47 protein-coding genes, 2 pseudogenes and 1 riboswitch (2 of these 50 running past the window's edge) are annotated in these 56,639 nt (G+C 72.2%); of the genes and pseudogenes, 25 read left to right on the top strand and 24 right to left on the bottom strand.

What is annotated here, in order from left to right:
* The 5 genes from G3I54_RS12610 to G3I54_RS12590 form a co-directional block, all read right to left on the bottom strand.
* Positions 1–212, bottom strand: partial view of a GNAT family N-acetyltransferase gene (locus tag G3I54_RS12610; RefSeq protein WP_164614090.1) — the 5' portion only. The gene continues 94 nt to the left of window position 1, outside the view; the window shows 212 of its 306 coding nt (coding positions 1–212); its start codon is at positions 210–212; the stop codon falls past the left edge of the window.
* Positions 213–346: 134 nt separating this feature from the next.
* Positions 347–655, bottom strand: a complete 309-nt coding sequence (locus G3I54_RS12605) for a GNAT family N-acetyltransferase (RefSeq protein ID WP_164614088.1) — start codon at positions 653–655, stop codon at positions 347–349.
* Positions 656–775: 120 nt separating this feature from the next.
* Positions 776–2,248 (bottom strand): FGGY family carbohydrate kinase, encoded by a 1,473-nt coding sequence (locus G3I54_RS12600; RefSeq protein ID WP_164614086.1) that lies wholly within the window; start codon positions 2,246–2,248, stop codon positions 776–778.
* Positions 2,249–2,359: 111 nt separating this feature from the next.
* Positions 2,360–3,136 carry a DeoR/GlpR family DNA-binding transcription regulator gene (locus G3I54_RS12595; protein ID WP_164614084.1) on the bottom strand — a complete coding sequence of 259 codons (777 nt, stop codon included), beginning with the start codon at positions 3,134–3,136 and terminating at the stop codon, positions 2,360–2,362.
* A 5-nt stretch (positions 3,137–3,141) separates the two neighbouring features.
* Positions 3,142–3,792, bottom strand: a complete 651-nt coding sequence (locus tag G3I54_RS12590) for a histidine phosphatase family protein (protein ID WP_164614082.1) — start codon at positions 3,790–3,792, stop codon at positions 3,142–3,144.
* Between the two features lie 204 nt (positions 3,793–3,996).
* Here G3I54_RS12590 and G3I54_RS12585 point away from each other — a divergent pair, with 204 nt between their 5' ends.
* The 6 genes from G3I54_RS12585 to G3I54_RS12560 all read left to right on the top strand — a co-directional run bounded on the left by G3I54_RS12585 (position 3,997) and on the right by G3I54_RS12560 (position 11,257).
* Positions 3,997–5,052: a 2-hydroxyacid dehydrogenase gene (locus G3I54_RS12585; protein ID WP_164614080.1), complete on the top strand. Its 1,056-nt coding sequence runs from the start codon at positions 3,997–3,999 to the stop codon at positions 5,050–5,052.
* 58 nt (positions 5,053–5,110) lie between these two features.
* On the top strand, positions 5,111–6,583 hold the full coding sequence (locus G3I54_RS12580; protein ID WP_164614078.1) for an FGGY-family carbohydrate kinase: 1,473 nt from the start codon (positions 5,111–5,113) through the stop codon (positions 6,581–6,583).
* A 153-nt stretch (positions 6,584–6,736) separates the two neighbouring features.
* Positions 6,737–7,771 carry a substrate-binding domain-containing protein gene (locus G3I54_RS12575; protein ID WP_203686010.1) on the top strand — a complete coding sequence of 345 codons (1,035 nt, stop codon included), beginning with the start codon at positions 6,737–6,739 and terminating at the stop codon, positions 7,769–7,771.
* Between the two features lie 94 nt (positions 7,772–7,865).
* Positions 7,866–8,708 (top strand): ATP-binding cassette domain-containing protein, encoded by an 843-nt coding sequence (locus G3I54_RS12570; protein ID WP_164614074.1) that lies wholly within the window; start codon positions 7,866–7,868, stop codon positions 8,706–8,708.
* Between the two features lie 29 nt (positions 8,709–8,737).
* The gene (locus G3I54_RS12565; RefSeq protein ID WP_164614144.1) at positions 8,738–9,994 is read left to right on the top strand and encodes a sugar ABC transporter permease; all 1,257 of its coding nucleotides are present in this window, start codon (positions 8,738–8,740) and stop codon (positions 9,992–9,994) included.
* 57 nt (positions 9,995–10,051) lie between these two features.
* Positions 10,052–11,257, top strand: coding sequence for a hypothetical protein (locus G3I54_RS12560; protein WP_164614072.1), 1,206 nt, complete (start codon positions 10,052–10,054; stop codon positions 11,255–11,257).
* Here G3I54_RS12560 and G3I54_RS12555 read toward each other — a convergent pair.
* Positions 11,232–11,384: pseudogene (locus G3I54_RS12555) on the bottom strand (helix-turn-helix transcriptional regulator); the annotation flags it as partial. The gene G3I54_RS12560 and the pseudogene G3I54_RS12555 overlap by 26 nt on opposite strands.
* Between G3I54_RS12555 and G3I54_RS39435 the strand changes: the two are divergent.
* Together G3I54_RS39435 and G3I54_RS12545 are read left to right on the top strand one after the other, a co-directional pair.
* Positions 11,377–12,166 (top strand): annotated as a pseudogene (locus G3I54_RS39435) (carboxylesterase family protein); the annotation flags it as partial. The pseudogenes G3I54_RS12555 and G3I54_RS39435 sit on opposite strands and share 8 nt — an antisense overlap.
* A gap of 204 nt (positions 12,167–12,370) precedes the next feature.
* Complete coding sequence (locus tag G3I54_RS12545; protein WP_164614070.1) at positions 12,371–15,703, top strand: S8 family serine peptidase; 3,333 nt, start codon at positions 12,371–12,373, stop codon at positions 15,701–15,703.
* A gap of 173 nt (positions 15,704–15,876) precedes the next feature.
* Here G3I54_RS12545 and G3I54_RS12540 read toward each other — a convergent pair whose 3' ends face one another.
* The 5 genes from G3I54_RS12540 to G3I54_RS39985 all read right to left on the bottom strand — a co-directional run bounded on the left by G3I54_RS12540 (position 15,877) and on the right by G3I54_RS39985 (position 19,572).
* Entirely contained in the window at positions 15,877–16,479 is a 603-nt protein-coding gene (locus G3I54_RS12540; RefSeq protein ID WP_164614068.1) for a hypothetical protein, read from the bottom strand.
* Complete coding sequence (locus G3I54_RS12535) at positions 16,476–18,002, bottom strand: HAMP domain-containing sensor histidine kinase (protein WP_164614066.1); 1,527 nt, start codon at positions 18,000–18,002, stop codon at positions 16,476–16,478. The genes G3I54_RS12540 and G3I54_RS12535 overlap by 4 nt, the downstream gene beginning before the upstream one ends.
* Positions 17,999–18,682, bottom strand: a complete 684-nt coding sequence (locus G3I54_RS12530) for a response regulator transcription factor (protein WP_164614065.1) — start codon at positions 18,680–18,682, stop codon at positions 17,999–18,001. Before G3I54_RS12530 ends, G3I54_RS12535 begins: the two co-directional genes overlap by 4 nt.
* A 77-nt stretch (positions 18,683–18,759) precedes the next feature.
* Entirely contained in the window at positions 18,760–19,386 is a 627-nt protein-coding gene (locus G3I54_RS12525) for a class I SAM-dependent methyltransferase (protein ID WP_164614063.1), read from the bottom strand.
* 54 nt (positions 19,387–19,440) lie between these two features.
* On the bottom strand, positions 19,441–19,572 hold the full coding sequence (locus tag G3I54_RS39985; RefSeq protein WP_275407952.1) for a hypothetical protein: 132 nt from the start codon (positions 19,570–19,572) through the stop codon (positions 19,441–19,443).
* A 98-nt stretch (positions 19,573–19,670) separates the two neighbouring features.
* Here G3I54_RS39985 and G3I54_RS39430 point away from each other — a divergent pair, with 98 nt between their 5' ends.
* Complete coding sequence (locus G3I54_RS39430; protein WP_343240321.1) at positions 19,671–20,060, top strand: helicase associated domain-containing protein; 390 nt, start codon at positions 19,671–19,673, stop codon at positions 20,058–20,060.
* A complete protein-coding gene (locus tag G3I54_RS12515; RefSeq protein ID WP_164614059.1) occupies positions 20,057–20,875 on the top strand; it encodes an APH(3'') family aminoglycoside O-phosphotransferase in 819 nt (272 codons plus the stop codon). The genes G3I54_RS39430 and G3I54_RS12515 overlap by 4 nt, the downstream gene beginning before the upstream one ends.
* On the opposite strand, the gene G3I54_RS12510 is transcribed toward G3I54_RS12515, so the two are convergent.
* Positions 20,862–21,719, bottom strand: coding sequence for a class I SAM-dependent methyltransferase (locus G3I54_RS12510; RefSeq protein ID WP_343240320.1), 858 nt, complete (start codon positions 21,717–21,719; stop codon positions 20,862–20,864). The genes G3I54_RS12515 and G3I54_RS12510 overlap by 14 nt on opposite strands.
* Before the next feature lie 289 nt (positions 21,720–22,008).
* Here G3I54_RS12510 and G3I54_RS12505 point away from each other — a divergent pair, with 289 nt between their 5' ends.
* The 6 genes from G3I54_RS12505 to G3I54_RS12480 all read left to right on the top strand — a co-directional run bounded on the left by G3I54_RS12505 (position 22,009) and on the right by G3I54_RS12480 (position 27,090).
* Positions 22,009–22,554: an MOSC domain-containing protein gene (locus G3I54_RS12505; RefSeq protein ID WP_164614055.1), complete on the top strand. Its 546-nt coding sequence runs from the start codon at positions 22,009–22,011 to the stop codon at positions 22,552–22,554.
* 84 nt (positions 22,555–22,638) lie between these two features.
* Positions 22,639–23,262 carry a hypothetical protein gene (locus G3I54_RS12500; RefSeq protein ID WP_164614053.1) on the top strand — a complete coding sequence of 208 codons (624 nt, stop codon included), beginning with the start codon at positions 22,639–22,641 and terminating at the stop codon, positions 23,260–23,262.
* An 830-nt stretch (positions 23,263–24,092) separates the two neighbouring features.
* On the top strand, positions 24,093–24,749 hold the full coding sequence (locus tag G3I54_RS12495; RefSeq protein ID WP_164614051.1) for a DedA family protein: 657 nt from the start codon (positions 24,093–24,095) through the stop codon (positions 24,747–24,749).
* Positions 24,746–24,886, top strand: a complete 141-nt coding sequence (locus G3I54_RS12490) for a hypothetical protein (protein WP_164614049.1) — start codon at positions 24,746–24,748, stop codon at positions 24,884–24,886. Before G3I54_RS12495 ends, G3I54_RS12490 begins: the two co-directional genes overlap by 4 nt.
* Positions 24,887–24,895: 9 nt before the next feature.
* Positions 24,896–25,447, top strand: a complete 552-nt coding sequence (locus G3I54_RS12485; protein ID WP_203686009.1) for a tellurite resistance TerB family protein — start codon at positions 24,896–24,898, stop codon at positions 25,445–25,447.
* Between the two features lie 287 nt (positions 25,448–25,734).
* Positions 25,735–27,090 (top strand): hypothetical protein, encoded by a 1,356-nt coding sequence (locus tag G3I54_RS12480; RefSeq protein WP_164614047.1) that lies wholly within the window; start codon positions 25,735–25,737, stop codon positions 27,088–27,090.
* A 97-nt stretch (positions 27,091–27,187) separates the two neighbouring features.
* On the opposite strand, the gene G3I54_RS12475 is transcribed toward G3I54_RS12480, so the two are convergent.
* The 4 genes from G3I54_RS12475 to G3I54_RS12460 form a co-directional block, all read right to left on the bottom strand.
* On the bottom strand, positions 27,188–27,385 hold the full coding sequence (locus G3I54_RS12475) for a ferredoxin (protein ID WP_164614045.1): 198 nt from the start codon (positions 27,383–27,385) through the stop codon (positions 27,188–27,190).
* A gap of 5 nt (positions 27,386–27,390) precedes the next feature.
* Positions 27,391–28,668 (bottom strand): cytochrome P450, encoded by a 1,278-nt coding sequence (locus tag G3I54_RS12470; protein WP_164614043.1) that lies wholly within the window; start codon positions 28,666–28,668, stop codon positions 27,391–27,393.
* An 81-nt stretch (positions 28,669–28,749) separates the two neighbouring features.
* Positions 28,750–28,935, bottom strand: coding sequence for a hypothetical protein (locus G3I54_RS12465; protein ID WP_164614041.1), 186 nt, complete (start codon positions 28,933–28,935; stop codon positions 28,750–28,752).
* A gap of 52 nt (positions 28,936–28,987) precedes the next feature.
* Positions 28,988–29,479 (bottom strand): FBP domain-containing protein, encoded by a 492-nt coding sequence (locus G3I54_RS12460; protein WP_164614039.1) that lies wholly within the window; start codon positions 29,477–29,479, stop codon positions 28,988–28,990.
* A gap of 82 nt (positions 29,480–29,561) precedes the next feature.
* On the opposite strand from G3I54_RS12460, the gene G3I54_RS12455 reads away from it, so the two are divergent.
* Positions 29,562–30,134: a TetR/AcrR family transcriptional regulator gene (locus G3I54_RS12455; RefSeq protein WP_164614036.1), complete on the top strand. Its 573-nt coding sequence runs from the start codon at positions 29,562–29,564 to the stop codon at positions 30,132–30,134.
* Between the two features lie 51 nt (positions 30,135–30,185).
* On the top strand, positions 30,186–31,382 hold the full coding sequence (locus G3I54_RS12450) for a GDSL-type esterase/lipase family protein (protein ID WP_164614035.1): 1,197 nt from the start codon (positions 30,186–30,188) through the stop codon (positions 31,380–31,382).
* 65 nt (positions 31,383–31,447) lie between these two features.
* Here the strand turns inward: G3I54_RS12450 and G3I54_RS12445 are convergent, their stop codons facing one another.
* On the bottom strand, positions 31,448–32,026 hold the full coding sequence (locus G3I54_RS12445) for a snapalysin family zinc-dependent metalloprotease (protein ID WP_164614034.1): 579 nt from the start codon (positions 32,024–32,026) through the stop codon (positions 31,448–31,450).
* Between the two features lie 289 nt (positions 32,027–32,315).
* Between G3I54_RS12445 and G3I54_RS12440 the strand changes: the two genes are divergently transcribed.
* Positions 32,316–33,221 carry an NAD-dependent protein deacetylase gene (locus G3I54_RS12440; RefSeq protein WP_164614141.1) on the top strand — a complete coding sequence of 302 codons (906 nt, stop codon included), beginning with the start codon at positions 32,316–32,318 and terminating at the stop codon, positions 33,219–33,221.
* Between the two features lie 75 nt (positions 33,222–33,296).
* Here G3I54_RS12440 and G3I54_RS12435 read toward each other — a convergent pair whose 3' ends face one another.
* The 3 genes from G3I54_RS12435 to G3I54_RS12425 are packed head-to-tail and all read right to left on the bottom strand — an operon-like array spanning position 33,297 to position 36,226.
* A complete protein-coding gene (locus G3I54_RS12435) occupies positions 33,297–34,319 on the bottom strand; it encodes an ABC transporter substrate-binding protein (protein ID WP_164614033.1) in 1,023 nt (340 codons plus the stop codon).
* A 15-nt stretch (positions 34,320–34,334) separates the two neighbouring features.
* Complete coding sequence (locus G3I54_RS12430; RefSeq protein WP_164614032.1) at positions 34,335–35,117, bottom strand: ABC transporter ATP-binding protein; 783 nt, start codon at positions 35,115–35,117, stop codon at positions 34,335–34,337.
* A complete protein-coding gene (locus G3I54_RS12425) occupies positions 35,117–36,226 on the bottom strand; it encodes an iron ABC transporter permease (RefSeq protein ID WP_164614031.1) in 1,110 nt (369 codons plus the stop codon). The genes G3I54_RS12430 and G3I54_RS12425 overlap by 1 nt, the downstream gene beginning before the upstream one ends.
* Positions 36,227–36,327: 101 nt before the next feature.
* Positions 36,328–36,468, bottom strand: a riboswitch (cobalamin riboswitch).
* Between the two features lie 44 nt (positions 36,469–36,512).
* Between G3I54_RS12425 and G3I54_RS12420 the strand changes: the two genes are divergently transcribed.
* On the top strand, positions 36,513–38,066 hold the full coding sequence (locus G3I54_RS12420; RefSeq protein WP_164614030.1) for a S1 RNA-binding domain-containing protein: 1,554 nt from the start codon (positions 36,513–36,515) through the stop codon (positions 38,064–38,066).
* Positions 38,067–38,124: 58 nt separating this feature from the next.
* Here the strand turns inward: G3I54_RS12420 and G3I54_RS12415 are convergent, their stop codons facing one another.
* Positions 38,125–39,117 carry an aldo/keto reductase gene (locus G3I54_RS12415; protein ID WP_164614028.1) on the bottom strand — a complete coding sequence of 331 codons (993 nt, stop codon included), beginning with the start codon at positions 39,115–39,117 and terminating at the stop codon, positions 38,125–38,127.
* A 126-nt stretch (positions 39,118–39,243) separates the two neighbouring features.
* Between G3I54_RS12415 and G3I54_RS12410 the strand changes: the two genes are divergently transcribed.
* A complete protein-coding gene (locus G3I54_RS12410) occupies positions 39,244–40,104 on the top strand; it encodes a helix-turn-helix transcriptional regulator (RefSeq protein ID WP_164614026.1) in 861 nt (286 codons plus the stop codon).
* 142 nt (positions 40,105–40,246) lie between these two features.
* Here G3I54_RS12410 and G3I54_RS12405 read toward each other — a convergent pair whose 3' ends face one another.
* Together G3I54_RS12405 and G3I54_RS12400 are read right to left on the bottom strand one after the other, a co-directional pair.
* Complete coding sequence (locus G3I54_RS12405) at positions 40,247–41,341, bottom strand: endonuclease/exonuclease/phosphatase family protein (protein ID WP_164614024.1); 1,095 nt, start codon at positions 41,339–41,341, stop codon at positions 40,247–40,249.
* A 23-nt stretch (positions 41,342–41,364) separates the two neighbouring features.
* Positions 41,365–42,051, bottom strand: coding sequence for a M15 family metallopeptidase (locus G3I54_RS12400; RefSeq protein WP_164614022.1), 687 nt, complete (start codon positions 42,049–42,051; stop codon positions 41,365–41,367).
* An 87-nt stretch (positions 42,052–42,138) separates the two neighbouring features.
* On the opposite strand from G3I54_RS12400, the gene G3I54_RS12395 reads away from it, so the two are divergent.
* The 3 genes from G3I54_RS12395 (at position 42,139) to G3I54_RS12385 (ending at position 44,420) form a co-directional block, all read left to right on the top strand.
* On the top strand, positions 42,139–42,843 hold the full coding sequence (locus tag G3I54_RS12395) for a response regulator transcription factor (RefSeq protein ID WP_164614020.1): 705 nt from the start codon (positions 42,139–42,141) through the stop codon (positions 42,841–42,843).
* Positions 42,836–43,924, top strand: a complete 1,089-nt coding sequence (locus tag G3I54_RS12390; protein ID WP_343240319.1) for a HAMP domain-containing sensor histidine kinase — start codon at positions 42,836–42,838, stop codon at positions 43,922–43,924. Before G3I54_RS12395 ends, G3I54_RS12390 begins: the two co-directional genes overlap by 8 nt.
* 166 nt (positions 43,925–44,090) lie before the next feature.
* Positions 44,091–44,420 carry an antibiotic biosynthesis monooxygenase gene (locus G3I54_RS12385; protein ID WP_164614018.1) on the top strand — a complete coding sequence of 110 codons (330 nt, stop codon included), beginning with the start codon at positions 44,091–44,093 and terminating at the stop codon, positions 44,418–44,420.
* A gap of 120 nt (positions 44,421–44,540) precedes the next feature.
* On the opposite strand, the gene G3I54_RS12380 is transcribed toward G3I54_RS12385, so the two are convergent.
* A complete protein-coding gene (locus G3I54_RS12380) occupies positions 44,541–45,086 on the bottom strand; it encodes an AAA family ATPase (RefSeq protein WP_164614016.1) in 546 nt (181 codons plus the stop codon).
* 177 nt (positions 45,087–45,263) lie between these two features.
* Here G3I54_RS12380 and G3I54_RS12375 point away from each other — a divergent pair, with 177 nt between their 5' ends.
* Positions 45,264–56,639, top strand: the 5' portion of a protein-coding gene (locus G3I54_RS12375; protein WP_164614014.1) for a non-ribosomal peptide synthetase/type I polyketide synthase. The gene runs 1,200 nt beyond the window's last position; only the first 11,376 of its 12,576 coding nucleotides appear in the window; its start codon is at positions 45,264–45,266; the stop codon falls past the right edge of the window.

The raw sequence follows: 56,639 nt of genomic DNA, 5'->3' as shown, positions 1-56,639 counted from the left end.
AGCACCTTGAGCTCCTGCTTCCTGGCCTCGTCGAGAACCGAGCGGGCCAGCGCACCCCCGAGGCCTCGGCCCCCGAACCGCGGGTCGATCTCCGTATGGAGAAAGGCGATCTCGTCCCGGAATCGGTGATATTCGACGAATCCGGCCCGCTCACCGCCGTCGAAGATCTCGAAACGCGATTCATCGGGGTTGTCGGCCACGTGAGATTCCATGGTTCCCTCCTCGGGATGGCTGCCGCGCCGCCGCCTCCGCCTGGGAGGCAGAGGCGTACCGGGAAGCCAATCATCCACATAGTTGATGCGTCGACATAACTTACGGGCGGCAGCCGCGCACCGCGCCCGGCTCCTCAGTCACTGACCTTGCTGCGGGACTGGTACAGCAGGTCCTGGTAGTCGGGGTGCCGGGCGATCCAGCCCGCGAAGAAGGGGCAGGTGGCCAGCACCCGCAGGTTCGCCGCGCGCGCCTCGTCGAGAGCGGCCCGGACCAGCGCGGAGCCGACTCCCCTGCCCTCGTACGCCGGGTCGACCTCGGTGTGCACGAACGCGACGAGCTCCGACGTACGGATGTACTGCGCGATGCCCGCCGGCTCGGACTGCCCGTCGACGCGGGCCTCATAGCGGTTCGCCCCGGGTGCGTCGCTCACTTCGACCGCCATGTCTCCTCCTTGAAGGCCTGCTCACGACCGGCTCGACGGGTACCCGTCGACCGCAGCCTCACCTTAACCTCGAAAGGTTGATGCATCAACTTAAGGTGGTCCACGACCGCCGCGGCCGCGTCAGTCGTCGGTGAGCCAGCCGCGCTCGCGCAGTGCCTCGACGAAGCGGGCGTATGCGTCGTCCAGGGCAGGGCGTTCCTCCGGCACCGGCTCGACGAGCGCTCCCGTGCGCACCATGGCTGCGGCGCTCGCCGTGAGGTCCTCGTGGAGCGTGCCCGTCGCGGCGAGGAGCGCGGCGCCGAACGCCGTCTCCGCGCGCTCGACGACCCGGACCGGGCGGTTCAGGACGGTGGCGCGGATCGCCGTCCACACCGCGCTGCGGCTGCCTCCGCCGGCCGCGTACAGGGGGCCGAGGACCGGTACGCCGAGGCTCTCGATCCGGTCCAGGGCCAGGCGTTCGACGAACGCCACTCCTTCGAGTGCGGCCCGGTGGGCGTCCGTCTCGTCGCGGGGGCGGCCCAGTTCGAAGCCGCGCGCCGTGCCGGAGACGAAGGGGAACCGTTCGCCGTCGCGGAGCAGTGGGTAGCGCACGTACGAAGCGGGGCCCCGGGCGGCCGCTGCGGTGTCCAGCGCGGGCAGGCGGGCCGGAGCGGTCCGGGCCAGGCACTCGCCTCCGGTGTTGGACGCCCCGCCGGGGAGCCACCAGCCCTCGGGGTGGCGATGGCTGTAGAACGCTCCGGTCGGATCGCGCACCAGGTCGGCGGAGACCCCCTTGAGGACGTACGTGGTGCCGAGCACGCCCACGAACCGGCCCGGCTCGACCGCGCCTGTGGCGATCTGGCCCGCACAGCCGTCCGTCATCCCCAGGCGTACCGAGCACCCTTCGGGCAGGCCCGTGGCCTCGGCCGCTTCCGGGCCGACGACTCCGGCCTCGGCGCCGGGGGCGCGTACGGCGGGGAGCAGTGCGAGCGGGAAGTCGAGGGCGTCGAAGACCTCGTGCGCCCACTCCGAAGCGCGGGCGTCGTAGCCGGATTTGAGCGCGTGGCTCCAGTCCGTGGCGACCGGATGGCCCGTCAGCTCGCGCCCGACGATGTCGGGTGTGTGCAGGACGTGGCGCAGGCCGGGGCCGTATGCGCGTAGGCACCAGACGGCTCGGCCGAGCGCCGCGGTGGGGCCCACGGACAGGCCGAGCGCGTTCCAGCGGGCGCTGCCCGTCCGCTGGGCCTCGGCATTGAGGCCGGCGGCGCGCCGGTCGTCGTACATGAGGGCCGGGCCGACCGGTTCGCCGTCGGCGTCGGTGGGCACGATGGTGCCGGATGTGGCGGACACGGCCACCGCGATCACCTCGCGGCCACCCCGGGGCAGTGCGGCCGTGGTGCGGCGGAGCGCCGACCGTACGGCGGGCCACCAGGAACGGGCGTCCTGTTCGCTCGTCCCCGCAGAAGTGCGTACGGGGGGCGGCAGATCGGCCCGGGCTTCGGCGAGCACGTGTCCCTGTCCGTCCACGCACAGTACGCGGACGGACGCGGTGGCCACGTCGATGCCGATCACGGCCGGAGGGTGGGGGGTGGTGCTGCGGGAGTCACTGCTCATGGCTGAAAGCGTCCTTCCCCGGCGGGACGAGCCTCGTCCGTCCACCATCCGCATGGGTGGTGCTGTGTGAAATTAACACGCCTTCTATCATTGTGAGAGGGAGGGAAGGAATCAGTGGGGGACGGTCGCCACCGTCACCTGTGTGCGTTCGCGGAGTCTGCCGAGCAGTTCGGCGTCCGCTCCGTCGTCGACGACCAGGTGGTCCAGGTCGGTGACGGGGCCCACCCGGTGCAGCGCGGTCCGGGCGAGCTTGGTGTGGTCCATGAGCATCACCTTCGTCGCCGCCGACGTCAGCATCGCCCGTTTGACCAGCACCACGTCCTGCTCCTGGTGGTAGGCCGACCTGGCGTCCAGGGCGGAGGTGGAGACGGCGACGAGGTCGACGGAGAGCGCCTCCACCGCCTCGACGCAGGGCATCCCGAGGAAGGAGTCGTGGGTGCGTGAGTACTCCCCGCCCAGGGCGATCAGGCGGATGCCTTCGCAGTCGGTGAAGACGTCGAGCACCCGGCGGGCGTTCGTGACCACGGTGAGCGGGGCGAGGTCGACCAGCAGTCCGGCCATGACCAGCACCGTGGTGGAGTCGTCGAGCATCACCGACATGCCGGGCTCCACCAACTCGGCGGCGGCGCGGGCGACGGCGTTCTTCTCCGCCGTGTTGACGCCGAGCCGGTAGTCGAGGCTCGACTCGAACACCGTTGAGGGCAGGGCGGACGCGCCGCCGCGGAAACGTCGCAGCACTCCTTGCCGTGCGAGGTCGTCGAGGTCGCGGTGGACGGTCATCAGGCTTACGCCCGTGAGCTGCGCGAGGGCGGCGCCCGTGGCCGTGCCCTGCTCCACGACATGGTCGGCGATGAGCCGTCGGCGCTCTTCGGCGGATCTCTTGGTCATGGGGATCAGTCTCCCGCAGGGCCCGGGCCGGGCGCGGGGGCGGGGGTCGCGGTGGTGGGGACGTTGAGCGAGCGCAGCGCCGTGTCCGTGCCGCTGATCTCGATCTCCGTGACCGCCCCGTTGTCCAGCCGCGGGAAGATCCGCCGGTAGCGCCCGAGGGGCAGTCCGAGAAGTTCGCACAGGGCGATGCGCAGCAGGGTGTTGTGGGCGACGACGAGCACCCTGCCCCCCTGGTGACGGTGCGCGAGGTCGCGGAGGGCCGCGGTCGCCCGTGCCGCCGCCCGGGCGACGGGCTCGGAGCCGGGGAAGGCGCCGGAGTCGGCGTCCTCGCGGAAGCGCCGTACGGCTTCGGGGTCCTCCTCGGCCATCTCCTGGATGGTCCGGCCCTCGCCCCAGCCGAAGTCCACCTCCCGCAGCCCCTCCTGGACGTCGACCGCCAGGCCCAGCGCCGCCGCCGCGGGGCCCGCTGTCCGGCGGGCGCGGCTGAGCGGGGAGCAGGCGATCGCGTCCACGCCGCCGCGGGCGGCCCAGGATCCGAGGTCGGCCGCCTGGGCGGTGCCTCTGGGCGTGAGGGCGATGTCGGTGACGCCTGCGTACCTGTTCTCCGCGTGCCACTCGGTCTCGCCGTGCCGTACGAGCAGGAGACGCGAGGTCATGGAGACCGCCCTTTCGAGATCGAGGCCGAGGCCCGTGCGTGCCGTACACGCCGAGTGCGCCGGGCGCATTGCCCGTTCACGCGGGCGCTGTTAAATTTAACAGAAATTCCACAGCCCAGGACCGGTCTGTCGCGGCCCGGACCATGCTCCGACCTGCTCGCCCCGCGATCCCACCGGCTCTCCTCGCAGAAGGAATCCGACGTCATGCGCATCCTCGCCGCAGGCGACCACTTCGTCCGTCCCGCGTTGATTCGCGCGGCAGTGAGTCAGGAGCTGTCCCGCACGGGCGGGGAGCCACCGGAGTTCGCGGAGCTGACCCTGCCGTGGCCCCATGAGCCCTTCGGTCCGGTCGCGGAGGTCCTTGAGGCGAGCGGCACGGAGGACGAGCTCGTCGAGGCGCTGGCCGGGGCGTCCGTCTGCGTGACGCAGATGGCCCCGTTCACCGAGCGGGTGTTCGCCGCGTCGCCCGCGTTGCGTTTCGTCGCCGTCTCGCGGGGCGGACCGGTGAATGTGGACCTGGCCGCCGCCACCCGCCACGGAGTCCGGGTCAGCTTCGCCCCCGGCCGTAACGCCCCCGCGGCCGCGGAGTTCGCCGTGGGGCTGATGCTCGCGGCGATGCGGCGCATCAACGCGGCCGACGCGGAGCTGAAGCGAGGCGTCTGGCGGGGCGATCTGTACGCGTACGAGGAGAGCGGCGGCGAGCTCGGCGGGGCCACGGTCGGGCTCGTGGGCTACGGCGCCATCGGTCGCATCGTGGCCCGGGTGATGCGCGCCTTCGGTGCCAGGGTGCTCGCGGCCGACCCGTACGCCGATCCTGCCGCGGTCGAGGCGGACGGGGTCGAACTCGTCGAGCTGGACGCTCTTCTGAGCCGGAGTTCGGTGGTGAGTCTGCACGCCCGTCTGACCGAGGAGACCCACCACCTGCTCGACGCCCGCCGCCTCGGTTTGCTGCCGCACGGCGCGGTCCTGGTGAACTCCGCCCGCGGCGGACTGCTCGACCACGCGCCGCTGCCGGAGCTGCTGCGCAGCGGCGGTCTCGGGGCGCTCGCCCTCGATGTGTACGACATCGAGCCGATCCCCGCCGACTGGGCGCTGCGGGACGTACCGAACGTGATCACCACGCCCCATCTGGCGGGCGCGACCCGGCAGACGGCTCACCGTGCGGCGGACATCACCGCCGCCGAGGTCGGCCGCTTCCTGCGGGGGGAGAAGCTGAAGCACCTCGCCAATCGGGACGTCCTGGCGGCCGGCCAGCCCTGATCGCCGCCGCCATCGACGCCGCCCGGGAATCCATCGGCCCGCACAGGAGGTACCAGGCGTGAGCACGATCATCGGCGTGGACATCGGTACGTCGGTCACCAAGGCCGTGGCGTTCGACGGGACCGGCGAAGGCCTGGCCTCCGCGAGCCGTCGCTCGCACGTGGAGATGTTGTCGGGCGGGCGGGTCGAGCAGGATCTCGACGACGTCGTGTCCGGTGTCGTCGAGGTCGTTCGCGAGGTCGCCGCCGCGATCGGCCGTACGCCGGACGCCGTGGCGCTCACCGGGCAGGGCGACGGTCTGTGGCTGCGGGACTCCGACGGCCGGCCGGTGCGGCCCGCCATCTCCTGGATGGACGCGCGGGCCTCGGACCTGGTGACCCGTTGGCTGGCCGACGGCACGATCGGCGCCGCCTACGCGCACACCGGCTCCGGCATGTTCCCCGGGTGCCACGGCCCGCTGCTCAACTGGCTCCAGGAGCACGAGCCGGAAGCGCTGGACCGGGCCGCCGTCGCGGGGTACTGCGTCGACGCGGTCGCCCAGCGCCTGACCGGCCGGGTGTGCCTCGACGCCTCCGACGCGACGCTGCCGTTCCTCGACCCGCGTACCCGCCGCTACGCACCCCAGGCGCTGGCGGCGTGCGGGGTCGAGGAGCGGGCGGGGCTGCTGCCGACTCCCGCCCCGCCCGGGACGGTGCTCGGGCTGGACGGGCGCGGCGCCGGACTGCTGGGGCTGCCCGAGGGGCTGCCGGTGGTGGCGGGGCCGTACGACCTGCCGGCCTGCGCGATCGGCAGCGGGGTGCGTGAGGTGGGGGACGGGGTTCTCATCCTCGGTACGACCCTCGCGAGCCAGGTGCTGACCGACCGCGTCGATCTCGATCCGCTCGCCGAGCCCGCCGGCATGTGGCTGTGCACGCCCGACCCCGGCCGGTGGCTGCGCGCCATGCCCGCCATGGTGGGGACGGCGGCGCTGGAGTGGGTGCTGGCCCTCGTCGGCGCGACGACGGCCGACGTCGACGCGCTGCTCACCGACAGCCCGCCCGGCGCCCGGGGCGTCCGCGCCTTCCCCTTCCTGTCCGAGGCGGGCGAACGGGCCCCGTTCGTCGAGCCGTCGGCGCAGGGCAGGCTCGACGGGCTCAGCCTGGCGACGGGCCGGGCGGACGCGGTGCGGGCCGTCTGCGAGGCCATCGGGTACGCGGCCCGGCACTGCCTGGACGCGGCGGGGCTGAGCGGCACGCTCGCGCTGTGCGGCGGCGGCACGCGGTCGGTGATGTGGGCCCGGCTGATCGCCGACGTCCTCGGCCGGCCCGTCCGTATTCCGTTGGAGGAGCAGGTCGGGGCGCTCGGCGTGGTGTCCGTCGCCAGGGCCTCGCTCTCCCCCGGGTACGAGGCGCCGCCCGGGCGCCATCAGGTGGTCGATCCGCGCGCGGACGTACGGGCGCTGTACGAGGACGGATACGAGCGGTACCGCGCCGAGTTGGCGATGGCCCGCACCGTGTGGGGAGCCCCCGCGCGGCTGCCCGTACATCGCTGAACGCCCGGCCGTCCTGTTATTTATGACATGACCATTGACACTACTAACATTTCCACTGTTAATTTGACGCGAAGGAGGGCTCTCCGCCTCAAGACTCAGGAGATTCCAGTGAAGCAACGCTCTGTCAGATCTCTTGCGGCAGCCTTGTCCGCGATGACGGTGATCGTCTCCGCCGCCGCCTGTACGACGAAAGCGCCGAGCGGCTCGGACGGCAGGTCGTCGGAGAACGCGAAGATCGCCTTTCTGATGCCCGATATCGCCTCCACCCGGTACGAGCTGTACGACGCACCGCTCTTCAAGGCCAAAGTGAGGGATCTCTGCGGCGGTTGCGAGGTGCTCTACCAGAACGCGGGCGGCGATGCCTCGAAGCAACAGCAGCAGGCCGACTCCGCTCTCGCGCAGGGCGCCGACGTCATCGTGATCGATCCGGTGGACTCCGCCGCGGCGGCCAGCACCGTCCGTACGGCACAGGGGCGGGGTGTTCCCGTCATCGCGTACGACCGGCCGATCCCGGCGGTCAAGGCCGACTACTACGTCTCCTTCGACAACGAGAAGATCGGCTCCATGATCGGCGCGTCCCTGGTGGAGCACCTTGAGGCCACCGAGGCCGAGGGCGGTCTCCTCCAGGTCAACGGTTCACCGACCGACGCGGCGGCGGGCCTGATCAAGAAGGGCATACACAGCGCGGTCGACTCCAGCGGATTCGATCTGCTCGCCGAATACGACACCCCTGCCTGGGAGCCGGGCAAGGCGCAGAGCTGGGTCAGCGGCCAGATCAGCAAGTTCCCGGGGAAGATCGCCGGTGTGGTGGCCGCCAACGACGGCACGGGCGGCGGTTCCATCGCCGCGTTCAAGGCGGCCGGAGCCACCGTGCCGCCGGTGACCGGGAACGACGCCGAACTCGCCGCCGCGCAACGGATCATCAAGGGCGATCAGTACAACACCATCTCCAAGCCCATCAAGACCGTCGCGGAAGCCGCGGCGACCGCGGCCTACGCCTTCGCCCAGGGGAAGAAGCCCCGGGGCGACACGACGCTCTTCGGCACCCCCTCCGAACTCTTCACCCCCACCGTGGTCACCCGGAAGAACATCGCGGAGGTCCTGGTGGGCGACGGAAAGCCGCTCAAGACCGCTGAGGTGTGCACGGCGACGTACGCGGCCGCCTGCGCCGAGGCGGGTGTCACGTAGTCCGCGGGAACGGACGGCTCCGCGGCTCCGCACGGACGACCTCGGTGCCGGGGCCGCCGTCCCTTCTCCTCCGCCCGCCTCGGAAGGTCGGTCGATGTCTGCTGAGTCCTTTCCCTCCCCGCGAGAGGCGTCCGGGGGCCCGCTGCTCTCGCTGCGCGGGATCAGCAAGTCCTTCGGTGCGGTCGCCGCGCTCACCGACGTGGCGCTCGACGTCGCCGCGGGCCAGGTCGTCGCTCTGGTCGGCGACAACGGCGCGGGGAAGTCCACCCTGGTCAAGGTCCTCTCCGGGGTGCACCAGCCGGACGCCGGCACCGTCGGCTTCGGCGACGGGATCGTCTCCATCCCCTCCCCCGCCGCCGCACAGCAGCTCGGCATCGCGACCGTGTTCCAGGACCTCGCCCTGTGCGAGAACCTGAACGTGGTGGAGAACCTCTTCCTCGGACGGGAGTTGCGCGGACTGCGGCTGGACGAGGTGACCATGGAGGTCCGCTCCCGCGCCCTTCTCGGGGAGCTGTCGGCGAAGATCCCCTCGGTGCGCGTCCCGGTCGCGGCCCTGTCCGGCGGACAGCGGCAGACGGTGGCCATCGCGCGGACCCTCCTGGGCCACCCCAAGGTGATCATCCTCGACGAGCCGACGGCCGCCCTGGGGGTGGCGCAGACGGCGGAGGTGCTCAACCTGATCGAGCGTCTGAAGGAGCGTGGCCTGGGCGTCATCATGGTCAGCCACAACATGGCCGATGTGCGGGCCGTCGCCGACACCGTGGCCGTCCTGCGGCTCGGCCGCAACAACGGCGTCTTCGACGCGGCCGAGGCGACGGCGTCGGACCTGGTGGCGGCCATCACCGGAGCCACGGACAACGTGGTCAGCCGCCGCGCCGGCCGGGAGCGGAGCGCGAGCGGCGGAACGGAAGCCTCGGGCGAGGAGGAAGCGTCATGACCGATCCGGCGACGGGCAAGGGAGAGGTCATGACGGAACCGGCGACGGCCACGAGCCCGGAGCTTTCCCGGGGCGGGCCCCGGAAGCCGACGAACTGGTCCGACGGGGTGCGCGACCAGTGGCGGGCGGTCTCCGCCCGGCTGCGCGGCGGCGACCTCGGTCTCCTGCCCGTACTCGCCGGTCTCGTCGTGATCTGGGTCGTGATGCAGATCCTCAACCCGATCTTCCTGTCGAGCGCGAACCTCACGAACCTCGCTCTCGAAAGCGTGCCGGTCGGCATCATCGCCCTGGGCGTCGTCTGCGTCCTGCTCGTCGGGCAGATCGATCTGTCGGTCGGCTCGGTCAGCGGACTCGGCGCCGCCGTCCTGGCGGTCCTCTTCGTGGACCGGGGGCTGCCGGCCTGGCTCGCCGTGACCGCCTCGCTCGCCCTCGCGGCTCTGATCGGCTGGTTCTACGCCCAGGTCCACAACCGGATCGGGGTGCCCAGTTTCGTCATCACCCTCGGCGGTCTTCTCGGCTTCCTCGGTGTGCAGTTGTGGCTGCTCGGGCCCAAGGGTTCGATCAACCTGCCCTTCGATTCGGGCCTGGTGACCTTCGCCCAGCTCCAGTTCCTGCCGCCCTGGCTGGCGTACACGCTGGTCGTCGTGGGCGCGGCGGTGCTGTACGCGACCGGCGCGGCCCGGGCCGGGGAGCGCCGGCGGGCGGGTCTCGCCGCCGCCTCCCGGCGGCTGCTCGTCGGGCGGAGCCTGGCGTTGCTGGCCGGCCTCGGCGCGGCGGTCTGGTATCTCAACCGGGACCGGGGGGTGGGCTGGATGTTCGTGTTCTTCCTCGCCCTGGTGCTGGCGTTGCACTACGTCCTGTCCCGTACCTCGTTCGGCAAGTCGATGTACGCGGTCGGCGGCAACATGGAGGCCGCCCGGCGTGCGGGCGTAAATGTGAAGGCCGTCCTCACCACCGCGTTCGTGCTGTGCACGACACTCGCGTGCGTCGGCGGGATGCTTTCCGCCTCGCGGCTCGCGGCGGCCAACCAGAGCAGCGGCGGCGGTGACGTCAACCTCAACGCCATCGCGGCGGCCGTCATCGGCGGGACCAGCCTGTTCGGCGGCCGGGGCACCGCGTTCGCCGCTCTGCTCGGCGTACTCGTGATCCAGTCGATCTCCAGTGGGCTCACCCTGCTGAATCTCGACTCCGCCTACCGCTTCATGGTGACCGGCGGGGTACTGCTGTTGGCGGTGTCGTTGGATGCCGTGGCCCGGCGTTCGCGGGTCTCGCACGGCAGGGCCTGAGGTACCGCTCGCATCCGATGGCGCCGCTCACCCCAGGATCTCGATCTCGGAGGAACCATGCGAAGCCGAGCACTCGCTCACACCGCCGCCCTGTTCCTGTCCACCGTCCTCGCGTCGGCCCTGCTCGCGGCGGGCGGGGGCCTGGCCCATGCCCGTACACCGGCCGCGCCTCCCGCCGGGCACACCGACGCCGTGCCGCGCTCGCCCTCGCCGCCCGCTTCCGTCGACGGCGGGGCCTGGCGGTCCGGTCATCTCCAGGGCACCGCCGTCGACCGCCGCCGGGGCCACATGTACTTCTCCTTCACCGATCTGCTGGTGAAGACCGACCTGGCGGGCCGGCCCATCGGCTCGGTCACCGGCTTCACCGGGCATCTGGGTGATCTGGACTTCAACACCGGCGACGGCCGGGTCTACGGATCTCTCGAGTACAAAGCTGCCGAGGCGTTCTACATCGCGATCTTCGACGGGTCCCGCATCACGCGGATGAACATGGACGCCCGGACCACCGACGTGGTCTCCACCGTCCATCTCCGGGAGGTCGTGCGGGACTACACCGCCGACATGAACGGCGACGGCGTGTTCGACGGCGACACCGGCGACACCCCCGACCACCGCTACGGCTGCAGCGGGATCGACGGCGTCGCCTTCGGACCCGACCTGAACCGCCGGGGCGGCGGCCGACTGCTCACTGTCGCGTACGGGATCTACTCCAACACCGCCCGCCCCGACAACGACCACCAGGTGCTGCTCCAGTACGACGTACGCGACTGGCGAAGGTACGAGCGACCGCTCACCGAAGACGCGCAGCACACCAGCGGCCCCGCCTCGCCCGGCGGCAAGTTCTTCGCCCACACCGGCAACACCACCTACGGCGTCCAGAACCTGGAGTACGACGGGCACAGCGGCAACTGGCTGATGGCCGTGTACAAGGGCAAGAAGACGGCCTTTCCCAACTACTCGCTCTACGTGGTGGACGGGTCGAGGCCCGCACGCCGAGGAGCGGTGAAGGGGCAGCCACGCCCCGAGTCCGGTCGCGTCCTGTCCCTTCTCCCGCGCGGGCTGTTCCACGAGCCGTCCGGTGTGTACGGGTACGAGTCGGCGGGCCAGTACGGTCTGGTCTCGCTCGACGACGGCCGCTTCTACCTGGGCGAGGCGGGTACGGCCGACTCCGGGGGCACCACGTTGCAGACCGGCCGGGCGGTGCTGCACCGATGGACGGGAGCGGTGCCGAATCCCTTCACTGCGCCGGGGCGCGCTCGATGAGGTCGCGGAGTTGGGAGCGGGCGGTGATGCCCAGCTTGGGCAAGCTGCGGTAGAGGTGTGAGCCGACCGTGCGCGGCGAGAGGAAGAGCTTCTCGCCGATCTCGCGATTGGTCAGCCCACGGGCGGCGGCCGGGGCCCTGGGCATCGAGCCCCACGCCGACGCCTTCGCGGAAGTCCCCGACGACCGGTGGTCGAGGCCGCCTCCCGGCTCGCGGGCCTCGATCTGCGGACCGGGACGCATCATGATCCGCTGGTCGGACTCAGCCCGTTCAGCCTGGTCCTCGACACACAGCCGGCCGTGTCCGTCGCCGCCGGCCTCGGCGCCGACGTCGATCTGCTCATCGGGAGCAACGCCGAGGAGGGCCGCCTCTATCTGGTTCCCGTGGGCGCGTACGGCACCTCGACCACCGGGGACGTCGACGAGGCGGCGGCACGCTCGCACCCCGATCCGGCGCGACTCGTCGAGACCTACCGCGCGACGCGGCCCGGGGCGTCCTTCGGTGCGCTGCGCTCCGCCGTCGTGGGCGACGCCCTGTTCGGCGCAGGCACCTGGGCCCTCACCGACGCACACGCCGCGCATCCCCGATCCGCCACCCATGCCTATGAGTTCGCCTGGCGCTCGCATGCTCTGGATGGAGAGTTCGGCGTCGCCCACGGGGTCGAGCTGCCGTTCGTCTTCGACCTCGCGTACCTCGGCCGGCTGCACGGGCCCGCGGCGCTCCTCGGCCCCGACGAGCCTCCCACTCCGATCTGGCCGCCCGGACGCACGCGGCCTGGATCAGGTTCGCCAGGACCGGCGACCCGGGCTGGACCCCGTACGACACCGAGCGCAGGGCCACGATGCGCATCGACGCCGAGTGGACCCGGCTCGATGACCCGCGCGGCCGGGAACGGCGGGCGTGGAGCTGACCCGGGCTCGGGACGGAGGCATGGATGTCGCCTCCGTCGCCCCACCGAGTAAGCCGGATCGCGCCGAACGGCTGTTACACAACGATCATTGAGTGCGTTCGAGCGGCCTCTGCATACTTCAGAAATCCGGGGCGCTGACCTATCCGACTCGTCCCGAGCGGCCGGGCCTTCGCCCGCCCGATTCACTCCTGAGCAGGGGCTCTCTTGCGTAAACGATCATTGAAGGCCTGCGCCGTCGCGGCGGCCGCCGTCGCCGTGACGATGGGCATGACCGGCCCGGCGTCGGGGAAGAGCGGCGGCCCGGGCACGGCGGCCCCGGCCACCGCCAACACCTCGGTGGCGGCCGACAGAACCGTGCACACGGTCACCCTGATCACCGGCGACCGGGTCCTCGTGGACGCCAAGGGCCGGGTCGGTGGTATTCAGCGGGCCAAGGGCCGGGAGGACATTCCCTTCTTCACCGAGATCCACGACGGCCGCACCCATGTAGTACCGCGTGACGCACGGCAGTTGATCGCCGACGGCGTTCTGGACCGGCGGCTGTTCGACATCACCGCGCTCTCCCGGCCGGAGAGCCGCAGGGCGCACCGGGCCGGTCTCAAGGTGATCGTCGGCTACCGGGGGGCCGCGGCCGAGTCCGCCCGGGCCGAGGTGCGGTCCGTCGACGGCACCACCGTCCGCCGGACCCTGTCGGCCCTCGGCGCCGATGCCGTCACCGCCTCCGCCGACAGCACGGGCACGCTGTGGGACGCCCTGACGCGTCAGCGGCGCGACGGTTCGGCGGCCACCACGTCCGGCATCGCGCGGATCTGGCTGGACGGTGTGCGCAAGGCGTCGCTCGACCGCAGCACCGGCCGGATCGGCGCCCCGGCGGCCTGGGCCCGGTCGTTCGACGGCACCGGTGTGAAGATCGCCGTGGTGGACACGGGCATCGACGCCACCCATCCGGACCTGGCGGGCCGGGTCGCGGCGGAGCGCAACTTCAGCGCCTCCCCGGATGCCAAGGACCGTGACGGGCACGGCACGCACGTGGCGTCCACGGCGGCGGGCACCGGGGCGAAGGACGCCCGGTTCAAGGGGGTGGCGCCGGGGGCCCGGCTGATCAACGCCAAGGTGCTGGACGATCAGGGCGTCGGTGACGACTCCAGCATCCTCGCGGGCGTCGAATGGGCCGTCTCCCAGGGCGCCGACGTCATCAGCATGAGCCTGGGCGGCCTCGACTCCCCCGGCATCGACCCGCTGGAGGCCCAGGTCAACCAGGTCTCGGCGGAGAAGGGCGTCCTGTTCACGATAGCCGCGGGCAACAACGGGCCGGATCAGGGCACGGTCGCATCGCCGGGCAGCGCCGACGCGGCCCTGACCGTCGGCGCCGTCGACGACGACCTGATCGCCGACTTCTCCAGTGTCGGACCCCGTACCGGTGACAAGGCCGTCAAGCCCGACATCACCGCGCCGGGCGTGTCCATCACGGCGGCCGCCGCCGCGGGTGTGGAGGGGCAGGACCCGCCCGGCTACCAGAGCCTGAGCGGTACGTCGATGGCGACCCCGCACGTCGCGGGCGCCGCGGCGATCCTCAAGCAGAAGAACCCCGCCTGGACGGGCGCACAGCTCAAGGCCGCCCTGACGGGCTCGGCCGAGGGCGGCTCCCACTCGGTGTTCCAGCAGGGCGCGGGCCGGCTCACCGTCGACAGGGCGCTCGACCAGACGGTCGTCGCCGAGCCGGTGTCGGTCTCCCTGGGCACCCAGCCGTGGCCCCACGCCGACGACTCCCCCGTCACCGAGAAAGTGTCGTACCGGAACAACGGCAGCGCCGATGTGACGCTGGATCTGTCGCTGGCGGCGCCCACCGGCGCGGACGGACAGCCTGCCCCGGCCGGGTTCTTCACCCTCGGGGCACCGCGGATCACGGTCCCGGCCGGCGGCACCGCCGCCGTGGACCTGACGGCCGACACCCGCCTCGGCGGTACGGTCGACGGCTCCTACTCGGCCACCGTCGTCGCGTCCGGGGGCGGGCAGGGCGTGCGCACGGCGGCCGCGGTGGAGCGTGAGCCGGAGTCGTACGAGGTCACCTTCAACACCACCGGCCGGGACGGCGCGCCCAGCACCGGCTGGCAGGCCGACCTGAAGGGCCACGGCGGCTCCGCCTCGGGCCTGCGGTTCTTCCCGGACCTCTCGTCGGGTTCGGCCACGGTCCGGCTGCCGCGCGGCACCTACAACCTGTCGGCCGACCTGCTGGTCGACCCGGCGGCCCCGGGCAAGGGCGCCGACCTGATCAACAACCCGCAGTTCTCGGTGACCGGACCCACCACGGTCGAACTCGACGCCCGGACCACCCGGCCGGTGTCGTTCGAGGTGCCGGACGCGACGGCCACGCCGACGCGCGCGGGAATGATGTACGCCCTCAACACGCCCGAGACGGGCATCACGCTGTGGAGCGACTTCACGAGCTTCGACAACGTCCGGACCGCATACCAGGGGTCCCCGGTGACCGGCGATTCCTCCCTCTACCAGCAGTGGTCCGCGCACTGGAAGCAGGGTGACACCGAGTACAACGCGCTGGCCGGCCGCATGGTCCCCGAGCTGGCCACCGGCTACCGCAAGACCTATACGACCAAGAACATGGCCCTGGTGAAGGTGGGCGTCGGGTCGTCCGTGCCCGGCGTCGACGGCATCGTCAAGGCATACGGCGAACTGGCCGACGGGGGCGTCGACCCGGGCTTCTCCGTGCGTACGGCGCCGGGGACCCGGAAGGTGTACCTGTCGACGGACGACGAGGCCGTCTGGAACATCGTGGCGGGTGTGCTGGGTCCGAAGGACCCGGCGGGCGACCGGCAGATCGAAGCGGCCTACTCCTTCGACCGGTCGCGGCGGTTCGAGCCGGGCACGACGCACACCGAGAACTTCCATGTCGGTGTGATGGGGCCGAAGCTGGACACGGGCGACGGGATCGTCCGCGACGGCGACGACATCCACGGCTCGCTGACGCTGGTCAGCGACGGGGCGGGACATCCCGGGTTCTCCCGGTACGCCGGCGCGAACACCACCATCCACCGTAACGGTGTGCTGTACGCGAAGGAGGACGCGGCCATCGACGAGCGCTTCTTCGAACTGCCTCCGGAGTCCGCCACGTACAAGGTGGCGACCACGATCAACCGGAACCCGGCCGTCCATCGCGCCGGCACCCGGATCGAAGCCTCGTGGACCTTCACCTCGGCCCGTACCGAAGCGCCTGCCACGCTGCCGGTCTCGACGGTCCGTTTCCTGCCGCGGCTCGCGCTGGACTCCACCGTTCCGGCGGGCGGCAAGCAGACCTTCCCCGTCGTGGTGCAGGGCGCGGCGGCCGGAGCCGGTCTGAAGTCGCTGCGGGTGCTGGTCTCGTACGAGGACGACAAGTGGCTGCCCGCCAAGGTCACCGCGGGCAAGGTCACCGTACGCGCCCCGGAGAAGGGCAAGGCGGTATCGCTGAAGGCCGTCGTCCTCGACAAGAAGGACAACGAGTCGACGGTCACGATCCACAACGCCTTCTTCGGCAGGTGAAGCGCCGACCCCGGGCGGGCTGAACACGGCCCGGGATGAGGTGAGAAGAGCGGCCCGCCGGAGCTTCGGTTCCGGCGGGCCGCTGCCTCTGCGTGGGTGCGTGCGGGCCGGCCGTCCCGTCTGCGCGCCGGCCGGTCCGTCTCGTACGGGCCGGCCGTTGCTCTCGTACGGGATCAGCGCGCCGGGGCCGGGGCCGGGCGTACGGGGCAGTCGGCCGGGGCGAGGCGTCCGTCCTGCCCGACCAGGCTGACGGACACGGCTCCCTTCGTGTGCGCCGCGTACGCGGCCGTGCAGACGAGCTGGTCGCGGGCGGGTGCGGCCAGCCGTGTCACCGGCAGGCGCAGCTCGACCTCGACGGTGGAGCCGTCCACCACGACCCGGTCCGCGGCGGTCGCCGCGCGCGGCAGGGTGGGGGCGTTGCGCAGCCCGGCCCGCCGTTCGGCCTTGTCCGGCCCGGCGAGCAGGGCGGTGACGGCCGCGAGCGGCGAGGACTCGCCCGTCCCCTCATCGGTCGCGGCCGACCCGGCGGCGCCCGCGCTCGCCTTCTGCCAGGGCTCCTCGACGATCCGGGGCACGGGCAGCAGTTCCTCGTCGGGCGAGAAGAAGAACAGCAGGACGCGTCCCTCACGCGGGGGAAGCAGATCGGCGACGACCGGCCGGCCCGCCTCGATCACGTCCGTCTGCTGGATGCCGCAGCCGACGAGCGGTCCCCCGGCGAGCACCAGGAGCGCGGCGAGCCCGCCCGCCCGGCGTATTCGGAACACCTGCTTCCTCATCCGGTGGTCTCCGTTCCTCGGTCGATGCCGGCCGCCGGCTCCGTGTCGTGGTCGGGCGCCGGGCCGTCCGGTGCGCCGTTCCCGGACGCGGGCCCGTCGAAGGGCAGTCGCACCGTGAACCGGGCCCCGCCGTCCGGGGCGTTCTCCGCGTGGATCGTGCCGCCGTGCAGTCGTACGTTCTCCTCGGTGATCGCGAGTCCGAGGCCGCTGCCCGAGGAGCGGGAGCGTGCGGCGTCGGCCTTGTAGAAGCGGTCGAAGATGTGCGGCAGCGCGTCGGGGGCGATCCCGGGGCCGCTGTCGCGCACCTCGGTGATGAGCGCGCCGCGGTGTGCCGTGAGCCGTACGGTGACCGGTTCGGCGCCGTGGTGCAGGGCGTTGCCGACGAGGTTGGCGACGATGACGTCATAGCGGCGCGGGTCGAGGTGGATACGGAGCCCGTCGGGCAGCTCCGCGTGGACCCGGCCCTGCCACTGCCTGCCGGACAGGGTGCTGCGTACGGCCTCCGCCGCGTCCACCTCGTCGGCGTTGAGCTCCGCCGCGCGGGCGTCGAAGCGGGAGATCTCCATCAGGTCCTCCACCAGCACGGCCAGTTTGCCGGTCTCGGCGCTGATCAGGCGTACGGCTCGCGCGGTGTCCGGGTCGAGCGTCCCGGCGTCCTCGTCCAGCACGTCCGTGACGGCGAGCATCCCGGCGAGGGGGGTGCGCAGCTCGTGCGAAACGTCCGAGGCGAAGCGCCGGGCCCGTCCGCCGGCGTCCCGCAGCTCCTGTACGGAGTGTTCGAGGCGGGCGGCCGATTCGTTGAACGTCCGGGCCAGGTCGGCCATTTCGTCGCGGCCGTGGACGGGGATACGGGTGTCGAGCTGTCCGCCGCCCATGGAGTGCGCGGCGCGCCGCAGTTCGCGGACGGGGCGCAGCACGCTGCGTGCGGCGAGCAGGGCCGGCACCAGGGCGACGGCCAGTCCCGGCAGCGCTCCGTCGCGGGCGGCGGTCACCAGGGCATCGATGTCCACCTCCTCGTTCGTCATGGGCATCACGGCGTAGAGGACCAGACCGCTGGGCACCGCGTCGCCGCCGGCGACGATCCGGGTCAGCACCGGCATCCCGATCGTCAGATAGGCGCGCCCGTCCTTGACGACCCGCTGGAAGCTGCCGTGCGGTGAGGTGAGCGCGGTGCGGCGGAGCTTCTCGGTCAGCACCCCGGAGGCGGGGCGGTCGCCCGAGGAGACGCGGACCGTGCCGTATTCGGCGAAGACGATCCATGGATGGGGTTTGGAGCGTGCCGCGATGTCGTAGAGGTGCCACCGGAGTGATTCCCGGTCAAGTGGCAGGCTGGGGACGAACCGTTCGGCTTCCTCGCGGAAGGAGACGACGGCGGTGTCCTGCGCGCGTTCGAGGACAGCGCTGCGGGCCTCGCGGTAGGTCAGTGCGGCGGTCGTGACGGCGCTGACGGCGGCCACCAGCAGGAACGCGAGCACGAGGCGGGTGCGCAGCCCGAAAGCGGCGGTCGTCGCGGGCCTTCTCACAGCGGGCCGAAGCGGTAGCCGAAGCCTCGCAGGGTCTGGATGTACCGAGGGCTGCGGGACGGGTCTTCGATCTTGATGCGCAGCCGGCGTACGCAGGCGTCCACCAGCCGTACGTCGCTGTGGTAGGTGTGCTCCCAGACGGCTTCCAGGAGCCGCTGCCGGCTGAAGACCTGATGGGGTGTCGCGGACAGGTACAGGAGCAGCTTCAGTTCGGAGGGGGCGAGGGCGACGGGCTCGCCCGCCTTGAGGATGGTGTGGCCGGCGCGGTCGATGTCGAGTTCGCCGTGGTGCTCGACGGCGGGTCTCGCGTCGGCCGGTCTTTCCATCCGGCGCAGTACGGCGCGTATTCGGGCCTCGATGACCGCGGTACGGGCGGGCTTGACGATGTAGTCGTCGGCGCCCGCGTCGAGGCCGACGACGATGTCCAGGCCGTCGCCGAGCGCGGTCAGCATGATGATCGGCAACTGGCTGCTCTCGCGTACGCGGAGGCATACCTGGACGCCGTCCATGGCGGGCAGCATCAGGTCGAGCAGCAGGAGATCGGGGCGGAAGGTGTGCAGGGCCTCCAGGCCGGTCTCGCCGGTGGCGGTGGCGAGCACCTCGTACCCGCGCCGGCGCAGCCCCAACTCGACGCCCTCGCGTACGGAGGGGTCGTCTTCGACGAGGAGGACGCGTGGCATGGAGGTGTCTCCGGGGTCGTGAGGAGGAGGCCGCGATGGAGGAATCCGCGGTGGGGTTCGGCGGGCGGGCCGCGGGCTCATCCGGTGGGGCGGGAGTGCACGCTCACGGCGTAGCCGCCGCCGTGCTGGTAGGGGTCGCCGCCCCAGGTCGCGTAGCGCTGCCGCAGGATCAGTCCGGCACGGGTGCACCAGTCGTCGAACTCCGTGAGGGTCATGGGCGGTTCCGGCAGCGGCAGGTGTGCCGCGTCGAGCCCCATGCCCGTCACCAGCAGTCCGCCGGGGCGCAGTGCGGTTGCCAGGTGTTCGACGACGGCCGGTCCGGTGCCGGGGGCCAGCAGGGGAATGACGTTCCCGGCGGCGAGCACCAGGTCGAAGCCCGGTTCCAGGCCGAGGGCGTCCAGCCGGGCCAGGTCGCCGAGGAGCCACTCCTGGGTGGGCGCCTCGCGGCGTGCGACGGCGAGCATCGAGGAGTCGACGTCCACTCCGGTGCAGTGGTGGCCCAGCTCGGCGAGCCGGATCGCGATCCGGCCGGTACCGCAACCGGCGTCGAGCACCCGGGCGGCGGGCTCCAGCAGCGTGTCGCAGAAGGTGGCCTCGCCATGGATGTCGTGGCCCGATGCGGCGAGCCGGGCGAACCGCCGGGCGTATTCCTCCCCGGCTTCTCCACCGGTCAGTTCCGCCCAACGGTCGCGTTGCCCAGTCATGTTCCTTCTTGCCTTCCGGTCAGGCTCCGCCGGTTCGTGTCGCGGTGGGCCGGGTCAGGCGGCCCAGCCGATGGAGGAGACGTTGCTGTATCCGTCGTAGTCGGAGCCGAGGTCTTCGATGATGCGGTCCCGGGGCGGCGTCGTCTGTGCTCCAGCGGAGTGCTGACGCGGCTCTGTGCGGAGCACACAACGTCAGCTTACTGATCGTTTCAGGACGAGACGCTCGGCGGGACGCACAGGCGTTGGGAGGATGTGGCGGGACCACGCATGCCAGCCCCTGCAAGGTGACGATCCGCAGGCCCGGCGGCCTCGGCAGGAACGAGGAGCGGGCTGCGATCGACCCGGACTGGAGTCCGCGGTGGCCCGTCGACTGGCAACGGCACTACGCCGCCTCCCGCCTGCTGCTCGCCGAGGAGCACGGCCCCACCGAGATCCTGCCCGGCGTCACCGTCCATGGAATCGACGTCGGGGCATGGATCCACCGGCAGCGCGAACCGTCCGTATGGCAGGCCCTGATGCCCGAGCAGCGCGAACGCCTGGAACGGCTCGGCCCGCACCCCCCCCGGTCGAAGTGGAGTGGACGTGACGGAGGAAGCGTCAGCGCCTGCCCGTACACCGGCTGCACAGCGCTCGGGCGAGAGCGAACTCCGGGCTGGCTAGAGTGGCCGCCATGAGTGATCGCTCCGGAACTCAGGACCTGTCGCCGGCGCTCCTAGGTGTGGGAGGCGACTGGCTGCCGGTCACCGCGGGTGAATCGGGAGCCTCCGTCTTCCGCGGAGCGGATGCCGCCCGGTACGCCAAGTGCGTACCCGCTGCGGAGGCGGCCGACCTGACGGCGGAGCGCGATCGGATCGCCTGGCTGAGCGACCAGGGCGTACCGGGTCCGCGGGTCCTCGACTGGTACGCCGGTGATGCGGGCGCCTGTTTGGTCACCCGTGCCGTGTCCGGCGTACCCGCGGACCAGGTACGGGCCGAGGACCTTCGAGCCGCCTGGGGGCACATCGCGGACGCGGTGCGTCGGCTGCACGAGGTGCCCGTGGCCTCGTGTCCGTTCCACCGGGGGCTCGACGACGTGGTCGCGGTCGCGCGCGACGTCGTGGCCCGTGGCGCCGTGAACCCGGAGTTCCTGCCCGTGGAACAGCAGCACGTGCCCCCGGCGGAGCTGTTGTCGCGCCTCACCGGGCAGATCCCCCGGCGGCGGGATCAGGAGGTGGCCGACACGGTCGTCTGTCACGGTGATCTGTGTCTGCCCAACATCGTCCTCGATCCGGCGACCTGGGAGGTGTCGGGCTTCATCGACCTGGGCCGTCTCGGGGCGGCCGACCGCCACGCCGACCTGGCGCTGCTGCTCGCCAATGCGCGGGAGACCTGGGTGGACGAGGAGCGGGCGCGGGCCGCGGACCTGGCGTTCGCCGAGCGGTACGGCATCGCCGTGGACCACGACCGGCTGCGCTTCTATCTCCATCTCGACCCGCTCACCTGGGGCTAGGGCCTGTCCGACGCGAGGACGACGGCGCGGTCGGCTTGTGTCCCCAGGCCGTGAGCATGCCGGCCGACAGCGCGGCGCACGCGGGGCTTTCGAGATACCGGACCGCCGCGTCGACGGCCGCGTCGTCGACCAGGCCGGTGGCGAGCATCGCTTCCCTGCCGCGCTGCCAGGTGTCGGCCCAGAAGCGGCTGATGGGGCTGCCGGGCAGCAGTGGCGGTACGTGCATCTCCGCGGCGACGGCTTCGAGGCCCACCCCGCGCAGGAGGTGCGGGTACGACGGGACCCAGGAGACGTCGGTCCCGATGGTGGTCCGAAGTCCTTGCCACATCGCCCGCATCGCCGTGGCGTACGGGGTCGCCGGCGGCCGGTCGCTCGTCAGGTCGACCGCGTCGCTGAGCACCAGGACGCCGCCGGGCACGAGGAGTTCGGCCAGCTTGCCGATCAGGCGGTCCCGCTCCGGCAGGTGCATCAGGACGAAGCGCGCGTGGACGAGCTGGAAGCGGCCGGGGGTGAAGTCGGGGGCGGTGATGTCGGCCTCCAGCACCTCGAGGCCGGGTGCGGGGCGTGCGTTCAGGAACCGTACGTCGCGGTCCACGGCGAGCACACTTCCCACCCTGGCCTCGTCCAGCAGCCGGTGGGACACGGTGCCCGTACCGGCGCCGATGTCGAGGCAGCGCCATCCCGGGCCGGCTCCGAGCGCGAGCAGTCGGGCCATGGTCAGGTCGTCGTAGGCGAGAGCCCCGAAGTCGATGCGCTCTCCCTCCCCCGCCCGATCGGGGCGGAAGAAGGCCTCGCCGTAACGACCGCCGCCGCCGGGCGTGCCCTCGGGCGGAGGGGCGGTCACGTCGCCACCGCTACGACGCCGCATCGGGTCCGCTCGTCCGGATGGTTCGGGCGCGGTCCTGGGCCACCGGCCGAAGGGATCTGTGGTTCGTCGAGCTGTTTCATGGCCGGGCCTCTTCCACGCGACAGGACGGTACGGGGCAGCCCGGGCCGCCCCGGCCATCCTGCATCGGCGGTCGTCCGCCTGGCCGAGGCTCGCCGCGGCCCGCTTCCGGGCACCCCCGGTAGCCGGACCCGCGAAGTTCCTTCGTACGATCGGACGCCCCGGACGACGACGGATCGAGGGCCCGATGGGCGGTCAGGTCACCGCGGTGAGCCGCAACGAGCAGTACGCGTTCAGCAAGCCCAACCACCCGTTCATCACCCTGCTCGCGGGGCTCGGCGTGGACGGGGACGTGCACGCGGGGAAGACGATTCGCCATCAGTTCCGTATGACGTACGAACCGGATCTGCCCAACCTGCGCCAGGTCCACCTGATGCACGAGGAGCTCTTCGACGAGCTCGCTCTCAAGGGCTTCGAGGTGTCGGCGGGCCGGCTCGGCGAGAACATCACCACCGCGGGCGTGGACCTCCTCGGCCTGCCCACCGGCGCCCTGCTGCGCATCGGCGAGGAGGCGGTGCTGGAGGTGACGGGGCTGCGCAACCCGTGTGCGAAGATCAACGACTTCCGCCCGGGGCTGCTCGGCGAGGTCTTCGCACTGGATCCCGTGTCGGGCGAGTTCACCTTCAAATCGGGCATCATGGCCGTGGTCCGCCGCGGTGGTACGGTCCGCGCCGGCGACCCCGTCGAGATCGAGCTGCCGCCGCTCCCCCACTCGCCTCTGGAGCGGGTCTGAGATCCGTCCCGACCGCTTGCGGGGCTCCCTCCCTCACTCGATCCCGCGCCGAGCTGTGTCAGTGGTCGGTGACAGGCTTACGGAGTGCTGATCAACGGATACGAAGCGGGCCCGCTGGTTGCCGGGGAGCCGCTGCTGGCTCGACCGGGCTTCTGGTCGAACCACCTCATGGCGATGGGCGGTGACGGAACGCGCGCCGAGCGACCTGTTCCGGAGTGGTTCGGCGATGACGGCGCGGATACGGACGCCCTCGCCGAGACCCTGTTCGATCCCGAGCGCTGGCCGGTGTTCCGGATACCGGCGGCGGACGGCACCGGAGTCGTGGTGATCTACCGCAACCTGGTGGGCGACCACGGCATCGACCATCTCCTGACTCGTCCGGACCGGAGCTGTGCGCGACGGATCACCGGCGGGGACGGAGGGTTCTCGGGGACCGGGCTGACATGGCACGAGCTGGTCCGCATCGCCGACAGTCCCGCCCCCGAGGGCGACGGCCTCACGGACTCCGCCGCCCGCCTCCTGCTCGTCCTTCCCCTCCTCGACGAGCCGGACCTGCCGCAGACAGCACCGGCACGGCTCAGCGGCGCCCTGACCGCGGTGGGCGCTCCGCACGACACCGCCCCGAACACGGCGGAGAGCCTGCTCACGTACCTGATGGACAGACCGCGGCACGACTCCGCATGGGAATCTCCGCTGAGCGGCTTCTAGAGGGCGAGCCCAGGCTGTCGGCGGCGGACCGGACGGCGAAATGAGCTTCAGGTTCGCTTCATCCAGGGCTGTTAGAGTGCAGCCCTGCGGCGACAATTCACCGAGCCGCTTTGGCACTTCGTTCGGACGAGCGGAATCCACCGGGACAGGGAGCGTAGGAATGCGCTGCAAGGAGATGCTGGCCTTCTGCGCCGGTATCGCCGTGCTCCTGGTCGTATCCGCGTTCGCCTTCGGTGCCCCTGCCCCGACTCCGGGGACCGTCGACACGACGGCTCATTCCCAAGCCGTGTTCGTATTCGATGCATCGGGGCAGAACACTCCGCTGGAGGGCCTGGACGGTGACGTCGCGCTCCAGCACCGGCACAAGGCGGGGAACACGACGGCCCCGCCCACCGTTCAGGCGGCCATTCCCCTCAACTCGCCGGATCTTCACGACTGCGCGGCGGACGTGGCCCGACAGCATGCTTCGCACCCCGGGTCGCGCGGTCCTGACCGTGCCCGGATCCTTCGCTGCTGAGCGAACGATCCGACACTTTCACCGTCGCCTTCACCTTCTGCAACTCCTGTAGCCCCTGCGCCTCGTGTGTCTCCTGCGGCAGGCCTGCGGGCCCCGAATCGCCTGACTTCATTCGACGGTTCGTTCCTCGGCATTTCTTGAAACGCGCCGAATCGCACTTCGCGCATTCCTTGTAGCTGCCGTTGCCGATACGCCGCTGCCGGTGAGTGAGTCGCAGAACGGTCGGCGCACCCCGGCGATCCGGAAATCGATCCTTCGGGAATCCGGTCAGTCTCCCTCCTCAGCCCCCTACTCAGTCCTGGAGCCATCACACATGCATCAGTTCCCCCTCGCCTCGGAGCCGGCCGGCGGCATCGCAGGGTGGGCCACCAGCCTCGTCGACACCATGGGCGGCCCCGGGGCCGGGCTGGCGATCGCCCTGGAGAACCTCTTCCCTCCGTTGCCGAGCGAAGTCATTCTGCCGCTGACCGGATTTGCCGCAGGGCAGGGCGTGATCAGCCTGTTCTCCGCCCTGTTCTGGACCACGCTGGGGTCGGTGGTGGGGGCTGTGGCCCTCTACCAGATCGGTGCGCTCTTCGGCCGGGACCGTATGTACGCCCTGTGGGAGCGCATCCCCCTGGTGAAGGTGTCCGACTTGAAGAAGACGGAGGACTGGTTCGTCAAGCACGGTATGAAGGCCATCTTCTTCGGCCGGATGATTCCGATCTTTCGCAGCCTGATCAGCGTCCCGGCAGGCCTTGAGCGGATGCCCCTGCCGACCTTCGTACTCCTCACCGCCCTCGGCAGCTTCATATGGAACTTCATCCTCGTCATGGCCGGATATCTGCTGGGTGACCGGTGGGACCTCGTGGAGAGTTACGTCGGCGTGCTCTCGAAGGCCGTCCTGGTGCTGGTCGTCGCGGCGCTGGCGGTCGCGGTCGCGCGCAGGGTGCGTTCCCGTCGAGCCGATCGGCAACAGGACCTCGTATGAACGGCTCGGTGAACCGTCCTGAGCTCCTTGCCACGGGCGGCCCACCGATCACCCTTCGCGGGCCGCCGAAAGCGGTCCACGAAGAGTCGCTGCAACTGGCCGCGCACATCGCGCGGGAAATCGAACCGATCGACTAGGTGGCACGAATGGCTATGTGGGACCGCATCAAGGACCAGGCCAAGGGGCTGCAGCAGCAGTCGCAGGGCGCACGGGGCCCCGCCGCAGGGCGGCAGGCGGGAACGGGGGCTTCCGGGGGTTCGAAGGAGAAGCTCGTCGGGCTGCTCAAGTCCCAGCTCGGCTCTCTCAAGACGGAGCTGAAGAGCGGGGCCTACCGGGACGCCAGTATGGCGATGTGTGCTCTGGTCGCCGCCGCCGACGGGTCCGTCGACCCCGCCGAGCGGCAGCACGTGGAGACGCTGATCCTGCAGAACGACGTCCTGCAGAACTTTCCGCCCGAGCAGTTGAGGCAGAGGTTCAACAAGCACGTCGACCAGATGATGTTCAACTTCCCGCAGGGCAAGACCGAGGCCATGCAGGAGATCGCCAAGGCGGCGAAGAAGCCCGTGGAGGCCAAGGCGGTCGTCCAGACCGGCTTCGTGATCGCCGGTGCGGACGGGTACATCGCCCCGGCCGAGGCGCAGGTTCTGCGGGAAGCCTGCGTGGCGCTCGGGGTGTCACCGCAGGAGTTCGGCCTCTGATCCGGCCGGGCAACGGGCGGGGCCCGCACCGTACATGAGGGGCGGGCCCCGGCCGACCCGGTGCGGTGCGGGCCCCGGCCGACCCGGTGCGGTGCGGGCCCCCGCCGACCGGTGCGGTGCGGGCCCCCGCCGACCGGTGCGGTGCGGGCCGTCTGACAGGGCGTCGGTGTGCGGGCACGGATCATCGCACCATCCGCACAACCCTGCGGCTTCCTTGATCGTCCAACCAGTGCCGGGGGCACGTCAGCCGCCGGCGGGAGTGCACCGTGCCCAGTCACTGGAGAACCATGAGACCCGTCTCCGTCCACCCTTTCGTACGTTTCGGCGCTAGTGCCGTCGCGACCGCCGGAATCCTGCTGGCCGGCCTGTCCGCGCCGGCCTCCGCCGTGGAGTCGGCCGCGGAGTCCGATCAGCTGTGGATCAACGCGCCGTACGAGAAGAACCTGCAGATAGGCGCCGAGACCGGTACGCCTGTCGAGGTCGGCCTGTACCACGACAACGACAACTTCACCGTCACGGACGGCCGCCTCACCGTCGACGTGTCCGGCATCGCGCAGGTGGCCGAGGTGACCTGGCCCGAGAACTGCGCGCCCACCGGGACGACCGCCGTGTGCAGCGTCGCCCAGGTGCCCGCGATCGGCGACGACTACAGCCCCCAGGTGCGCCTCGAGGTGCGCGCCGCCGACAACGCCGAGGCGGGGGCGCAGGGGCGCATCACCTACGCCGCGACCGCGACCGGTGGCCCGGAGGGGACGCTGGAGGCACCTCTGGACTCCTTCGAGACGACGCTCACCGTCGCCTCCGGCCCGAACCTCGTCCTGAACGGGCTCGCCCCGGTCGAGGGCGCCACCCCGGGCACCGTCCACACGGTGCCGCTCTCGGTGACCAACGAGGGTCTCGAGCCCGCCCAGGGCTTCACCCTCGGCATGGCCGCGTCGTACGGACTCGGGTTCGACGCCCGGTACGCCGCGTGCGCGTACACGCAGACGGGCGGAGAGTACGCGCCCATGTCGCACGCCGAGTGCGCCTTCGACCAGGTGCTCCAGCCCGGTGACACCTTCACGCTGCCCGAGCCCCTCCGGATCTCGGTCGCGGAACACGCGCTCCGGGAGCGCCTGGACATCGACGTGCAGCCCGCGGGCGGGGCCACCGACATCGACACCAACGACAATTACGGGATCGTCGCCGTGAACGCGGTCAACACGGCCGACTTCGCGGTTCGCGGCTCCCGGGTCAGCGGCGCCGTCGGAGAGACGGTCAAGGCTGCCGTCACCTTCCGTAACAAGGGCCCGGGCTGGCTCGGCAACCTCGGTTCCGGCGACCCGGTCGCCCTCGTCGACTTCACGGTTCCCGAGGGTGTCACCGTGACCGGCGCCCCCGACGCGTGCCAGGCCCGGACACTGGCCGGCGGATACCGGCCGGGTCATCTCGGCGCGCCGCGCTACGTGTGTGAGATGTCGTACTGGGTGCTGGAGAACACCGTTCGCACCTTCCGCTTCGACCTGCGTGTCGACACCGTCGTCCCCGATGCCAAGGGCCGTGTGGCCCTGCAGCCGGTGATCACCGGCACGGGCTTCCCGCACGACCCCGAGCTCGGCAACAACAAGGGCTGGGTGACGGTCAACCCGACCCCCGCCGCGTAACCGCGGAAACCCGTCGGGGCGCGACCGTGTCGCGCCCCGACGGACGGGCCCCGGGCGGGCGGCGCCCGGTCGCCGCCTGCCCAGGGCTCCGGGGCCGTCAGTCGTCGGTCAGGGCCACCGCCCCCACCGGGCAGGCCCGTACGGCTTCCCGTACCAGCGGGTGGTCGCCCGTCGCCGCCGGGCGGCCGGGAAGCATCTCGCTGAACCCGTCGTCGTCCTGCGTGAACACGTCCGGAGCGGTCAGCGCGCACATGCCGGCCCCCACGCAGCGTTCCTTGTCGACCCGGATGCCCATGCCGCTCACCACTCCACCGGGAGTTCCAGCAGGCCCTGGATCGTGTCCCCGGGTTTGTGCTGGATCTCGTGCGCGGGCACGGCGAGCCTGAGGTCCGGGAGCCGTTCGAAGAGCGTGCGCAGCGCGATGTCGAGCTCGGTGCGTGCCAGGTTCTGGCCCAGGCACTGGTGGACGCCGAAGCCGAAGGCGAGATGGTGGCGGGCCGACCGGTCCCAGTCGAGCGTCTCCGGATCGGCGAACACCTCGGTGTCGCGGTTGATGAGCGAGGTCGAGAACATCACGCCCTCGCCCTTGCGGATCGTCGTCCCGGCCACCTCGATGTCCTCGGCCGCCAGCCGCTGCAGCCCGTCGGCGATGGACAGGAACCGCAGGAGCTCCTCGACCACCACGGACGTCGTCGTCTCTCCGGCGCGCAGGGCCGCCAGCTGTCCGGGGTGCCCCAGCAGCGTGAACGTGCCGAGCGAGATCATGTTCGCGGTCGTCTCGTGCCCCGCGATGAGCAGGATCATGGCGAACGAGACGAGGTCCTGGCGTTCGACGGGTCCGTCCGGGGCGTCCCGGTGGATCAGTTCGTCCAGCAGCCCGTCCCCGGGTTCCGTCCGCTTGCGGTCGATCAGGGCGCCCAGGTACTCCTCCAGTTCGGCCCGGGCGCTGTCCACGTCGGCCGCGCCCGGGCCGCGCAGGAGCCGCCGTGAGCACCCCTCGAAGAACTCGTGGTCGGCGTACGGCACGCCGAGGAGCGCGCAGATCACCATCGACGGCACCGGCAGCGCGAAGTCGGCCACCAGCTCGGCCGGCGGCCCCTTCCGCTCCATCGCGTCCAGTCGCCGGTCAACGGTCTCCTGGATGCTCGGGCGCAGCTCGGCGATCCGCTTCACGGAGAAGCTCGGGATGAGCATCCTGCGCTGGGCGTTGTGCTCGGGGTCGTCGACGCCGAGCAGTGCCACGCGCCGTTGCCGCGAGTTGGCGAACCGCTCGGCAGGTACGGGAAATGCGGGGTGGGTGCGGTCGGTGGACAGCCTCGGATCCGCCAGCAGCCGTCGGGCCAGGGCGTGCCCGGTGACCGCCCAGACCGGACGGCCGTCGTAGAGGGCGACCCGGCTCAGCGGCCGGTCCTCGCGCAGCGGCGCGTACCCGGTGGGCGGGTGGTAGGGGCAGTCGCGGTCCTGCGGGAACGGTGTCGCCGTGGCCGGAGTCGCGGTGATCGGTCCGGCGCTCGGATGGGTGATGGGGCAGGTGGGGGCAGGGTCCTGGCGGGCCGGTTCCGTCGTGGATTCCGTCATGGAGCGGTCGCCTCGCAGAGCTCGGTGATGGGCGCGGAGCGGGTCGCTCCGCACCGCACACCAATTGGATGCCCCAGGCACCTATGTGGTCGACGTGCGGACCGGCCAGTTCTCGGGGCGGCCGATCTGGCCGATGTCTTTCGCACCCGCCCGAGCCGTGCCGCATCCGCTCAGGTCCAGCGAGTGCGACGGGCCGGCACCGGCCGGATCACCGGAGCACGCACGGCCGGAACTGTTCATGACGGCGTCCGGAATCGTGCCGTCCATGGTCGGCACCTCACGCTGCACGCCTCACGCCTCACACTTCATACCGCGCTCCTCACGCCGTCACCTTGGCTACGAACGCGCCGAGATTCGCCATGGTTCGCTGGATCTTCTCCTCCAGGGTGAGCGACTCATGGAGCCGCGCCCCGACGCCCGCGTCCTTCTTCCCGCGTACGTAGAGCGAGCAGGCGAGGTCGCTGCACATGTAGGCGCCGACCGAGTTGCCCTGCTTGCCCGCCTTCCCCGACCTCGGGGCCACCAACAGGGAGACACCCCCGGTGTGGACGGTCACGCACATCGAGCACATGCTGCGGCGGGTCTGCCAGGAGCCGGCGCCGGAGGAGCGCAGCTGGACGCCGACGGGGCCCTGGCCGGAAGGGATCACCAGGTAGGCCCGGTCGGGGGCCTGCGGGTCGCGCCAGCCCAGGAAGTCCAGGTCGCCCCAGGGGCGGTCGGCCAGGTCGCGCGGGATCGACAGGCGCTTGGCCTCGCCCTTGGTGCAGTTCACGAATGCGGCACGGATCTCTTGCTCGGTCAGTGGTTCCATGCAACCCACGCTAATTTGCCTAATAGTGTTAGGCAAATCTATATTTGATTAGGTAATCGCGGAGAAGCGTTCGGAGGATGGCATGGCAAGAGCAGGACTGGCCGCGGAGCGGGTGGTGCGGGCGGGGGCCGAGCTGGCGGACGAGATGGGCTTCGAGCACGTCACACCTTCGGAGCTCGCCCGGAAGCTGGACATCAGGACCGCGAGCCTCTACTCCCTTGTCAAGAACGCCCACGACCTCAAGACGAAGATCGCGCTGCTCGCCCTGGAGGAGCTCGCCGACCGGGTGTCGGCCGCCATCGCCGGGCGAGCCGGCAAGGACGCGCTCAGCGCCTTCGCCAACGCCTACCGCGACTACGCCCTCCAGCACCCGGGGCGCTTCACCGCGGCCCGGTTCCGGCTCGACCCGGACGCGGCGGCGGCGAGCGCGGGCATGCGGCACTCCCGGATGTCACGGGCGGTCCTGCGCGGTTACGCCCTGCCCGAGCCCCAGGAGACCCACGCGGTTCGGCTCCTGGGCAGCGTCTTCAACGGCTTCGTGGAGCTGGAGACGGCCGGCGCCTTCCGTCACAGCTCCCCCGGTTCCGAGGAGAGCTGGACCGAGACGCTCGACGCGCTCGACGCCCTGCTGCGCAACTGGCCCGCCCGTTCCTGACCGACCTTCCACCGACCTCCCAGCCCCTCGACGGACGAAGAGAACGAGAACATGACCACCCGGCACGACGCCCGGCACGACTGGACGACGACCCCCATCACCCTCGGCATCCTGCGCGGCGCGCTGGACCTGGAACCCACCGAACGCGGCGTGCTGCCGCACCGGTTGCCCGCGCGGGCACGGCTGCAGATTCCCGACGGCCAACTGGCGATGGCCGAGTCGCAGCCCTCCGGGGTGCGGCTGGCGTTCCGCACCCGGGCCACCGCCGTCGAGCTGGACGTGGTGGCCACCAAGCGGGTCTACGCCGGCGCGCCGCCGCGCCCCGACGGGGTGTACGAGCTCCTCGTGGACGGTCGCCCGGCGGCCCGGGCCAGTGCCGCCGACGGCGACACGCTCACCATCGACATGGCCACGATGAGCACACAGTTCCGGACCGGCCCCGTGGAGACGCTCCGGTTCACCGGTCTGCCGGACGCCGAGAAGGACGTCGAGATCTGGCTGCCCCACGACGAGACCACCCAACTGGTCGCCCTGCGCACCGACGCGCCCGTCCGGAGCCCCCGGCCGAGCGGCCGGCCGGTCTGGGTGCACCACGGCAGCTCCATCAGCCACGGGTCCAACGCCGCCACCCCGACCGGCACCTGGCCCGCCCTGGCCGCCGCGCTCGGTGAGGCCGAGCTGATCAACCTGGGGTTCGGCGGCAGTGCGCTGCTCGACCCCTTCACCGCCCGCGCCATGCGCGACACCCCCGCCGACCTGATCAGCGTCAAGATCGGCATCAACATCGTCAACGCCGACCTGATGCGGCTGCGCGCGTTCGGCCCGGCCGTCCACGGCTTCCTCGACACCATCCGCGAAGGGCACCCCACCACCCCGCTGCTGGTCGTCTCGCCGATCTGCTGCCCCATCCACGAGACCACGCCCGGCCCCTGCGCCCCGGACTACAGCGCGATGAGAGAGGGCCGGCTGCGGTTCAAGGCCACCGGCGACCCGGCGGAGACCGCCGCCGGGAAGCTCACCCTCACGGTCATCCGCGACGAGCTGGCCCGGATCGTCGGACAGCGGGCCGCCGCCGACCCCCATCTGCACCACCTCGACGGTCTCGACCTCTACGGAGAGGCCGACAACGCCGAACTGCCGTTGCCGGACGATCTGCACCCGGACCCCGCCACCCACCGGCTCATCGCCGAACGCTTCGCCCGTCTCGCGTTCGGCGACGGCGGCCCCTTCGTTACGAAGGGCGGGTGACCCGGGGCGGCCGAGGGCCGGGGTCAGATAGGAGGCCGGAGCCTCGCGTGTCGTCGTACGACCGGTTACGGGGCGTCCACCAGGATGCGGCCGTCGGCAGGGGTGAGTGAGGCGAGGCCGCCCGCGTAGGCGGATTCGACGCGGGAGCGTTCGGCCGCGTTCGGGACGGCGTTCGTGCAGGCGGTGCCGGCGCTGGAGCCCGACATCAGCTGGGAGCAGGGGCCGGGTTTGGTGTCCGGCAGGCCCAGGCTGTGGCCGAGCTCGTGGGCGGCGATACGGGTCTTGTCGTGGCCCTCGGTGACCGCCTGGCTGCCCAGCTCCACCCGGGCCTGGCCGCCGGGTCGGACCGGGCCGAGTGTGGCCTGCGGCCAGCCGCTGGTGGCCACGATCTGGATCTCGGCCCGCGTGCCGGGCGCCGCCTCGACGAGCTTGACGTTGGCGACGTTGGCGTTCCACGAGGCGACGCCTGCCGCGACCGCCGCCTCCCAGCCGCCGGCCCGGCTGTCGTCGTACCGGAGCGTCACCACCGCCGACGTGCTCTCCGCCGCCGGGTCCGGCGCGGGAGCGGCGTGCGCCGCCGTGGCCGTGGCCAGGGTGATCGCCGCGGCGACACCGGCCGCCTTGAGCCATCTGAATGTCAGCATTGCTGTCCCTTCACTCATGGGGGGCTCGGCTCCGCTGGGAAGCCGAGGGAGTGGGAGGACGGTCGCGGCGAACCGAACCGCCGTGCAGGTATGGCCGGTTGCCGCTCCTCCCGGGGCCGCAGAACCTATGCCGCCCCAGCGGCTTGATCATGCCCCTGCCAAGCAAAATAGGCCGGAAACACACCCTGCCCCCGTCGTGGGCAGCCACCGCCCCGTGGTCACGCGACGTCATGGGGCCGCGCGACGCCATCGGTACCGGAGGCCGCTTCCGTACCCTGGGTGCATGCGTATGCGACCCACTCTGAGCTGGACCTCCACCGAGGAGCCGCCGCCGGGCACCACGGACCTGGAGCCGGTCGCCGAGGTTCTGGGCGGTGGCGGTGTCCTGGTCCTGAGCGGGGCGGGCATCTCCACGGAGTCGGGCATCCCCGACTACCGGGGCGAGGGCGGCAGCCTGAGCCGGCACACCCCGATGACCTACCAGGACTTCACCGCCGACGCCGGTTCCCGTCGCCGGTACTGGGCGCGCAGCCATCTGGGCTGGCGCACCTTCGGCCGGGCCCGGCCCAACGCCGGGCACCGGGCCGTGGCCGCGTTCGGGCGGCACGGTCTGCTCTCGGGTGTGATCACCCAGAACGTCGACGGGCTGCACCAGGCCGCCGGCAGCGAGGGCGTCGTGGACCTCCACGGTCGCCTGGACCGGGTCGTCTGCCTTTCCTGCGGCGCCTTCAGCCCACGGCGCGAACTCGCCCGCCGGCTGGAGGAGGCGAACGAGGGCTTCGCGCCGGTGGCCGCCGCGATCAACCCGGACGGCGACGCCGATCTCACGGACGAGCAGGTCGGGGACTTCCGGGTGGCGCCCTGCGCCGTCTGCGGCGGCATCCTCAAACCGGATGTGGTGTTCTTCGGCGAGGCCGTGCCCCCGCAGCGGGTCGAACACTGCCGTGAACTGGTCCGTGCGGCGAGGGCACTGCTGGTCCTGGGCTCCTCCCTGACCGTGATGTCCGGGCTCCGGTTCGTCCGCGAGGCCGCCCGGGCCGGGACGCCGGTGCTGATCGTCAACCGGGATCCGACCCGCGGCGACCGGCATGCCGTCACCCGCGTGGCCCTTCCGCTGGGAGCGGCCCTCACCACCGTGGCCGGCCGGCTGGGCGTTCCCGTCGAGGACGGGGCGGAGGCCGCCGGAACCGGGTGAGGTGGCGGGGCGTCACCGGGGCTCGGATCGCGTCCATCTCCTCGGCCGTTCCGGTTCCCGTGTAGGCCCCGGGGCCTACCGGGCGAACGTCCGCAGATTCTCCGCCAGCGAGCTGATGGCGGCGGGGTTGCGCGGGCTTTCGACCAGGTCCACGTAGTCGAGGACGACAATCCGGTCGTTCTTGATCGCCGACACGTTGGCGAGCGGCTTGTAGGACTTCAGGAACTTCCGCTTCTGGTCGGCGCCGGTGTCACCGTAGTTGTTGATGACGATGACCTCGGGGTCGCGGTCGACCACCGTCTCCCATCCCACCGTCGTCCAGCTGTCCTTGAGGTCCTTCATGATGTGGTCGCCGCCGGCCTTGGTGATGATGTCGTGCGGTCCGGCGTACGCGCCCGAGGTCAGCGGCTTGTCCTTCCCGTCGTCGTACAGGAAGACGCGGAGCCGGTCGCTGCCCTTCGCCGCCTTCGCCCGGGCGTCGGCGACCTCTTTCCGGAAAGCCGTGATGAGGGTGTCCGCCCGGTCCTCGACGTCGAAGATCTTTCCGAGGTTCCGCAGGTCGGTGTAGAGCGCTTCGAGCGGCGGCATGACTCCGCGGGCCTTGCCCTGCCCGTTGCGGCACGACTCGCTCAGCAGGTACGAGTCGACGCCCACGCGCTTCAGTTCGGCGGGGGTGAACCCCTCCCCCTCGTTGAAGCCGTAGTTCCAGCCGGCGAAGACCAGGTCGGCGCGGGCGTCGAGGACGAGTTCCTTGTTGATCCGTTCCTTGGAGAGCCACTTGGTCTTCCGGTAGCCGTCCTTCCAGGGGACGGACGTCATGTCGCCCTTGTCGTCGGGCATCACGTATCCGGCCATGTGGTCCGCCAGTCCGAGGGCGAACATGATCTCGGTGATGCCGACGTCGTTGGTCACGACGCGCTGCGGGGCCTTGTCGTAGCTCTTCTTCTCGCCGCAGTTCTCGACGGTCACCGGGTAGTGCCGGTCGGCGCCGGCCTGGTCGTCCTTGTTGTCGGCCCGGTCGGTGACGTCCGCTCCGCAGCCGGTGAGGGCCAGGGCGGCTGCGAGAGCGAGCGCTGCGGGGCGCAGGGGGTTCGGCATGGTGGTCGAGGCTCCTCAGGAGGTGGGGCGGGCAGGGGGAAGGTCGAAGAGCAGTTGGAGCGCGCCGGTCTCTGGGTGGGCGACGCGGTGTGCCCGTACGCCGAAGACGTCGGCCAGCAGTTCGGTGGTCAGGACGGCGTCCGGGGCCCCGGAGGCGACGATCCGGCCGCCGTCGATGACATGGACGAGGTCGCAGTGCAGGGCGGCGAGGTTCAGGTCGTGCAGGGCGGTGAGCACGGTCAGGCCGCTGCCCCGGACCAGGGCGAGGACTTCCAGCTGGTGCGCGATGTCCAGGTGGTTGGTGGGCTCGTCGAGGACCAGGACCCGGGGCTGCTGGGCCAGGGCGCGGGCGATCAGGACGCGTTGCCGCTCGCCGCCGGAGAGGGTGAGGAAGCCGCGTTCGGCGAGGTGACCCGCGCCGACTCCTTCCAGGGCGTCGGCGCAGTGCCGGCGGTCCTCGTCGGTCGTCCGGGCCACCGGCCCCTGGTGCGGCAGACGCCCCATGGCGACGATCTCGGCCACGGTGAAGTCGAACTCCGCGACCGCGTCCTGCGGAAGCGCGGCCAGTCGGCGGGCGCCTTCCCTGACGCTCAGGGCGTGGAGGTCCTCACCGCCGATCCTGACGGCGCCGGCCGAGGGGCGCAGGGCCCGGTAGACGCAGCGCAGCAGGGTGGACTTCCCGCTGCCGTTGGGGCCGACCAGGCCGACGAGTTGTCCGTCGGCCGCGCCGAGGGTGACCTGGTCCACCAGCCGTGCACCGGCGATCTCGACGGTGAGCGCGTCGATGTCGATCCGCATCAGATGCCTCCGAAGGAGTAGGCGCGCCGGCGCATGAGGAGGAGGAAGCAGGGAACACCGATGACCGCGGTGAGGACGCCCACCGGGAGTTCGGCCGGCGCCAGCACCACGCGCGAGAGGATGTCCACCCAGATCAGCAGGACGGCTCCGGCGAGAGGGGCGGCGGCCAGGAGCCGGCGGTGGTCGGCGCCGACCAGCATCCGCACGGCGTGCGGGACCATCAGGCCGACGAAGCCGATCGCTCCGCTCACCGCGACGACCGCCCCGGTGACGGCCGCGGAGACGAGGAAGAGCTCCTTGCGCAGTCTCCCGGCGTCGACGCCGAGCGCGGCGGCGGTCTCGTCGCCCATGGCGAGGGCGTTCAGGCGCCGGGCCGACCAGCCGAGGTGCGCGATTCCGGCGAGCACCGCTCCGGCGGCGATCGGCACGGCAGCCCAGTTGGCACCGCTGAGACTGCCGAGCAGCCACATCATCGCGGAGCGGGCCGCTTCCCCGCGCTCGGCCGCGAACACCATGAAGGTGGTGACGGCCGAGAACCCGTAGTACATCGCGGTCCCCGTCAGCACGAGCCGGAGCGGGGTCAGTCCGCGTTCGGTGCGGGCGACCGCGTACACGAGCAGCATGGCGAGGAGTGCGGAGAGGAACGCCGCCGTGGACAGGGCCCAGATGCCGAGCGCTCCCAGGGCCCCGAAGATGAGCACGGCGTTGGCGCCGACCGCCGCGCCCGAGGAGATGCCGAGCACGAACGGGTCGGCGAGCGCGTTGCGCACCATGGCCTGGACGGCGACGCCGATGGCCGAAAGACCGGCTCCCACGACAGCGGCCAGAACCGCTCGTGGCAGGCGCAGTTCCCAGACGATGGTGTAGGCCGGGACCTCGTCGGCGCCGATGGCCCCTCCGGTCAGCCCCGCCCAGAGGTAGCGCAGCACTTCCGCCCAGGAGAGCCCCGAGGCGCCGAGTCCCGCCCCGCAGACGAGCGAGAGGGGCAGGGCCAGGCAGAGACCGGTCAGGAGGATCGGCAGGGGTACGCGCCAGGGTGGCGCCGATCCCGCGCCGACGGGCGCCGGGCGTGACGGTTTGGAAGGTATGTGGTCGAGCGACGTGGCCACGGATCGGTCGCTTTCGCCTCGGGCCGTACGTCTGCGCGAGGAGGAGCGGCCCCGGACGGCGGCCGCCCCGCGCAGCGCCTTTTCGCAGTCCACGGCGAATGGTCAGGAGCCTTCTCCCCCACGGGTGATCGGGCTCGCGGAACCAGTGGTTCCGCCTACCGTTGCGGGTCAGCGCCGGATTTCGACCGGACTTCCCCCGCGGGGAATCCGCAGCTTAGCGGGTAGGGCCGTCCCTCCTTCGGGGAGGGCGAGCGGCGGCAGAAGTCCGGTGCTGAAGGATGTGGGCATGCCGACCTATGTCTACCGCGTGACCAAGTACGACCCCGGCCACCGTGACGAACACGGGCGCTACACCGGCCCGGAGGACACCGCCAGCGACCGGGGCGCGGTCGAGGCCGCGTACCTCCGGGCCGTCGCGGCCTTCGCGGAGGACTCGGGCGTCGACCGGCCGGTGGTACGCGAGCCGCAGGTCCCGTCCCTCGCCCACTTCGGCGTCGAGCCGCCGGTGGACGGCTTCGGGCTGACCGGACTGTTCCCGTCCGGCCGGGACGGCGCGCCGGAGGAGTCGCCGGAATGCCGTCCGGGCGGCTCAACGGCGGTTCTTCCGGCGGGCTTTCACGACGGGGCCGAGGTGTCGCTCGATGTCGGGCTGGAGTTGGTGCGGTCCATGCTGCGCGACAGCGGCGCGTGGTGCCGGCTGGAGGTGGAGGACAGGTTCGCGGTCCACGTGGGCTGGGACCAGTACCTCTACGTCGGCAGTGACCGGCCCTGCGAGCGAGCGCTCGCGCAAACCCGGCGGCTCGGGCTCTTCGCGGAGCGCCTGGACTCCTCCCCGTACGCCGTGGAGACCGACGGCGAGCAGGTCCGGCGCCCGGCCGACGACGCGTTCTGGTCCGGTCTGCGCCGGATGGTCTCGGCGTGCCGCGCGGGCGTGCTGGAGGAGATGTACGTCGAGGGCGCCTCACGGTGGCACCGCCTCACCCGGGACGGCGTCGACGCGGTGCGGGCCCGGATCGCGCCCCGGGCCCGGCTCGCCGTGTGGCCGGACCTGTCCAGTGACGTCGAGGCGGTGCTCGGCGCCCTCCCGGCCGAGGGCACGGTGGAATGCGTCTGGCAGGACGCGGACGGGGACGTGCGCAGCGTCCTCGCCGACGAGGACTGCTTTCCGGCCCTGACCGCCCGGCTGTCCGGTGCCGCCGCCGTGGCGCTCCTGCCCCTGACCGCCGACGAACGCGTCCCGCTGTTCACGGGCGTCATGCCCGACGCCGACGGGGTGCTGCGCGCTCGCTGGGGTGCCGAACCGACGCCGAGCGACCGGGACTGGGCCCTCCTCAGGACGCTTCGCCCCGGGCAGATCGTCACCGGCACGGTGACCCATATCGCCTCCTTCGGCGTCACCTTCGTGGACATCGGCGGTTTCGAGGCGATGATCAACATTCCCGAGCTGTCGTGGCGACGCTTCGAGCACCCGTCCGATGTCGTCTCCGTCGGCGAGGAGATCGTCGCCGAGATTCTCGGTGTCGAGTTCCTGCCCGAGCGTGTGTCGCTGTCCCTCAAGTCCCTGCACGAAGATCCGATGCGGCTGCTGACCGGGCAGATCGGCCGGACGCTCGTCGGCCCGGTGACCAGGGTCGTGCCCTTCGGTGTGTTCGTACGCGTCGAGGATGCGGAGGACGGGTTCGAGGGGCTGGTGCACATCGCCGAGCTGGCGGACGAACACCTAGCCGGCCCGGAGATCGCGCTCCGGGCCGGCGACGCCCTGCCGGTCAGGATCATGGACGTGGACCTGCCCCGGCGGCGGATCGTCCTCTCGAACCGGCAGGCCGTCGCACGGGGCTGACACGCGCGGGCCTGACACGCAGTGGGCTGACACCACGGCCCGGTCTGCGGGGGCTCGTTCAGTTGCCCACGCCGAGGCCCGCCATGAACGCGGACGGATAGCGGTCGCCGCGTGCCGAGCCCGGCGGAACCGCCTTCTCGATCTCGGCGAGGTCGTCCGCGGTGAGCTCCAGGTCCAGTGCGGGCAGCGCCTCGGTCAGCCGTTCGCGGGTGCGGGCGCCGACGAGCGGCACGATGTCCTGGCCCTGTGCGGCCACCCAGGCGATGACCAGCTGGGCGACGGTGCACCCCTTGGCCTCGGCGACCCGGCGCAGGGCGTCCACGAGAGCGAGGTTGTGCTCCACGTTCCCGCTGGAGAAACGCGGTCCGAAGCCGCGGCTGTCGCCGGGGGCGGAGCGGGCGGTGGACCAGTGGCCGGAGATCAGGCCGCGGCCCAGGACTCCGTACGCGGTGAGACCGATGCCGAGCTCCCGCAGCGTGGGCAGGACGTCCGCCTCGACGGCGCGGGAGATCAGCGAGTACTCGATCTGAAGGTCGGCGATCGGGTGCACGGCGTGCGCCCGGCGGATCGTCGCGGCGTCCACCTCGGAGAGGCCGATGTGCCGTACGTATCCGGCGTCGACCATCTCCTTGATCGCGCCCACCGTCTCCTCGATGGGCACGGCAGGGTCCAGCCGGGCCGGGCGGTAGACGTCGATGTGGTCGGTGCCCAGCCGGGTCAGGGAGTAGGCCAGGAAGTTCTTCACCGCCTCGGGGCGGCTGTCCTGCCCGCTGAACTCGTGGCCCGGCCCGCGCAACGCGCCGAACTTGACGCTCAGCGCGTAGCTGTCGCGGTCCTGGCCGCGCAGCGCTTCGGCGAGCAGCAGTTCGTTGTGGCCCATGGCGTAGAAGTCGCCGGTGTCGATCAGGGTGACGCCGGCCTCCAGTGCGGCGTGGACGGTCGCGACGGACTCCGCGCGGTCGGTCGGGCCGTAGGCGTCCGACATGCCCATCGCGCCCAGGCCCAGCGCGGAGACGGCGGGGCCGGTGGCGCCGAGGGTTCGTGTCTGCATGGCGTGCTCCTTCGTCGTCGTTCTGCCACCCACCCTGCGCCGGCGCCGCGCCCTGCGGGAGCGGAGCGTTCATCATGGGAGCGGCGCTCCCTGGATCGGTCTGCCGCCGCGCGGGACCATGGGGGCATGGAACGTGATCAGCTGGCCGACTTCCTGCGCAGGCGCCGTGAGGCGATCCGCCCGGCGGAGGTGGGCATCGCCGACGGTCCCCGCCGCCGTACCTCCGGTCTGCGCCGGGAGGAGGTGGCCATGCTCGCCGGGATGTCGGTGGACTACGTCGTACGCCTGGAGCAGGGGCGCAGCAGTCAGCCCTCTGCGCAGTTGCTCACCGCGCTGGCCAGGGCGTTGCGCCTCACCGACGACGAGCGGGACCATCTGTTCCATCTGGCCGGTCACCAGCCGCCGCCCGCCGACTCGGTGGCGGGCCTGGCCCGCGCCGGGCTGGTCCGGATGCTGGATCTGCTCGGCGACACCCCGGCCATGGTGGTGTCCGACCTGGGCGAAGTTCTCGCCCAGAACCGGATGTCGCTGCTGCTGGCGGGCGACCACACCGGCTTCTCGGGCGACCGGCGCTATCTGGTGTACCGCTGGTTCACCGACCCTGCCGTCCGCGCGGCGGGCGCGCCCGAGGAGCATGAACACCAGGCCCGGCAGCTGGTGGCCGACCTGCGCGCCGCCGCAGGACGCCGGTCCGGTGATCCCGTGGTCGCCGGGCTCGTCGACCGGCTGCGGGCGGCGAGCGAGGAGTTCCGCCGGCTCTGGGCGGAGCACGAGGTGGCGGTGCGGCGGGCCGACCGCAAAACCCTGCTGCACCCTCGGGTGGGCCGGTTGGTGATGGACTGCGAAACGCTGGTCACCCCCGACCACGGTCAGCTGCTGCTCGTCCTCACCCCGGCGGACGCCGGAACCCGTGAGCGGCTGGACCTGCTGCGCGTCCTCGGCATCGAGGAGTTCCCCGCCGGGGCGACGGGCGCGCCCGAGCGGTAGGGCCGCCGGTCGTGCGGGGCGAGCCCCGGGGAGTGACCGCCGGTCGTGGAACGAGCGGTAGGGCCGCCGGTCGTGCGGGTTTCGGACGCCGGGCGGCGTCCGCCGCGACGGCCCAGGGCGTGCCCGGAGCTCTCCTCGGCGTTCACCAGCTGATACGGGCCGCCACCGGCAGGTGGTCGCTGCCGGTGGCGGGCAGCACCCACGAACTCTTCGGCTCCACGCCGCGCACCAGGATCTGGTCGATCCGCACCATGGGGAAGCCGGCCGGCCAGCTGAAGCCGAACCCGTCGCCGGCCGCTTCCTGGGCCGATTCCATCTGCGAGGTGATGCCGTCGTACGCACGGTCGTCCAGGGTGCCGTTCAGGTCGCCGAGCAGCACCACCCGCTCGTTCCGTTCGGCTGCCAGCGCTTGTCCCAGCGACTGTGCGCCGGCGTCCCGCTGGCCCGTCGAAAGCCCGGCCCTCGGGTTCACCCGTACGGACCCCAGGTGCGCCACGTACACCGCCAGTGGTCCCTGGTCCGTGGCCACCGTGGTCCGCAGCCCTCGGTTGTAGACCAGCTTGACCTCGGCGGGCTTGGCGTCCCCCAGCGGCCCGATGTCCATCTTGACGTCGACCGGCCGGGTGTCCGACAACGGGAACCTGCTCCACAGCCCGACCGTGCCCTGCACCGTGTGGTGCGGGTACGCCTTCGCCAGCTCCTTTTCATACGTCCCCCGCGCGTGCACGGCCAGTTCCTCCAGTGCCAGCACGTCCGCACCGGAGCCGGCCAGGGCCCGGGCGGTGCCGACCGGGTCGGCGTTCTCCGCGCCGACGTTGTGGGAGGCCACCGTGAGGTCGCCGCCGGGTCGGGCCTTGTCGGTGAGCAGGCCGCCGAAGAGGCTCAGCCACGCCACGACCGGCAGGAGCAGGGCGATGGCCGCTGACGCGGAGCGGCGCAGCACCGCCCCGGTCAGCAGCACGGGCACGAGCAGGCCGAGCCAGGGCAGGAAGGTCTCGACCAGGCTGCCGAGGTTCCCGATCCGGTTCGGGATCCTCGCGTGCAGCAGCAGGATCAGCCCCAGCAGCAGCGCCGACGCCGCGAGCACCCGGCCGCGCTTCCAGACCCCCGACGTCTCCGCCGGACTCGCCGGGTCCGCTGTGACCGCCCCGGGTGCCTCGTCGACCCCGTCTGCCGTGTTCGCCGGATTCGGCGTGCTCGCCGGGTTCTGCGTGTTCACTGTGTCCACCTGCGTCATCGTCCGTCCTCGCTCACGGCCGCTCACGGCCGCATCCTCGGGTCCTGTGTGGGGTCGGCGTACATGCGCGGACAGCCTCGGTCGGGCGCGTCCGTACGCAGTTCGACATGCCAGGGTTCGTTCCGGTAGATCCGGCACAGCCCGTACGCGGCGCCGTGTTCGGCGAGCCACGCCGTCGCCTCGTCGGGCCCGATGTCGACCGCGTCTCCCGACACATGAGGAGACGTCGTCGCGGTGGCGACCCAACGGGCTGCCTCGGCCTCGGAGCCGTACTGCGATACCGCCTTGCGGAGCAGCTGGTTCTGGTATTCCGGGGAACGCCAGCCGCTGTTGACGGTGAACGCGACTCCGTCGTCCGCGGCGTCCGACGCGGCCCGGCGCAGTGCTGCGAGCAGATCCGCGTCGAGGTTGGCCACGGCCGGAACCTCGTCGTCGAGCACCGTCACTCCGTCGGGTACGACGCCGTCGGTCGCGTCGAGCGCGCCCCGGCGCTCCTGGTCGGAGGAATCCGGGGGCGCCCGGTCCGGGAGGGACGGGGCCGGTGGGAGAGCCGAGGACTCCCGGCCCGGGGTGGCCGAGTCCGAGGAGGGTTTCAGCAGTGGGTGGCCGAGGGCCACGATGACCGCGGCCAGGACGGCCACCAGGCCGACGACGAGGGGCCGGCGGATCCGGTGGGTCGGCGTGCGCGCCGACGGCGGGGGTCGAGTCATGCTGCCAGTCAAGGCAACGCCCAGTTGTCGGCGCGTATGCGCTTTTCGATACGCGGACGATATACGCCGACTCCTACCATCGAGGACATGCGTGTGCTGATCGTCGAGGACGAGCCCTATCTGGCAGAGGCCATCCGCGATGGTCTGCGCCTCGAAGCGATCGCGGCCGACATCGCGGGCGACGGCGACACCGCGCTGGAGATGCTGAGCGTCAACACCTACGACATCGCCGTCCTCGACCGTGACGTCCCCGGCCCTTCCGGCGACGAGATCGCCCGGCACATCGTCGCCTCCGGCAGCGGTACGCCGATCCTCATGCTCACCGCCGCCGACCGGCTCGACGACAAGGCCTCCGGGTTCGAACTCGGAGCCGACGACTACCTCACGAAACCCTTCGAACTCCGGGAACTCGCGCTCCGGCTCCGGGCGCTCGACCGCAGACGCGCCCACAGCAGGCCTCCCGTGCGGGAGATCGCGGGTCTGCGGCTCGACCCGTTCCGCAGGGAGGTGTACCGGCACGGCCGGTACGTCGCGCTGACCCGGAAGCAGTTCGCCGTGCTGGAAGTCCTGATCGCCGCCGAAGGCGGTGTCGTCAGCGCCGAGGAACTCCTCGAACGCGCCTGGGACGAGAACGCCGATCCGTTCACCAACGCCGTGCGTATCACCGTGTCGGCCCTGCGCAAACGCCTCGGAGAGCCCGGGGTCATCGCGACCGTGCCCGGCGTCGGCTACCGCATCGACGCGGCGGCCGGAGCCGGATCCGAACGCGGCGACGGAGGGGACCGTGGCTAGGCGGCGAGGGCTGAGCGTCCGCCTCAAGCTGACCCTCAGCTACGCCGGGTTCCTGATGGTCGCGGGCGTCCTGCTGCTCACAGCGGTGTGGGTGTACCTCCTGGAGTACGTGCCCGACGACTGGAACCAGCGCATGCTCCACCAGAACCCCAATCGTCAACTGCTCGCGTACACCTTCGCCCCGGCGGCAGCCACCGTGCTGGCGATCCTGCTGGTCTTCGGGCTCCTGGGAGGATGGTTCCTGGCCGGCCGCATGCTCGCCCCTCTGACCCGTATCACCGAGGCCACCCGTACGGCCACGCACGGATCACTCTCCCACCGGATCCGGCTGCCGGGCCGCAAGGACGAGTTCCGGGAACTCGCCGACGCCTTCGACACGATGCTCGCCCGGCTCGAAGCGCATGTCGCCGAGCAGAAGAGATTCGCGGCCAACGCCTCCCATGAGCTGCGCACGCCCCTCGCGGTCTCGAAGACGCTTCTCGAAGTGGCCCGTGCCGATCCGGACCGCGACACCGGCGAGATCATCGACCGCCTCCACGCCGTCAACGGCCGGGCGATCGACCTCACCGAGGCGCTGCTCCTGCTCAGCCGCGCCGACCGGCGCTCCTTCCCCCGGGAACGCGTCGACCTGTCGCTCCTGGCGGAGGAGGCCGCCGAGACCCTTCTGCCCCTCGCGGAAGAGCGTGGCGTCACCGTCGAGACGCACGGCGACATCGCCCCCACGATCGGCTCGCCGACACTCCTGCTGCAGCTGACCACGAACCTCCTGCACAACGCGATCGTCCACAACCTGCCGGACCGGGGCACCGTCCGGGTCACGACGAGCGTCCACCCCGAGACCGTGGAGCTCACGGTCGAGAACACCGGTGCGCGGCTCACACCTGAGGTGGCCTCGACGCTGACCGAACCGTTCCAGCGCGGCGCGGAACGGCTGCGCACCCACCACGCGGGCGTCGGTCTCGGTCTGGCCATCGTGGAGACCATCACCCGCGCGCACGACGGGACGCTCACCCTCACCCCGCGCACCGGCGGCGGGCTCCGCGTCACGGTGGAGCTGCCCGCGACGGCCCAGGGCGGGTGAGTGATCCCGGGCTGTCGGAAGAGCCGGAAGAGTCGGAAACGGATGTGGTCCGTGCGGATCTCGCGCGGTCAGGGAGGCATCGTCGCAGCTCGGTGGTGGTCGGCGAAGGCGTGTTCGTCCACCCTGGGGCGTCGGCGCCCGGACGATCGTACGGCAGGATGGGGCCATGAGCGTAGTCAAGATCAATGTGCTGACCGTTCCCGCCGAACAGCGGGAAACCCTCGAGAAGCGCTTCGCGTCCCGGGCCGGTGCCGTCGAGAACTCCGACGGCTTCGAATGGTTCGAGCTTCTCCGTCCCGTCGAAGGGACCGACGACTACCTGGTGTACACGCGGTGGCGTGACGAGGAGTCGTTCCAGGCATGGATGGAGGGCCCGATGAAGGCGGCCCACCAGGGCGGCGGCGAGGGCGGCGGCGACCGCCCGAAGCCGGCCTCCAGCAGCTCCTCGGTGTGGTCCTTCGAGGTCGTGCAGCAGGCCGCGCCGGCCGACGCGTAGCCGAGCGCGCACCGTTGTGTCACCTGCCCGGACCGGCCCCCGCCCGGCCGGGCAGGTCGGTCTCTCCTTCGGTCTCTCTTTCCGTTTGGCAGGGCTCTCCGTCGGCCTGGCTCCGGCGCGTCAGCGGTCGATCGGCGGCAGCCGGGACAGGCCGGTGTCGAGCATGATGCGGTCGACGGTCCCGGCCAGGACACTGTCGGGTCCGATCGCGGTCTCGACGCCGTCGGGCAGTACATCGCGGGGGCGGTACCAGTCCCGCAGCTGGTCCGTGTCGACCTCGTCGGCGATCGGTTTGGTGGCGTGCCGGGCCACGGTCTCGGCGAACGGCACGTCCAGGTAGTACCCGTGGGTCGGGCCCCGGTGGTCGGCGCGCAGCCGGGCGAGCATGTCACCGTAGTGGTCGGCGTAGAGGATGCCCTCGACCACCACGTGGTAGCCGGCGTCCAGGGCGTAGCGGGCCGTCAGGTCGATCAGGCCGATGTTCGCCGCCCCCGGCCGGTCGCGTTCGCGCAGTACGGTGCGGCGCAGGTTGTCCTGGCCGACCACGGCCAGTCCGCGGCCGAACCTGTCGCGGAGACCGGCCGCGACGCTCGACTTCCCCGACGCGCTGTTGCCTCGTAGGACGATCAGCCTGGTTTCCTCGGTGCCCACCTTCACGGCGGCCACGCTAGCGACCGCCGGGCCCGGCCCTGCGCCGAACGCCTTCCTTCAGGCTTCGGTCAGGCTGCCGTCACGTCACTCCCAGGGTGCAGGCCGTCTCCTCCCGCCGGTTGATTCCTCGCGGCCTGTGCGTTTTTAAGATCATTCTTCGGAGAACGGACCGATCGACCGGTGGAGCACCGAATGACGCTGCTGGATGTACTGCTGGACGCGGTCCGTGAGGTTCCCGGGCAGGTCGTCGTTCATGTGCGTGGCGACGGCGGCGAGCTGACCGTCACGCTGCGCGAGCTCTTGGACGACTCCTTGCGCGTGGCCGGTGGATTCCGGGCGGCGGGGGTGGCGCCGGGGACCTGTGTGCCGTTGCTGGCCGACCGCAGCGAGGACTTCCAGCCGATGTTCTGGGGTGCGGTGGCGGCCGGTCTGGTGCCGGTTCCGCTGGCTCCGGACGCCCGGAGGGTGGTGCCGGTCTGGGAGCACCTGGGGCGGCCGCCCGTCGTCGTGGACGCCTCGACCGCGCCGTTGACGGGTGAACTCCCCGGCGGTGTACGCGCCCTGGCCCTCGATGCCCTGCGGGAGGGGCCGGTACTGCGGGAACCTGTCGCCGCCGGGCCCGAGGACGTCGCCTTCGTGCAGTTCTCCTCGGGGAGCACCGGTGCGCCCAAGGGCGTGGAGGTGACGCACGCCGCGGTGCTGGCCAATCTGGAGCAGATACGGGCCGCCTCGGCGCTGGGCGCCGACGACGTGGTGGTCAGCTGGATGCCGTACTTCCACGACATGGGGCTCATCGGCACCCATCTCGCTCCCCTGGCCGCCGGGGCCAGGCAGGTCAAGATCGGTCCGCTGACGTTCGCCAAGCGGCCCCGGGTGTGGTTCGAGGTGGCGGCCCGGCACCGGGCCACGGTGCTGTCCGCGGCCAACTTCGCCCTGGCGTTGGCCGTACGCCGTGTTCCCGACGAGGTCCTGGCCCGGCTGGACCTCTCCGCCGTACGGCTGGTTCTCGTCGGGGCGGAGCCGATCGCGCCCGCGGTGTGGCGCGCCTTCGCCCTCAAGACGCGGCCCGCGGGGCTGGACCCGGCGGCGGCGCAGCCCGTCTACGGCCTGGCGGAGGCGACGCTGGCGGTGACCTTCCCGCCGCCGGGAGAGGTGGCCGTGCCGCTGGTCCTGGACCGGGCCTCGTTGAGCGGTGGGGTGGCGGTGGATGCCGAACCGGGCGCGGAAGCCGTCGAGTTGATGGACGTCGGGCTGCCGGTGTCCGGCTGCGCCGTACGCATCGTCGACGACGCGGGCGCCGTCCTCGGGGACCGGCGGGTCGGTCACATCATGGTGAGCGGTCCTCAACTGGCCCGTGGCTACCACCGTCTGCCCGGCGTGAGCGCGGAGGTGTTCGCCGACGGGTGGCTCCGCACCGGTGATCTCGGGTTCCTGCGGGACGGGCGGCTGTGCGTCACGGGCCGGCACAAGGATGTGCTGTTCCTCAACGGCCGTACGTTCCACGCCATGGACCTGGAGGCGGTCGCGGCGGCGACGCCCGGGCTGCCCTCCGGCGCCCCGGCGGTGATCGGTTCGACCGACCCGGTCACCGGAGCCGAACGCGTCGTGGTGTTCATCCCCTGGGCGCGGCCCCCGCGCGACGCGGCGGAGGTGCTCGAACGCGTCGCGGCCCGGGTGCGCGAGGCGCTGTTCCACGACGATGTGCGCGTGCTGGCCCTGCCGCCCGGGGCGTTCCCCCGTACGACGAGCGGCAAGCTGCAGCGCCGGCGGCTGCGGGAGCGCTTCGAGGCGGGCGAGCGAGGGATGGGCGCGTACGCGGCGGGCGGGCGCGGGGTCGGCGAGTACGCGGCGGGCGAGCCGGGGCCGGGAGGCGGAGGCGATCCCACGCCTGCCGCTTCCGACAGGGCGAAAGCGGCCGTCCGGGCGGCGTCGGAGCCCCGGTCGTCGGCGGAGCCGCGGTCGGCGGCAGGGACCGTCGAGGTCGTGCGGGAGGTGTGGGCGCGGATATTGGGCCGGTCCGCCGAGTCGATCGGGGCGCACGAGCCGTTCGGGAGCCTCGGGGGAACGTCGCTCAAGGCCATGGAGGTGCTGGTGGCGCTGGAGGACGCGTTCGGTGTGACGCTGCCGCCTGCGGTCATCCGTGACCACGGCACGGTGGCCGCCTTGGCCGGCCACCTTCTGACGGTCGTCCCCGGTTCGCCGTCGTCCGGACCGGAGGACGGTCCGCCGTCGTCGGCATCGGAGACCGTGGGGAGCGCCGTGCCGCCGGCCGGAGAGGCGTTCGGGGCAGACGCGACCGGCCCCGCCCAGGCCGTCAGCGCCCCGGCCACTACCGCTGCGGCCGTCATCGGAATGGCGTGTCGGTTCCCCGGCGCCGACACCCCCGAGGCCTTCTGGGACCTGCTCGTCGACGGGCACGACGCCGTCACCCCCGTACCGCAGGAACGTTGGAACGACGGCCACGATCGTCCAGGGATACGGCCGAGCGCCCCTCGGAAGCGTTGGGCGGCCCTGTTGGACGATCCAGCCGCTTTCGACGCCGGCTACTTCGGCATCGGCGAGGACGAGGCCCGCGCCCTCGACCCGCAGGCGCGGCTCTTCCTCGAACTCGCGCACGAGGCCCTCGAACGCGCCGGATACGCGGGGCCCCGTCGGCGCGGGCGCAGGATCGGTGTGTTCGCGGCGGTCGGGGACAGCGGCTACCGCGAGGTCCTGGACCGCGCCTCCGCCGACGGCTCTCCGCCGCCCACCGCGCTCACCGGGAATCTGCCCTCGCTCATCGCCGCCCGTGTCTCCCAGAGCCTCGACCTCGACGGTCCCGCACTCGCCGTGGACACCGCCTGCTCGTCGGGGCTGGTGGCCCTGCATCTGGCCCGGCGCAGCCTCCTGGACGGCGAGTGCGACCTGGCCGTGGTCGGCGGCGTCAACCTCCACCTGACGTCCGCCCCGCACCGGCTGCTGGAAGAGGCGGGGGCGCTGTCCCCCACCGGGCGCAGCCGCGCCTTCAGCACCGACGCCGACGGCTTCGTGCCCGGCGAGGGAGGCGCGGCCGTCGTCCTGACGCGCCTGGACGCGGCGCGTCTCGCGGACGATCCGGTACTCGCGGTGGTCCGGGGCACGGCCGTCAACAACGACGGCCGGTCGATGAGCCTCATGGCGCCGAATCCGTTGCGGCAGCGCGAAGCCATCACCCGGGCGTACGAAGCGTCGGGCGTCGATCCCGCATCGGTGACCTATGTGGAGGCCCACGGGACCGGCACGGCCGTGGGGGACCCGATCGAGCTGCGGTCGCTGGCCCACGCGTTTCCCGTACGGCCCGACGGCGAACCGCGGTTGCTCGGTTCGGTGAAGACGAACATCGGGCATCTGCTGAACGCCGCCGCGCTGCCCGCGCTGGTGAAGGTCGTGCTGGCCCTGGGCCACCACAGGCTGCCGCCGTCGCTGCACTGCACCCCGGCCTCGCCGGACCTCGCTCCCGCCGGTTTCACCGTGGTGGCCGAGGCCCGGGAGTGGACGTCCACCGGGCCTCTCGTCGCGGGGATCAACGCGTTCGGCTTCGGCGGCACCAACGCCCACGCCGTCCTCGAACAGGCTCCGCCCTCTCCTCCGCTGTCGGCATCGCTGCCGCCGTCGTCGCCGTCTTCGTCGGGTGCTCCGCGTGAAGTCGCGGTTGAAGGGCCTCACTTGCTGACCCTGTCGGCGCGCAGTGCGGGCGGGCTGCGGGACGCGGTGGCCCAGCTCGCAGCGCACCTGGAAAGCCGGCCGCAGCTGCGTGAGGGCGACGTCTGCCGGACCGCGAGCACGTCCCGGGACGAGGGGCCGCACCGGCTCTCCGTCGTCGCGGACGGTGATCTGCGGGAACGGCTCGCCGCCATCGCCGCCACCGGAACCGCCGGGACGGGTGAAGCGGGTGGGCAGGTCGGGGGCGTCGTCCGGTCGCGGCCGCGCGTGGTCTTCCTGTTTCCCGGGCAGGGAACGCAGTTCCCCGGCCGGGACCGGGCGCTGTACCGGACGGCTTCGGTGTTCCGGGACACGTTCGACGAGGCGTCCGCGCTCCTCGGTCCGGTGTGCGGCCGGCCCCTGCTGGACTGGGCGCTGGATCCGGAGGTGGATCCCGCCGCGCAGGCCGCGACGGAGGTGGCGCAGCCGCTCCTCGTCGCCTCCGGGGTGGCGCTCGCCCGCCAGCTGCGTACCTGGGGTGTGGCGCCCGACGCGGTCGCGGGGCACAGCGTCGGGGAGATCACCGCGGCCTGTGTCAGCGGGGTGCTGACCCTTCGGGAGGCGGTACGGTTCGCGGCCGAACGCGGCCGTCTCATGGGCGCGTTCACCGAGCCGGGCGCCATGATCGCCGTCCGCGGGGGCGAGGACGCGGTCGCCGCGGCGGTGGCGGCGGCCGACGGGGCCCTCGCCGTGGCCGCGTACAACGGTCCCGGGCTCCAGGTCCTCTCCGGGACCGTCCCCGCCGTGCAGCGCGCCGCCCTCGACCTCGAAGCCCAAGGCGTCCCCACCCGTCGCCTGCGGGTCTCCCGGGCCTTCCACTCACCGCTGATGCGGCCGATCGCCGACCGGCTCGCCGACGCGGCCCGTGCGCTGAACCCGCAGGCCCCGTCCGTCGCCCTCATGAGCACCGTCACCGCCGAGTGGCAGCCGGTCCTCGGCCCGGAGTACCTGCGCGAACACGCCCAGCGCCCGGTGCTGTTCGGGGCGGCCGTGGAACGTCTGGCCCGGGAGGGGTACGACACGTTCGTGGAGGTCGGCCATGGCGCGACCCTGTCGGGTGCGGTCCGGGCGGCGACGGGAGCGTACGCGGCGGGGGTGACCGGTGCGTCCGATGCGTCCGAGGGCTCCGGTGGCGTGACGACCGTGATGTGCGCGCTGCCCGGACGTTCCGATGGCCGCACGGACCCGACGGACGCGACGGACGCGACGGACGCGACGGACGCGACGGACGCGACGGACGCGACGGACGCGGAAGAACAGCCGCCCGGTGTACCCGGTGACGGGCACGGCGGCAGCAGGGCGCTCCTGGAGAGCGTCGGCCGTCTGTGGTCGCACGGCGTACCGCTGGACCGGACCGCGCTCGACGCGGAGCACCACCGGATTCCGCTGCCCACCTATCCCTTCCAGCGCTCCCGGTACTGGGCCGATCCGCCCGACAGCCCTCTGCTGCACCGGGTCCGGTGGGCGGACGCCGCCCTGCCCGGAAGGGCGGCGGGGGCCGGGCGTTCGGTGCTGCTGACCGGACCCGACTCCGCGTCCGTCGACCGGCTCGCCTCGCAGCTCGTCGCCGAGGGCATCCGGCTGCACGAAGCGGGCGACGGGCCGCCGGGCGCCGTGGTCCTGGTGGCCGGGCCCGCTCCCGACCAGGACACCGCCAACGCGCTCGGCCGGGCACAGGAGGTCGCGCTGGCCGCCTTCGAGGAGGCCCTCGCACGGTTCGACGAGTCGCGCGCGGTCCGGCTGCTGGTGCTGACCGAGGACGTGCACGCCACGGGGACCGTACGGGAGAGGCCTCGGCCGGCCCACGCCGTCCTCGGCGGGCTCCTGCTGGCGCTGCCGCAGGAGACTCCGGGTGCCTCGGCCGTCGCCGTCGACCTCTGTTCGCTGGACACCCCGTCCCAGCGCCTGGCGGCCGTACTGGCCGAGCTGGCGTCGGACGGCACTCCGGGCAGCGCCGCCTCCGTCGCCTGGCGCGCGGGGCGCAGGCTCGCCCGCCGCTTCGCTCCGCTGACGACCGGTGCCGCAGCACCGTCCGGCGCGCACCGGTCACCGCTGCCGCCCGACGGCACCTTCCTCATCACCGGGGGCGGCGGTGGAATCGGCGCCGCGCTCGCCCGGGACCTCGCCGGCCGGGGCCGCCCGACCCTCGTGCTGACCGGGCGCTCCCCGCGGCTTCCCGTGGGGCTGGCTGAGGAACTGCGCGCCCTGGGCGCCACCGTCGACTACCGCGTGGCGGACGTCTCGGTGGAGCGCGACATCGACGCGCTCCTCGCCGGACTGCCTCGCCTCGACGCTCTCTTCCACGCTGCGGGAGTGGTACGGCCCGGCACCCTGCGGAACAGACGCGCGGAGGAGACGGCGGCCGCCCTGGCCGCCAAGACCCGGGGCAGTCTGCTGCTCTCGCTGGCCCTCCGCCGGCACGGGCTCGACCCGGCGGTCCGTGTCGTGTTCTCCTCCGTGAGCGCCGTGCTGCCCGGCCTGGCGGGCGCGCTGGGCGACTACGCCGGTGCCAACGCCTTCCTCGACGCGTTCGCCGCGTCGGAACGACAGGCGGGCCGGCCCTGGTTGTCGGTGAATCTCGCCGCGTGCGCCGGAACGGGCATGGCGGCGGCCCTCGGCACCGGGGCGGGAGGAGACTCAACCACCGTACGGAGCACCGGGGGCAGGCCCATCGCCCCCGCTGCCGCGCTGACGGCGCTCCGTACGGCATGCGGCGTCGACGCGGCTCAGCTACTGATCGCCGACCTGACGCCGCCCTCGCGACCCGCGGCCGTAGCGCCCCCGACCACGACGGCGGAACCCAAGGGAACGGGAAGGGAGCCGGAAACCCACACCGATACCGGTTCCGGTTCCGGTTCAGATGCCGGTACAGCCGCGTTGCTCCGTCGGCTGCTGGCCTCCGCGTTGCAGGTGCCCGCCGCCGGGATTCCCGACGACGAGCCGTTCCTCACCCTCGGTCTCGACTCGCTCGCCGCCGTCGACCTCGTCAGGCAGCTCGAACGGGAGCTGGGCAGGGCCTTGCCCGCCACGCTCTTCTTCGAGTACCGGACCGTCGGCGAACTGGCCGCGCACCTCGACGCACCGCCCGCCCCGACCTCGCATCCGGTGCCGACTCCTGGGCCTGTTGCCGTGGCCGCTCCTGTTCCGGACGGGGTGCCCTTCCCGCTCACTCCCGTCCAACGGGCCCTGTACGCAGGCAGCCTGCTCCACCCGGAGGTCCCGGCCCACGGTTACGTCCGCCAGACCGTCCGAGGTCCCCTGGACACCCGGCTTTTGGGCCGGGCGCTCGCCGCGCTCGCCGATCGGCACACCATGCTGCGGATCCGTATCGAGAGCACCGGGGGCGCCGAGAGCGCCAGAAGCACCGTGGACGGGGGCGGCTCGGCGACGCCGCGGCAGTACGTCGCGCCGCCCACCGCGCTCTCCGCCTGGTACGAGGTCCACGAGCTCACCGGGCGTATCGAGGAGCTCGAAACGGCCCTGTGCAACCGGCCGTTCGACCTCGCCGCCGAGCCTCCCGTACGCGCGGTCCTCGCCCGGGAGAGCCCGGAGCTGTCCCATCTGGTGCTGGTGATCCACCATGCGGCCGGCGACGGATACAGCCTCAACGTCCTTGCCGGGGAGCTGTGGTCGCTCTACACCGCCCTCGCCCACGGGAGCACACCGATGCTGCCCGCGCTCGGCACCGACTTCGCGCGGTACGCGACCGCTGCCGCCGACGAGCGGTCCGCCACGGACGGCGCGCGGGCCCTCGCCGTCGACCGGCGGTACTGGTCGGAGCGGCTGGCCTCCCGGGGCGAGCCGCTGCGCCTGCCGTACGACGGCGATCCGTCCGCTCTTCCCACGGCTCCCCTGGCCACGCACCAGAGTGCCCTCGACGCGGAGCTGACCACCGCGTTGGAGAAGCGGGCCGCGGCTCACGGGGTGAGCCTGTTCCATCTGCTGCTCGCCGTGCACGTGCGCTGTCTGGCCCGGTGGAGCGGGCAGCGGGAGATCGCGGTGAACGTCGCACGCGCCCGGCGGGAGGGCCGCCTGGCGGGTCTGAACGGCCTGGTGGGCCCGCTCGCCGACACCCTCCCACTGGTGTGCGGAACGGACCCGGACGAGCCGGTCGGGGCCCTGGCAGAGCGGCTGGCGGGGATCTGGCTGGAGAGCGAGCGGCACGCGAGCCTCACCGGCCTGGACCTGGCCCGGCTGCTTCCGACGGACCCGTCCGGGGCCGGACCCCGGACGGTGAGCCCGGCAGGCTTCAGCTTCTCGCGCTTCCCCGTCGCTCTGGACGAGCGTTGTCCGGTGAGCGTGCGGCCGACCGCTGCCGGCACCGCCACCGCCGCGACCCGCCTGAGCCTGCTGTGCTGGCAGGACGAGACGGTCCTGCGCTTCTCGTGGAACTTCCCCGTCCGGCTCTTCGACCCGGCGACGGTCGCCCGCCTGGACCGCGACTTCCACGACGAACTGGCCGCTCTCGTCCGGCCTCGGCCCGACGCCCCGAACGCTTCCGGGTCCGCGACGGTCGTGCGCAGGCTGGTCGACCGGTTCCGGGCCACGCCGGACGCGGTCGCCGTCGACACCGGCGACGCCACCCTGACGTACGCCGAGCTCGACCGTGCCTCCCACGCCCTCGCGGTCTCGCTCCTGGCGCACGGCGTCACCCCGGGAAGCCTCGTCGGCCTGCTCACCGAACCCGGCGCCGACACCGTCGTCTCGGTCGTCGCGGCCCTGCGCGCCGGGGCGGGCTGGGTTCCGCTGGACGCCGGCCACCCGACCGCGCGGCTGGTGGACCAGCTCACGCGCTCCGGAGCCCGTACGGTGCTCTGTCACGCCGCCACCCGGGCGGTGGCGGAGACGCTGGGCGACGTCACGCTCGTGTCCGCCGACGCGTCCGCGCCGCTCCCGTACGACGGAATGCGGCGTTCCGGCGTGGACCCGGCCGCCCGTTCCGTCCGGTCCCCGGGCGAGGTCCTCGCACCCGACCGCCCGGTCGACGCGGACGAGATCGCCTATGTGATCTTCACTTCCGGATCCACCGGCCGGCCCAAGGCGGTGCCCATCACCCACCGGTCGATGGAGAACTACCTCGACTGGGCGATCGGCGCCTTCGGGTACGACGAACACGACCGGCTCGCCCAGACCGCGTCACCCTGCTTCGACGCCTCCGTCCGTCAGCTCCTCGCCCCGCTGCTCGTCGGCGCCGCCGTGGTCACGGTGGCCTGGGATCTGCTGCGCGACCCCGACCGGCTGCTGACGCACGTCGAACGGAGCCGGATCACCGTCTGGAGCTCCGTCCCCACGCTCTGGGAACAACTCCTCTCCGCGTCCGAGGAACGGGTACGGACCGGCGCACCGCGTCCGGATCTGTCCGCGCTCCGGTGGATCCACGTCGGCGGCGAGGCCCTGTCCCCCGCCCACGTACGCCGCTGGTTCGACCTCTTCGGCGACGGTCAGCACATCGCCAACCTGTACGGCCCGACCGAGGCGACCATCAACACGAGCTGCCACATCATCCGCGCCCGGCCCGGCGACCAGGTGCGGCGACTCCCCATCGGCCGCCCGGTCTCGGGTACGCAGGTGGAGATCGTCGGCCCCGACGGGGAGCCCCGGCGGCCCGGCGAGGCCGGCGAACTCCTCATCTCCGGAATCGGCCTGGCCCCGGGCTACCTCGGCGAACCCGCCCTGACCGAGGCCGCGTTCACGGTCCGGCGCGGGCGGCGCTGGTACCGCAGCGGCGACCGGGTGCGGTGTTCCGAGGACGGCACCCTGGAATTCCTCGGGCGGCTGGACGACCAGGTGAAGATCCGGGGCAACCGGGTCGAGCCGGGCGAGATCGAGGCGGTGCTCCAGACCCATCCGGACGTCACCCACGCCGTCGTCGTCGCCGAGGACGGACGCCTCACCGCGTTCGTGACCCCCGGTCCCGGGTCGTCCCGGGCGGACGCCGTGGCGCTGCGGCTCCATCTGGCGGAGTCACTGCCGCCGTACATGCTTCCGTCCCGGATCACCCGTGTCGGCAGGATGCCGCTCACGAGCACGGGCAAGATCGACCGTCGTGGGCTGACTGCCCTCCAGCCCCACGAGGAAGCGTCCGCCTCTGCCGGGTCGGGCACGGACACCGGCACCGGCACGCGTAAGGGCGACCTCCGTACCCCGCCCCGCACTCCGACCGAGGTCCGGCTGGCCGCCATCTGGTCCGCCCTGCTCCGGGTCGACGACGTGTGCCGTGAGGACGACTTCTTCGCTCTCGGCGGCGACTCCCTGCTCGTGCTGGAGGTGTTCGCCCGGCTGGAGAAGCAGGGCGGGCCGCTCCCCCGGCCGACCGTGATCTACCGTCACCGTACGCTCGCCGCCCTCGCGGGCGCGGTGGACGCCGCCCCCGACGCCGACGCCGACGCGAACAGGCCGGCGAACGTGAACGTGTCGGCGCGGGTACACGATGAGGCCGCCGCCACCCGCTCCTCGGCCCCCGATCCGGCCGTGAGTCCGGCGCCCTTCCCCCTCACGCCCACCCAGCGGGGCTTCCTGCTGGCCGAGGCCATGGCACCGGGTGCGACCTCGTCCGGGCTCACGCGACTGCGGCTGCACGGCCCTCTCGACCCCGCCCGCTTCCAGAGCGCGGTGGACCTGCTCGTCGTGCGGCATCCGATGCTGCGCACCGTCTTTCCCGCCGGGGCGCGCCCGGCCGTCCAGCAGGAGCTTCCGGCCTCGCTGCGGCTGCCGGTCGACTTCGAGACCCTCACCGACCCGGAGCAGGTGGAAGAACGGGTCACCGCCGAACGGGCCCGCCGTTTCGAGCCCTGGGCCTGGCCCCTGCTGCGCCTGCGGGTGCTCACCGTCGCCCCGGACGAACACGTCCTGGTGGCACACGCCCACCACATCATCGGCGACGGTTACAGCGCCGCGCTCCTGGTACGGGAACTGACGACCGCGTACGACGCCCTGTCCCGCGGCGAGGAACCGGCGCCGGTCCCCCTGCGCAGCACCTTCCGCGATCACGCCCTCCAGCTCGCGGCGCGCACGGACACCGTCTCCGCGACGGTCGCCGGGGCGGACTCCATCGGGTCGACCAGCGAGGACCGGTGGGCACGACTCGGCGCGGCCTACCAGCCGCCCGCACTCTCCGCCGCTTCGACCGCCGGTCGGAGCACCACTTCGACCGGCGGCACACCTGCGGGTGCCACCGCGAACCCGCTCTTCCACACCCATCGGTTCACGGTCGACGCCGACCAGGTGACAGCGCTGCGCGGCCTCGCCGCACGCACCGGCTCCACCCTCCACGCCCCGGTGCTCACCGCCTACTACCGGGCGCTCGTAGCCGCCACCGGCCGGGCGGACCTGGTGCTCGGTCTCGCGGTGAGCGGCCGGGATCCCGCCCTGCCCGACGCACACCGGGTGTTCGGGCCCTTCGCCACGGCGGTTCCACTGCGGCCGGCCGGTCCGGCGTCCGGGCGGCCCGACGACGCGGGGTTCGAGGACGATGTGCGGCGCGTCGCGGCCGAGGCCGTCGAGGCGCAGACATACGAGGGGGCTGTGCCGCTGCTGCCCAACGGGCTGCCTCTGGCCTCGCAGTTCTTCTTCACCTATCTGGATTTCTCCGCTCTGGGACCGGAGAGCGGCGGGGCGCTGAGCGTCACCCGGGAGGACGGCGACAGCGCGTATACGCCTCCTCCGGCCGGCACGGATGTGTTCCTGGCGGCCGCCCCGGACGGCGGGCGGCTGCGGGTCACGGTCCGCGCTGCGGCGAGGGCGTTCACGCCAAAGGGGCTGGCAGCGTTCGCGGACTCGGTGCGCGAGGGTCTGGCGGAGGCTGCGGGCTCGGCCGTGCCCGGTCCCGGCCGCCTCGACCGGCCGGGC

This window comes from Streptomyces sp. SID14515 (assembly GCF_010548505.1).
GTDB classification, from domain to species: domain Bacteria; phylum Actinomycetota; class Actinomycetes; order Streptomycetales; family Streptomycetaceae; genus Streptomyces; species Streptomyces caviscabies.
The sequence above is the reverse complement of the archived record's forward strand: the minus strand, read 5'-3'. Positions and strand labels throughout refer to the sequence as shown.

Coding starts and splice junctions, on each gene's coding strand:
- G3I54_RS12565 (WP_164614144.1), top strand. CDS start 8,738: ATGACGGAACCGGCGACGGCCACGAGCCCGGAGCTTTCCCGGGGCGGG.
- G3I54_RS12455 (WP_164614036.1), top strand. CDS start 29,562: ATGGCAAGAGCAGGACTGGCCGCGGAGCGGGTGGTGCGGGCGGGGGCC.
- G3I54_RS12465 (WP_164614041.1), bottom strand. CDS start 28,935: ATGGACGGCACGATTCCGGACGCCGTCATGAACAGTTCCGGCCGTGCG.
- G3I54_RS12435 (WP_164614033.1), bottom strand. CDS start 34,319: ATGCCGAACCCCCTGCGCCCCGCAGCGCTCGCTCTCGCAGCCGCCCTG.
- G3I54_RS12405 (WP_164614024.1), bottom strand. CDS start 41,341: ATGACGCAGGTGGACACAGTGAACACGCAGAACCCGGCGAGCACGCCG.
- G3I54_RS12485 (WP_203686009.1), top strand. CDS start 24,896: ATGGCTATGTGGGACCGCATCAAGGACCAGGCCAAGGGGCTGCAGCAG.
- G3I54_RS12395 (WP_164614020.1), top strand. CDS start 42,139: ATGCGTGTGCTGATCGTCGAGGACGAGCCCTATCTGGCAGAGGCCATC.
- G3I54_RS12440 (WP_164614141.1), top strand. CDS start 32,316: ATGCGACCCACTCTGAGCTGGACCTCCACCGAGGAGCCGCCGCCGGGC.
- G3I54_RS12385 (WP_164614018.1), top strand. CDS start 44,091: ATGAGCGTAGTCAAGATCAATGTGCTGACCGTTCCCGCCGAACAGCGG.
- G3I54_RS12470 (WP_164614043.1), bottom strand. CDS start 28,668: ATGACGGAATCCACGACGGAACCGGCCCGCCAGGACCCTGCCCCCACC.
- G3I54_RS12410 (WP_164614026.1), top strand. CDS start 39,244: ATGGAACGTGATCAGCTGGCCGACTTCCTGCGCAGGCGCCGTGAGGCG.
- G3I54_RS12400 (WP_164614022.1), bottom strand. CDS start 42,051: ATGACTCGACCCCCGCCGTCGGCGCGCACGCCGACCCACCGGATCCGC.
- G3I54_RS12575 (WP_203686010.1), top strand. CDS start 6,737: ATGACGGTGATCGTCTCCGCCGCCGCCTGTACGACGAAAGCGCCGAGC.
- G3I54_RS12415 (WP_164614028.1), bottom strand. CDS start 39,117: ATGCAGACACGAACCCTCGGCGCCACCGGCCCCGCCGTCTCCGCGCTG.
- G3I54_RS12490 (WP_164614049.1), top strand. CDS start 24,746: ATGAACGGCTCGGTGAACCGTCCTGAGCTCCTTGCCACGGGCGGCCCA.
- G3I54_RS12560 (WP_164614072.1), top strand. CDS start 10,052: ATGCGAAGCCGAGCACTCGCTCACACCGCCGCCCTGTTCCTGTCCACC.
- G3I54_RS12530 (WP_164614065.1), bottom strand. CDS start 18,682: ATGCCACGCGTCCTCCTCGTCGAAGACGACCCCTCCGTACGCGAGGGC.
- G3I54_RS12445 (WP_164614034.1), bottom strand. CDS start 32,026: ATGCTGACATTCAGATGGCTCAAGGCGGCCGGTGTCGCCGCGGCGATC.
- G3I54_RS12460 (WP_164614039.1), bottom strand. CDS start 29,479: ATGGAACCACTGACCGAGCAAGAGATCCGTGCCGCATTCGTGAACTGC.
- G3I54_RS12495 (WP_164614051.1), top strand. CDS start 24,093: ATGCATCAGTTCCCCCTCGCCTCGGAGCCGGCCGGCGGCATCGCAGGG.
- G3I54_RS12430 (WP_164614032.1), bottom strand. CDS start 35,117: ATGCGGATCGACATCGACGCGCTCACCGTCGAGATCGCCGGTGCACGG.
- G3I54_RS12590 (WP_164614082.1), bottom strand. CDS start 3,792: ATGACCTCGCGTCTCCTGCTCGTACGGCACGGCGAGACCGAGTGGCAC.
- G3I54_RS12525 (WP_164614063.1), bottom strand. CDS start 19,386: ATGACTGGGCAACGCGACCGTTGGGCGGAACTGACCGGTGGAGAAGCC.
- G3I54_RS12595 (WP_164614084.1), bottom strand. CDS start 3,136: ATGACCAAGAGATCCGCCGAAGAGCGCCGACGGCTCATCGCCGACCAT.
- G3I54_RS12600 (WP_164614086.1), bottom strand. CDS start 2,248: ATGAGCAGTGACTCCCGCAGCACCACCCCCCACCCTCCGGCCGTGATC.
- G3I54_RS12570 (WP_164614074.1), top strand. CDS start 7,866: ATGTCTGCTGAGTCCTTTCCCTCCCCGCGAGAGGCGTCCGGGGGCCCG.
- G3I54_RS12505 (WP_164614055.1), top strand. CDS start 22,009: ATGGGCGGTCAGGTCACCGCGGTGAGCCGCAACGAGCAGTACGCGTTC.
- G3I54_RS12420 (WP_164614030.1), top strand. CDS start 36,513: ATGCCGACCTATGTCTACCGCGTGACCAAGTACGACCCCGGCCACCGT.
- G3I54_RS12450 (WP_164614035.1), top strand. CDS start 30,186: ATGACCACCCGGCACGACGCCCGGCACGACTGGACGACGACCCCCATC.
- G3I54_RS12585 (WP_164614080.1), top strand. CDS start 3,997: ATGCGCATCCTCGCCGCAGGCGACCACTTCGTCCGTCCCGCGTTGATT.
- G3I54_RS12480 (WP_164614047.1), top strand. CDS start 25,735: ATGAGACCCGTCTCCGTCCACCCTTTCGTACGTTTCGGCGCTAGTGCC.
- G3I54_RS12605 (WP_164614088.1), bottom strand. CDS start 655: ATGGCGGTCGAAGTGAGCGACGCACCCGGGGCGAACCGCTATGAGGCC.
- G3I54_RS12540 (WP_164614068.1), bottom strand. CDS start 16,479: ATGAGGAAGCAGGTGTTCCGAATACGCCGGGCGGGCGGGCTCGCCGCG.
- G3I54_RS12475 (WP_164614045.1), bottom strand. CDS start 27,385: ATGGGCATCCGGGTCGACAAGGAACGCTGCGTGGGGGCCGGCATGTGC.
- G3I54_RS12515 (WP_164614059.1), top strand. CDS start 20,057: ATGAGTGATCGCTCCGGAACTCAGGACCTGTCGCCGGCGCTCCTAGGT.